The 44,216-nt window shown below is 61.2% G+C and carries 39 protein-coding genes, 1 tRNA gene and 1 pseudogene (1 of these 41 only partly in view); 8 read left to right on the forward strand and 33 right to left on the reverse strand.

The genetic code is table 11. From position 1 onward, the window contains the following. The 3 genes in view from ntrC to dusB are tightly spaced (at most 9 nt apart) and all read right to left on the reverse strand, a layout consistent with a single transcriptional unit that may run on beyond the window. Nucleotides 1–831, reverse strand: the 5' portion of a protein-coding gene (gene ntrC / locus JQ629_RS01235) for a nitrogen regulation protein NR(I) (protein ID WP_192735943.1). 612 nt of this gene lie to the left of the window's left edge; the window shows 831 of its 1,443 coding nt (coding positions 1–831); the start codon lies at nt 829–831; its stop codon lies off the left edge, out of view. A 9-nt stretch (nt 832–840) separates the two neighbouring features. After that, on the reverse strand, nt 841–2,016 hold the full coding sequence (locus tag JQ629_RS01240; RefSeq protein ID WP_212410575.1) for a two-component system sensor histidine kinase NtrB: 1,176 nt from the start codon (nt 2,014–2,016) through the stop codon (nt 841–843). Beyond that, nucleotides 2,013–3,014: a tRNA dihydrouridine synthase DusB gene (gene dusB, locus JQ629_RS01245; RefSeq protein WP_212410645.1), complete on the reverse strand. Its 1,002-nt coding sequence runs from the start codon at nt 3,012–3,014 to the stop codon at nt 2,013–2,015. The genes JQ629_RS01240 and dusB overlap by 4 nt, the downstream gene beginning before the upstream one ends. Nucleotides 3,015–3,301: 287 nt before the next feature. On the opposite strand from dusB, the gene JQ629_RS01250 reads away from it, so the two are divergent. Next, complete coding sequence (locus tag JQ629_RS01250) at nt 3,302–4,483, forward strand: bifunctional 2-C-methyl-D-erythritol 4-phosphate cytidylyltransferase/2-C-methyl-D-erythritol 2,4-cyclodiphosphate synthase (RefSeq protein WP_212410577.1); 1,182 nt, start codon at nt 3,302–3,304, stop codon at nt 4,481–4,483. A 1-nt stretch (nt 4,484) separates the two neighbouring features. Further along, the gene (locus JQ629_RS01255; RefSeq protein WP_212031415.1) at nt 4,485–5,087 is read left to right on the forward strand and encodes a CinA family protein; all 603 of its coding nucleotides are present in this window, start codon (nt 4,485–4,487) and stop codon (nt 5,085–5,087) included. A 12-nt stretch (nt 5,088–5,099) separates the two neighbouring features. Here JQ629_RS01255 and JQ629_RS01260 read toward each other — a convergent pair whose 3' ends face one another. The 5 genes from JQ629_RS01260 to lipA form a co-directional block, all read right to left on the reverse strand. Further along, a complete protein-coding gene (locus JQ629_RS01260) occupies nt 5,100–6,779 on the reverse strand; it encodes a thiamine pyrophosphate-binding protein (protein ID WP_212410578.1) in 1,680 nt (559 codons plus the stop codon). 136 nt (nt 6,780–6,915) lie between these two features. Beyond that, entirely contained in the window at nt 6,916–7,836 is a 921-nt protein-coding gene (locus JQ629_RS01265) for an NAD(P)-dependent oxidoreductase (RefSeq protein WP_212410580.1), read from the reverse strand. 1 nt (nt 7,837) lies between these two features. Then, on the reverse strand, nt 7,838–8,296 hold the full coding sequence (locus JQ629_RS01270) for a type II toxin-antitoxin system RatA family toxin (protein WP_212410582.1): 459 nt from the start codon (nt 8,294–8,296) through the stop codon (nt 7,838–7,840). Further along, nucleotides 8,296–8,814 carry a P-loop NTPase family protein gene (locus JQ629_RS01275; protein ID WP_249134741.1) on the reverse strand — a complete coding sequence of 173 codons (519 nt, stop codon included), beginning with the start codon at nt 8,812–8,814 and terminating at the stop codon, nt 8,296–8,298. The genes JQ629_RS01270 and JQ629_RS01275 overlap by 1 nt, the downstream gene beginning before the upstream one ends. Before the next feature lie 34 nt (nt 8,815–8,848). Next, nucleotides 8,849–9,808, reverse strand: coding sequence for a lipoyl synthase (gene lipA, locus JQ629_RS01280; protein ID WP_212389226.1), 960 nt, complete (start codon nt 9,806–9,808; stop codon nt 8,849–8,851). A gap of 139 nt (nt 9,809–9,947) precedes the next feature. Between lipA and JQ629_RS01285 the strand changes: the two genes are divergently transcribed. After that, nucleotides 9,948–10,553, forward strand: coding sequence for a DNA-3-methyladenine glycosylase (locus JQ629_RS01285; protein WP_212410584.1), 606 nt, complete (start codon nt 9,948–9,950; stop codon nt 10,551–10,553). Nucleotides 10,554–10,743: 190 nt separating this feature from the next. Next, nucleotides 10,744–11,730 (forward strand): annotated as a pseudogene (locus JQ629_RS01290) (IS30 family transposase); the annotation flags it as partial. A 593-nt stretch (nt 11,731–12,323) separates the two neighbouring features. Here JQ629_RS01290 and JQ629_RS01295 read toward each other — a convergent pair. The 6 genes from JQ629_RS01295 to JQ629_RS01320 form a co-directional block, all read right to left on the reverse strand. Continuing rightward, nucleotides 12,324–12,710 (reverse strand): VOC family protein, encoded by a 387-nt coding sequence (locus JQ629_RS01295; RefSeq protein ID WP_212410586.1) that lies wholly within the window; start codon nt 12,708–12,710, stop codon nt 12,324–12,326. Between the two features lie 177 nt (nt 12,711–12,887). Next, nucleotides 12,888–15,755 (reverse strand): valine--tRNA ligase, encoded by a 2,868-nt coding sequence (locus tag JQ629_RS01300; RefSeq protein WP_212410587.1) that lies wholly within the window; start codon nt 15,753–15,755, stop codon nt 12,888–12,890. A gap of 292 nt (nt 15,756–16,047) precedes the next feature. Then, a complete protein-coding gene (locus JQ629_RS01305; RefSeq protein WP_212410588.1) occupies nt 16,048–16,791 on the reverse strand; it encodes a PopZ family protein in 744 nt (247 codons plus the stop codon). A 411-nt stretch (nt 16,792–17,202) separates the two neighbouring features. Next, nucleotides 17,203–18,621: a TolC family outer membrane protein gene (locus JQ629_RS01310; RefSeq protein WP_212410648.1), complete on the reverse strand. Its 1,419-nt coding sequence runs from the start codon at nt 18,619–18,621 to the stop codon at nt 17,203–17,205. A 261-nt stretch (nt 18,622–18,882) separates the two neighbouring features. Further along, on the reverse strand, nt 18,883–19,467 hold the full coding sequence (locus JQ629_RS01315) for a protein-L-isoaspartate O-methyltransferase family protein (protein ID WP_212264690.1): 585 nt from the start codon (nt 19,465–19,467) through the stop codon (nt 18,883–18,885). 163 nt (nt 19,468–19,630) lie between these two features. After that, complete coding sequence (locus JQ629_RS01320) at nt 19,631–19,810, reverse strand: hypothetical protein (RefSeq protein WP_212410589.1); 180 nt, start codon at nt 19,808–19,810, stop codon at nt 19,631–19,633. A 270-nt stretch (nt 19,811–20,080) separates the two neighbouring features. On the opposite strand from JQ629_RS01320, the gene JQ629_RS01325 reads away from it, so the two are divergent. Beyond that, nucleotides 20,081–20,155: transfer RNA gene (locus tag JQ629_RS01325), tRNA-Asn, on the forward strand. A 327-nt stretch (nt 20,156–20,482) separates the two neighbouring features. On the opposite strand, the gene JQ629_RS01330 is transcribed toward JQ629_RS01325, so the two are convergent. Beyond that, entirely contained in the window at nt 20,483–20,830 is a 348-nt protein-coding gene (locus tag JQ629_RS01330; protein ID WP_212410590.1) for a hypothetical protein, read from the reverse strand. Between the two features lie 628 nt (nt 20,831–21,458). Here JQ629_RS01330 and JQ629_RS01335 point away from each other — a divergent pair. The 3 genes from JQ629_RS01335 (at nt 21,459) to JQ629_RS01345 (ending at nt 24,194) form a co-directional block, all read left to right on the forward strand. Further along, on the forward strand, nt 21,459–22,700 hold the full coding sequence (locus JQ629_RS01335) for a hypothetical protein (protein ID WP_212410591.1): 1,242 nt from the start codon (nt 21,459–21,461) through the stop codon (nt 22,698–22,700). Between the two features lie 418 nt (nt 22,701–23,118). Continuing rightward, the gene (locus tag JQ629_RS01340; RefSeq protein WP_212389258.1) at nt 23,119–23,445 is read left to right on the forward strand and encodes a DUF3303 domain-containing protein; all 327 of its coding nucleotides are present in this window, start codon (nt 23,119–23,121) and stop codon (nt 23,443–23,445) included. Nucleotides 23,446–23,609: 164 nt separating this feature from the next. After that, nucleotides 23,610–24,194 (forward strand): COG3904 family protein, encoded by a 585-nt coding sequence (locus JQ629_RS01345; protein WP_212410592.1) that lies wholly within the window; start codon nt 23,610–23,612, stop codon nt 24,192–24,194. Nucleotides 24,195–24,413: 219 nt separating this feature from the next. On the opposite strand, the gene JQ629_RS01350 is transcribed toward JQ629_RS01345, so the two are convergent. The 18 genes from JQ629_RS01350 to JQ629_RS01435 all read right to left on the reverse strand — a co-directional run bounded on the left by JQ629_RS01350 (nt 24,414) and on the right by JQ629_RS01435 (nt 44,177). Beyond that, nucleotides 24,414–24,956: a hypothetical protein gene (locus JQ629_RS01350; RefSeq protein ID WP_249134743.1), complete on the reverse strand. Its 543-nt coding sequence runs from the start codon at nt 24,954–24,956 to the stop codon at nt 24,414–24,416. A 110-nt stretch (nt 24,957–25,066) separates the two neighbouring features. After that, nucleotides 25,067–25,606, reverse strand: coding sequence for a tetratricopeptide repeat protein (locus tag JQ629_RS01355; RefSeq protein WP_212410596.1), 540 nt, complete (start codon nt 25,604–25,606; stop codon nt 25,067–25,069). An 80-nt stretch (nt 25,607–25,686) separates the two neighbouring features. After that, the gene (locus JQ629_RS01360; RefSeq protein WP_212410598.1) at nt 25,687–26,085 is read right to left on the reverse strand and encodes a hypothetical protein; all 399 of its coding nucleotides are present in this window, start codon (nt 26,083–26,085) and stop codon (nt 25,687–25,689) included. Nucleotides 26,086–26,094: 9 nt separating this feature from the next. Further along, entirely contained in the window at nt 26,095–27,759 is a 1,665-nt protein-coding gene (locus JQ629_RS01365) for a type II and III secretion system protein family protein (RefSeq protein WP_212410599.1), read from the reverse strand. Nucleotides 27,760–28,158: 399 nt separating this feature from the next. Then, the gene (locus tag JQ629_RS01370; RefSeq protein WP_212410601.1) at nt 28,159–29,223 is read right to left on the reverse strand and encodes a phosphatase PAP2 family protein; all 1,065 of its coding nucleotides are present in this window, start codon (nt 29,221–29,223) and stop codon (nt 28,159–28,161) included. A 78-nt stretch (nt 29,224–29,301) separates the two neighbouring features. After that, nucleotides 29,302–29,730, reverse strand: coding sequence for a TadE/TadG family type IV pilus assembly protein (locus JQ629_RS01375; RefSeq protein ID WP_212410603.1), 429 nt, complete (start codon nt 29,728–29,730; stop codon nt 29,302–29,304). After that, on the reverse strand, nt 29,727–31,022 hold the full coding sequence (locus JQ629_RS01380) for a pilus assembly protein TadG-related protein (RefSeq protein WP_212410604.1): 1,296 nt from the start codon (nt 31,020–31,022) through the stop codon (nt 29,727–29,729). Before JQ629_RS01380 ends, JQ629_RS01375 begins: the two co-directional genes overlap by 4 nt. 9 nt (nt 31,023–31,031) lie before the next feature. Next, nucleotides 31,032–31,478 (reverse strand): hypothetical protein, encoded by a 447-nt coding sequence (locus tag JQ629_RS01385; RefSeq protein WP_212410605.1) that lies wholly within the window; start codon nt 31,476–31,478, stop codon nt 31,032–31,034. Between the two features lie 144 nt (nt 31,479–31,622). Then, nucleotides 31,623–32,270 (reverse strand): methyltransferase family protein, encoded by a 648-nt coding sequence (locus tag JQ629_RS01390; RefSeq protein ID WP_212410606.1) that lies wholly within the window; start codon nt 32,268–32,270, stop codon nt 31,623–31,625. Nucleotides 32,271–32,273: 3 nt separating this feature from the next. Further along, nucleotides 32,274–33,182 (reverse strand): type II secretion system F family protein, encoded by a 909-nt coding sequence (locus JQ629_RS01395; RefSeq protein WP_212410607.1) that lies wholly within the window; start codon nt 33,180–33,182, stop codon nt 32,274–32,276. Then, a complete protein-coding gene (locus JQ629_RS01400) occupies nt 33,179–34,111 on the reverse strand; it encodes a type II secretion system F family protein (protein ID WP_212410608.1) in 933 nt (310 codons plus the stop codon). The genes JQ629_RS01395 and JQ629_RS01400 overlap by 4 nt, the downstream gene beginning before the upstream one ends. After that, entirely contained in the window at nt 34,108–35,511 is a 1,404-nt protein-coding gene (locus tag JQ629_RS01405) for a TadA family conjugal transfer-associated ATPase (RefSeq protein WP_212410609.1), read from the reverse strand. Before JQ629_RS01405 ends, JQ629_RS01400 begins: the two co-directional genes overlap by 4 nt. Then, entirely contained in the window at nt 35,508–36,704 is a 1,197-nt protein-coding gene (locus JQ629_RS01410) for a CpaE/TadZ family protein (RefSeq protein ID WP_212410610.1), read from the reverse strand. Before JQ629_RS01410 ends, JQ629_RS01405 begins: the two co-directional genes overlap by 4 nt. Beyond that, nucleotides 36,704–37,657 (reverse strand): Flp pilus assembly protein CpaB, encoded by a 954-nt coding sequence (gene cpaB, locus JQ629_RS01415; RefSeq protein ID WP_212410612.1) that lies wholly within the window; start codon nt 37,655–37,657, stop codon nt 36,704–36,706. The genes JQ629_RS01410 and cpaB overlap by 1 nt, the downstream gene beginning before the upstream one ends. 1 nt (nt 37,658) lies before the next feature. After that, a complete protein-coding gene (locus tag JQ629_RS01420) occupies nt 37,659–38,165 on the reverse strand; it encodes an A24 family peptidase (RefSeq protein WP_212410614.1) in 507 nt (168 codons plus the stop codon). Nucleotides 38,166–38,251: 86 nt separating this feature from the next. Then, nucleotides 38,252–38,461 (reverse strand): hypothetical protein, encoded by a 210-nt coding sequence (locus tag JQ629_RS01425; protein WP_212410616.1) that lies wholly within the window; start codon nt 38,459–38,461, stop codon nt 38,252–38,254. A 594-nt stretch (nt 38,462–39,055) separates the two neighbouring features. Beyond that, entirely contained in the window at nt 39,056–39,523 is a 468-nt protein-coding gene (locus tag JQ629_RS01430; RefSeq protein ID WP_212410618.1) for a hypothetical protein, read from the reverse strand. 127 nt (nt 39,524–39,650) lie between these two features. Next, nucleotides 39,651–44,177 carry a beta strand repeat-containing protein gene (locus JQ629_RS01435; protein ID WP_212410619.1) on the reverse strand — a complete coding sequence of 1,509 codons (4,527 nt, stop codon included), beginning with the start codon at nt 44,175–44,177 and terminating at the stop codon, nt 39,651–39,653. Nucleotides 44,178–44,216 lie beyond the last annotated feature (39 nt).

The raw sequence follows: 44,216 nt of genomic DNA on the forward strand, positions 1-44,216 counted from the left end.
CACGATCCGCACGTCGGTCTTGATCGGGGTGCGCCCGCCCACCGTTGTGTATTCGCCCTGCTGCAGTACCCGCAGCAACCTGGTCTGCGCTTCCATCGGCATGTCGCCGATCTCGTCGAGAAACAGCGTACCGCCCTCGGCCTGTTCGAACCGGCCCGAGGCCCGCGTATTGGCGCCGGTGAACGCGCCGCGTTCATGGCCGAACAGTTCGGACTCGATCAGATCGCGCGGGATTGCCGCCATATTGACCGCCACGAAGGGGCCGTTGCGCCGCTTGCCGTAGTCATGCAGCGCGCGAGCGACCAACTCCTTACCGGTGCCGGATTCACCGGAGATCATCACCGTGAGGTCGGTTTGCATCAGACGCGCCAGCACGCGGTAGATTTCCTGCATTGCCGGCGAGCGGCCGACCAGCGGGATAGAGTCGAATTCGCCTTCGTCGGCAGAACTCGCCACGCGCTCCTTCGGCTCAGCCAAGGCGCGCCCGACGATGGTGATCAGCTCCTTCAGGTCGAACGGCTTCGGCAGATATTCATAGGCGCCACGCTCCGAGGCCCGGATCGCCGTCATGAAGGTGTTCTGCGCGCTCATGACGATGACGGGAAGGTTCGGCCGCATCTTCTTGATCCGCGGCAGCAGGTCGAACGCATTCTCGTCGGGCATCACGACGTCGGTGATGACGAGGTCGCCCTCGCCCTGGCTCACCCATCGCCACAGCGTCGCCGCGTTTCCGGTCAGGCGCACCTCGTATCCGGCGCGCGAGAGAGCCTGGTTTAGAACTGTGCGGATGGCGGTGTCGTCATCAGCGACAAGTATACTACCTGCGGGCATCATTATTCCTCATCTTGCGGCCTGTGAGGCAGGCGACGGCGTACCCGAAACGTCATCGCGATTGCTTTGGTCGAATTGTTTGGTGGAGCTGAACATCGGCAGCAGCACGCGGAACGTCGTCCTCCGCGGCTGGGATTCGCATTCGATGATACCGCCGTGATCGCCGACGATTTTTGCGACGAGCGCGAGACCGAGCCCGCTGCCGGTTTGCTTGGTGGTCACGAACGGATCGAACAGGTTCGGCAACAGGTCTTCCGGCACGCCGGAGCCGTTGTCCTTGACGCAGAATTCAAGCGGCAGCGATACCCGCGACTTCTTGCCCGGTACCGACAGCCGTACCCCCGGGCGGAACGCGGTGGTGAGCTGGATTTCGGCGTCGCTGCCGAGATCGGCGACCGCTTCGGCGGCGTTCTTCACCAGATTGAGGAAGACCTGAATGAGCTGGTCCTGATTGGCCAGCACCGGCGGCAGCGAGGGATCGTATTCCTCGACGAAGCGGACGTTGCGGGCAAAGCCCGATTGCGCCAGTCGTTTGACGTGGTCGAGCACGGAATGAATATTGACGGGACCGCGCGCCACCGGCCGGTCGTCGCCGAACACTTCCATACGGTCGACCAGCGTGACGATGCGGTCGGCCTCGTCGCAGATCAGGCGCGTCAGCATCCGGTCTTCGGACGAGGCCGCCTGCTCGAGCAATTGCGCGGCGCCGCGAATGCCGGACAGCGGGTTCTTGATTTCATGCGCCAGCATCGCCGCCAGCGCGATCACCGAACGCGCCGCGCTCCGATGCGTCAATTGCCGGTCCATCTTGTCGGCGATGGTGCGCTCCTGCAGCATCACGACGATGTGGCCCGGCCGCTCCGTCAGCGGCGCGACGTGGAGATCGACCTGGCGGTCGCCGCCGATCCTGGGCGTGCCGAGATCGACCTTGTATTCGTTGACCGGCGAGCCGCTCGATCGCACCTGATCGATCAGCGCCAGCAGCGGACTGCCGAATGGCACCAGTTCTTTCAGCGACTGCCGTTGCAGGAACTGGGTCGATATCTCGAAGAAGGATTCAGCGGCGATGTTGGCATCGACAATGCGGCCGTCAGGCGCGATCAGCAGTACCGGATTCGGCAGTGCATTGAGGATCGCCTCGGCCTCGGAGGGCATTCGCCGGCGTTGTTCTGCGGCCGAATTCATGCTGCAGCACTCCATGCAAAATCGTCGTAGGCGTCCTGGAGCGATCGATGTACCCGGTGCGGATCCTCCGACGTCAGTATCTTTTGCCGCCAGCTCTTGAGTTTCTCCGCCGGCGCGCGGCTGCATTCGGCAGCGATCTCGAGCGCCCAGCCGAGATGCTTGCGCGCGTGCTTGAGGCCGATACGCAAACCGTAGAGACGGCAGACTTCGTCATAGAGCGCGCGGATGTGGGCGAGCTGTTCGGCCAGCGAGGGCGCGGCTTCGGGCTTTCCGGTTTGCAACTGGCGTCCGATCTGGCCGGGCAGCCAGGGCTGTCCCTGCGCGCCGCGGCCGATCATCACGGCATCGGCGTCAGACATTTCGAGCGCGCTCACCGCCTTCTCGAACGACGTGATGTCGCCATTGACGACGAGCGGAACCGAGACCGCGTCCTTGACCGCGCGCACTGCGCTCCAGTCCGCTTCGCCTTTGTAGAACTGGCAGCGCGTGCGGCCGTGCACCGTGATCATCTGCACGCCGGCAGCTTCCGCGCGGCGCGCGAGTTCGGGGGCGTTGAGCGAGCCGTGGTCCCAGCCGAGGCGCATCTTCAGCGTCACCGGAACCTTGACGGCAGCGATCGTCGCCTCGATCAGTTTGAGCGCATGGTCGAGATCGCGCATCAGCGCCGAGCCGGACTGGCCGCCGGTCACGTGCCGCGCCGGGCAACCCATATTGATATCGATGATGTCGGCACCACCAGCCTCGGCAATCCTGGCCCCTTCCGCCATCCAGTGGGTTTGACAGCCTGCAAGCTGAACCACGTGCGGGCCGATCCCGGTCGCCTCGCAGCGCAACACCGACATCGGCCGGCCATGCACGAGATCGTCGCTGGCGGTCATCTCTGACACGACGAGTCCCGCCCCAAGAGTGGCGGCAAGGCGTCGAAAGGGGGCATCGGTAACGCCGGACATCGGCGCCAGGAGAACCCGGTTGGCGACCGAAATATCGCCTATCTTCAACGTCTTAGGGCGTGGGTCGTCCAGGCCGGTCACGGTGTTCTCATTGGTGTGGCAGCAGCGGCATTGCTACTGTCGGCGCATATTGTGAGCACAAATCTTGTGCAGTCAAGCTTCATGCCTACACTTTAGACAGTTCTATCATTTGTGCAAGTGCACTGCAACAAAAACTGCTTTTCCCACAGCTATTGGGAAACGCTCTGTTTTTACGCATTCGGCATGGTAAGGGCTGTGCGCCGCAGGGGCCCGATCCCCTCTCCTCAACCCGATCCGTCCGTAACTAGAGTCAAATGCCGAAACCTGAGCGTACAGCAGCCATCCTCGTCGCAGCCGGGCGCGGACTTCGCGCCGGCGCGGGAGGGCCCAAACAATACCGTACGATCGGCGGGCAGACCGTGATCTTCCGCGCGATGGAAGCGTTTTGCCGCCACCCCGACGTCTTCGCCGTGCAACCGGTTGTGAATCCCGACGACGCAGCGGTCTTCAATGAGGCCGTCGCGGGTTTGCGCCATCAGCCACCCACCAATGGCGGCGCGACGCGCCAGGCGTCGGTGCATGCCGGGCTCGAGGCGCTGGCCAGCGAGAAGCCCGACATCGTTCTGATCCATGACGCGGCGCGGCCATTCGTGACGCCTGCGGTGATTTCGCGCGCGATCGACGCCGCCGGCCGCACCGGCGCCGCCGTGCCGGCGATCGCCGTCACCGATACGATCAAACAGGTCGGTGAGGCCGGCGATGTCGAGGCCACGCCGGACCGCGCGCGGCTGCGCATCGCCCAGACGCCGCAGGCGTTTCGTTTCGACGTGATCCTCGAAGCGCATCGCCGCGCCGCCCGCGAGGGCCGCAGCGATTTCACCGATGATGCCGCGCTCGCCGAATGGGCGGGATTGACGGTGGCGACCTTTGAAGGCGATCCTGCGAACATGAAGCTCACGACCCCTGAAGATTTTGTCCGCGAGGAAGCCCGCCTCGGCGCCATGCTCGGCGACATCAGGACCGGCACCGGCTACGACGTGCACGCCTTCGGCGACGGCGATCATCTGATGATCTGCGGCGTCCGTGTGCCGCACGTCAGAGGCTTTCTCGCCCATTCCGACGGCGACGTCGGCCTGCACGCCATGGTCGATGCCATCCTCGGCGCGCTGGCGGACGGCGATATCGGTTCGCACTTCCCACCCAGCGATCCGCAGTGGAAAGGCGCCGCTTCCGACAAGTTCCTCAAATATGCGGTCGATCGCGTCACCGCCCGCGGCGGCCGCATCGCCAATCTCGAGGTCACCTTGATCTGTGAGCGGCCCAAGATCGGACCGCTGCGCGATGTCATGCGCGCGCGCATCGCCGAGATCACCGGGCTCGACATCTCTCGCGTCGCCGTCAAGGCGACCACCAGCGAACGGCTCGGCTTTACCGGCCGCGAGGAAGGCATCGCCGCGACCGCGAGCGCCACCATCCGTCTCCCCTGGAGCGAATAGCATGAGCGGCAGCGACGCCCGCGCCCTCTCCCGCTCGCTGCTCGATCTATGCCGGATGCGCAAGCTGACGATTGCGACCGCGGAATCCTGCACCGGCGGCCTGGTCGCCGGCGCGCTCACGGATATTCCCGGTTCCTCCGACGTCATCGACCGCGGCTTTGTCACATACTCCAACGATGCCAAGCGCGCGATGCTCGGCGTCAAGGTAACGACGCTGGCGACCTTCGGCGCCGTCAGCAAGGAAACCGCGACCGCGATGGCGGTCGGCGCGCTGGAGAAGGCCGGCGTCGACCTCGCCGTCTCCATCACCGGCATTGCCGGTCCCGGTGGTGCCACCCCCGGCAAGCCGGTTGGGCTCGTGCATTTCGCGGTCGCCTCGCGCGACGGCCGCATCCTGCACCGCGAACATCGCTTTGGCGCCATCGGCCGCACCAGCGTGCGCCAGCGTTCGGTGGTCGAGGCGCTGCGCATGCTGATGGAACTCGCGCGCGGACCGCAGGCATCCGTCAAACCGCGCCGCGAGGCCGTGAGCCGGCTCCGCCCGCGTGTCGCGCGATCGACCCGGGGCAGCGCCGTCAAGCGACGACGGCCGCCGAGATCCTAGCGATCTGCCTCATCACTTCGCCGCGGCCAACGCCTTGGCGCGGGTTTCGCTGAGCGAAGCCGCCGGCGTCAGCGCCTCCGGGCTGATCGTGAGTTCGATGATCGCGGGCAAGCGCGAAGCCACCGCCTCGTCGAAGGCCTTTGCAAAATCTTCGGTACGGTCGACCCGGGCGCCGAAGCCGCCAAAGGCACGCGCGAGCGCGGCGAAATCCGGGTTCGCCAGATTGGTGCCGGAAATCCGGCCGGGATAGTGCCGCTCCTGATGCATGCGGATGGTTCCGTACATGCCGTTGTTGCAGACGATCACGATGAGGGGCAGCCGGTTTTCGACCGCGGTCATGAACTCGTTCCCGGTCATCTGGAAGCAGCCGTCGCCGGCGAATGCGATCACCGGCCGGTTCGGATGCAGATGCTTGGCCGCAACCGCCGCCGGCAAGCCGTATCCCATTGAACCGGATGTCGGCGCGAGCTCGGTCCGGAACTGGCGGTAGCGCCAGAAGCGATGAACCCAGACGGCGTAATTGCCGGCGCCGTTGCAGATGATCGTATCCTCCGGCAGACGCTCGCTGAGATCGCGCACGATCCGCGAAAGCTGAACATCGCCGGGCGAACGGGTCGGCTCGGCAAAGGCGAGATAATCGGCATGCGCCGCCTTGAGTTCGTCGCCGCGCGGCTGATGCTTCGGTTTCAGTCGGCTGATCGCGGCCGCGAACGCCGCGCTCCCGGAAATGATGCCCAGTTTCGGCGCATAGACGCGGCCGATTTCCTCGGGATCCGGATAGATGTGAACCAGCGGCTGTTTCGGCTGCGGAATGTCGAACAGGCTGTAGCCCGATGTCGTGATTTCCCCGAGCCGGGTGCCGAGCGCGATGATCAGATCGCTGTCACGAATCCGTTCGGCGAATTTCGGGGAGATGCCGATGCCGACATGACCGGCGTACGCAGCGTGCAGATTGTCGAAATAATCCTGGCACCGGAATGAAGCGCTGACGGGCACCTCATGCGCGGTCGCGAAGGTTTCGAGGTCGCGGCGCGCTTTATCGCTCCATCCGCCGCCGCCCACGATCAACAACGGCTTGCGTGCCGCGGCCAGCAACTCCTCGAACTGTTGCAGGCTTTCCGCGCCGGGCGCGACGGTTTGCGGCTTGTAAGGCTGCGCATCCGGAACGTCAGCCTCGTCGGTCAGCATGTCCTCGGGCAGCGCCAGCACGACCGGCCCGGGACGGCCGGAGGTCGCCGTGTAAAACGCCCGCGAGATGAATTCCGGAATTCTGCGCGCGTCGTCGATCTGGGCGACCCATTTGGTCATCGGCCCGAACATCTGCCGGTAGTCGATTTCCTGGAACGCCTCGCGCTCCATCATGTCGCGTCCGACCTGGCCGAGCAGCAGGATCATCGGCGTCGAATCCTGAAACGCGACATGAACGCCCGCGGAGGCGTTGGTGGCGCCGGGGCCGCGCGTCGCAAAGGCGATGCCGGGCTTTCCGGTGAGCTTGCCATAGGCGTCCGCCATCATGGCCGCGCCGCCCTCATGCCGGGAATTGACGAAGCGGACCCGCTGGTTCTGGTACATGCCATCCAGCGCGGCCAGGAAACTTTCCCCGGGCACGCCGAACACGGTGTCGGCGCCGTGCAGGGCCAGTTGATCGATCAGAATATGCCCACCGCTTCGCATGGGTGCCTTGATGTCCATCACATGGTCCTTCCGTTCCGCAGAGCCTTTTCCGTTCCGATAAGATCGGAACGGGGCTCTAGTTTTTTGTTTGACGCGTTTTCTTCACGCGAACCGGTATCCACTTCGCTTGAAAACGCTCTGAAGCGTTTAGCATTCATTTGTCTTGATTTCGATCGTGCGGCCGGACGCGGGCCTCGACGCCGGTGACGGCCTCGTAAGCCTTGATCACGGCGGTGCAGGATTCGCCGTCATGACCGAGCAAGGCGGCCTGCCGGTAGGTCTGGTGCACGGCATCCGCCATGAACCCCGGCAATCCGGCGTCTTCCAGCCAGCGCGCGTAATAGCGCACGTCCTTGCGGGCGTTCGCCAACGACATCAGCGGGGTAAAGTCGCCGTCGAGCGTCGCCTGGCCATAGAGGTCGAGCATGCCGCTCTTGCCGCCGGCGGCCGAGATGATGGTGATCAGTTGCTTGAGATCGAGGCCGTCCTTCGCCGCCAGCGCAAACCCCTCGCACCACGCCGCAACGTTGGCAAAGGCGATGTAGTTGTGGATCAGCTTGAGGCGGATGGCGTGGCCGAGCGGGCCGATGTGGAAGATGTTCTCCGCATAGCGTTCGAAATAGGGCCTGAGCTCCGCGAGCAAGTCGCCGTCACCGCCGTAAAGGACGTTGACCTTGCCGATGTCGGCATGCTTCGGGGTTCGTGTCATCGGCGCCTCGGCATACCGCCCGCCGGCTGCACGCACCAGTCGATCGAGTTTATCGACCATTTGCGGGCTGCCCGTGGTGTGATCGACGATCACAAGCCCCGGCGCCGGGTGGGCGAGCAACCCGTCGGTCCCCGTCAGCAGCGCCTCGACGTCCTCGGCCGCATTGACGCAAATCATGATGATGCGGCATTCGCCAATGTCGCGAAGACCGCCCGCCGCCGTCGCTCCCTGGGATTTGGCAATGGCGACCGCCTCAGGGTTCAGGTCGTAGGCCGTGACGGCCACGCCCTTGGCGAGGAGGTTCTTGACCAGCCCGCGCCCCATTCCGCCCAGACCGATGAAGCCAACGCGTTCCAATGCCGTCATGTCACGCCCGCTTTCCATAAACCACATCCGCCCGCTTTTCGAACGCCGCGGCAAAGCGCTGGAACGCGGTGTCGAACATCGTGCCCATCAGCATCGCCAGCATCCGGCTCTTGAATTCGTAGGACAAGAAGAAGCCGACATCGCAATCGGTTTCGGATTTGGGTTCGAAACTCCAGCGGTTTTCCAGATTGCTGAACGGGCCCTTCAGATACTCCACCATGATCTTCAGATTGCGACGGTCCAGCGTCACCCGGCTGGTGAAGGATTCCCGAACGAGCTTGAACGACACCGTCATGTCGGCGACCACGATCTCGGTGCCGTCAGGCTGCGCCGTGCGCTGACGGATTTTCAGCGAATGGCATAACGGCACGAATTCCGGATAGCGCTCGACGTCGGCGACCAGATCGAACATCTGCTGGGCGGTGTGATGCGCCCGCCGCTTGCTTGAAAAGCGCGGCATCAGTGCACGCCCTCCGCGCCTTCCCGCCGTCCAAAACTCGCCAGATACCGGTGCGCCTCTGCCCTGTCGGTAAAGCAGATCAGGAATTGATCAGCTCGAAGCCCCTCTAGATATTGCAGCAATTTCGGCCTTTGCTCCCGTCGATATGTCCAGACGTAGCGCAAGAACTCGACGTTGATCCGTTCCGGACAGCCCTCCGCCATCTCTGGCCGCACGCGTCCATAGCTCGTAGCGATCCTGCTCATGAGGCCGGCCATGCAGCTTCGCGTTGGCAGGTCAAACCAGATGACGGCATCGGCAACGCTGCGCCTGATATCACCGGCCCACCAGATATAATCGCCGTCGATGATCCAGCGAGGCAGGCGCACCGCCTCGGCGACGCGTGTTTCAAACTCGGTGGCGTCCGACGGCTTCCAGCCCGGCTTCCAATAGAGCGCATCCAGCGACACGACCGGGATGCCGGTGATTTGAGATAGCCGACGCGCAAACGTCGACTTGCCCGATCCGGGCGAGCCCATGACAAGAATTCGATCCATAACACCACGCCCGGAATCAGCGGGATCGCGCCGCGCGCGCCGCCTGCAGCTTGGCGAAATCATCGCCGGCATGATGCGAGGAGCGGGTCAGCGGGCTCGCCGACACCATCAGGAAGCCCTTGGTGTAGGCGACCTTCTCGTAGCCGGCGAACTCGTCCGGGGTCACGTAGCGCATCACCGCGTGGTGCTTGCGGGTCGGCTGCAGATATTGCCCGATGGTGAGGAAGTCGACGTCCGCCGAGCGCAGATCGTCCATCACCTGCAGCACCTCGTGGCGTTCCTCGCCGAGGCCCACCATGATGCCGGACTTGGTGAAGATGGTCGGATCGATTTCCTTGACCCGCTGCAACAGCCGGATCGAATGGAAATAGCGCGCGCCCGGCCGCACCGTGAGATAGCGCGACGGCACGGTTTCCAGATTGTGGTTGAACACGTCGGGTTTTGCGGCCGCAACGATCTCCAGCGCGCCTTCCTTGCGCAGGAAATCCGGCGTCAGGATCTCGATGGTCGTGGTCGGGCAGCGGGCGCGGATAGCGCGGATGGTTTGCGCAAAATGCTCGGCGCCGCCATCGGCGAGATCGTCGCGATCGACTGACGTCACGACGATATGGGCGAGCCCGAGCTTGAAGGTGGCCTCCGCGACATGTTCCGGCTCGGCCGCATCGAGCGCCCCGGGCATCCCGGTCTTGACGTTGCAGAACGCGCAGGCCCGGGTGCAGGTGTCCCCCATGATCATGAATGTGGCGTGCTTCTTGTCCCAGCACTCGCCGATGTTCGGACAGCCGGCCTCCTCGCACACCGTGACGAGACCATTCTCTTTGACGATCTTGCGGGTATCGGCGTAGCCGCGGGTGTTCGGCGCGCGCACCCGGATCCAGTCCGGCTTCGGCGGCGACAGCGCATCCGGCCGGTTCACCTTTTCGGGGTGGCGCGGGCGCACTTGGTTGGATGAGACGGTATCGACGAGAACGACCATGTTAAGTCCGAAAATGTCCGAAAACTCTTGGAAACCTTAGCTAATCCGTGTCGCGCTGCGCCGCAACCTCGCCGAACCTAGCAGAAACATGCAACATGTTGGGAGCATTCCTCCTGTTCCCGCTGATTCCCACCTCAAAATGATTCAAAAGCCCCAACCGGCCGAAACAAAGGCCCCTCGCCTCGGCAAAGCCCTGAAACGCGAGTTTTTTGCCCGCAGCGTGCACGAGGTCGCGCCCGACCTGATCGGCGCCACGCTGCTGCTCGACGGCGTCGGCGGCATCATTGTCGAGGTCGAGGCCTATCATCACACCGATCCGGCCGCGCATTCCTACCGTGGCCCGACGCCGCGGAACCTCGTGATGTTCGGCCCGCCCGGTTTTTCCTACGTCTATCGCTCCTACGGCATTCACTGGTGCGTCAATTTCGTCTGCGAGAAGGAAGGCTCGGCCAGCGCGGTTCTGATCCGCGCGCTGCAGCCGACCCACGGCATTCCCGCGATGCGCCGCCGCCGCGGATTGCATGACGAGCGCGCGCTGTGCTCGGGGCCCGGCAAACTCTGCGAAGCGCTGGGCATCACGATCAAGCAGAGCGAACTGCCGCTGGATGTGCCGCCGATCGCGCTGCATGCGCGGGTTGGCGACGCAGAAATCGTCACCGGCATTCGCATCGGCATCACCAAGGCGGTGGATTTTCCATGGCGGTACGGGCTGAAGGGCTCGCGGTTTTTGAGCAAGGCGTTTTGAGGAAGCGTGCTCCGCTCTAGCGTCGTCCCGGCGAACTCAGATGCGCAATTGCGCATTGGGGGACCCATACTCCGAAAGCGGTTGTTGTTGGAGCAGGTCGCTAACGCCAGCATTCCTACCGATGGGCCGCGGCGTATGGGTCCCCTAAGTTCACAAACGAAGTGCAACACTTCCAACTGGAGGTGTTGCCATGGGGCGGAGTTACGAGCAGCTTTCCCTTGAAGACCGATGCGCGATTGCCCAGCTTTCTGCCAACGGCAGCTCGATCCGGCAAATCGCGGCAGCTCTGGATCGCGCGCCATCAACGATCTCTCGGGAACTAAAGCGGAATGGTGGGGCGCAGGTGGGGTACAAACCCAGCTACGCCCAGCTGCAGGCCAAGGCGCGGCGCTGGAAGGGCTCTCGTCTGGAACGCGATGAGAGCTTGCGAGCAGCCGTCATTGAGCGGCTCGCAAGCGGCTGGTCACCCGAGCAGATCGCCGGCCGGCTCAGGCGCGAGCGGGGTCGCCAGGTAATCTCTTATGAGAGCATCTACCGTTTCGTTTATGCCCAGCTTGCCCGCACCAAGGACTATAGCTGGCGGCGCTGTCTGCCACGCGGCAAGAGCAAGCGCGGCTGCCGCGGCCGGAAGGGTGGAGGCTCGCAAAACTTCATTGAAGGCCGTGTTTCCTTGGCCGAACGCCCCGTCCAGGCTTCCGACCGTGCCACCTGCGGACACTGGGAGGCCGATCTGATGATGTTCGCCAAATACGGTCAGGCGATCCTGACCGTGCACGAACGCAAGTCGCGCCTGCTGCTTGCCGTCCGATTGACCAACAAGGTGGCCGACGGCGTGGCCCGGCATCTCCTCAAGCTGTTCGGCAGCCTCCCGCAACCGCTTCGCCAGACCGTCACCTTCGACAACGGTACCGAGTTCGCACGCCATCATCGGCTGCACAGCCTGGCGATCGACACCTTCTTCTGTGATCCTTACGCGCCCTGGCAAAAGGGCGGCATTGAGAACGCCATCGGACGAATGCGTCGCTTCATACCCCGCAAAACCGATCTCGCAACGCTCTCAACCCGCCGCTTCCACCAGTTCATGGCCATCTACAACAACACCCCGCGCAAATGCCTTGACTACAGGACCCCTGCGGAGTCCTTTGCCCAAGTGTTGCACTTCGAGTGTGAATCCACCTCCCGGCCTTCGCCGGGACGACGGCGGTGTTTGTCATTGCACCATCATCCAAACGCGACTTCGCATTCTCGCGACGCATTGCGCCCGAGCTTTGCCAGGAATTCCTCACCCTCTCCAATGAGAGGGCGCAGGGAAGACCGGGTGCGCGCTGCACCCGCGGTCTCGTGTGCGAATTGTGCTAAGTAGGCTGCACACGAGCATACAGGGCAGCGGAGAACACCCAGCCTTCCCTGCGCAATGGCTTTACGGCTTATGACGCGCTCTCCCCGGTGAGACGGCCTCTATTGCCACCGTCGCCCCTCGGAAGCGTTAGCTCCCGCAGGACTTAACGCCGTTACGGGCGCCAGGACCACACGCTTTCGCCGTACGCTTCAGCCGCGACCGTCAATCGCAACTGTTACGTCCATCGCAACCCGCCCCTCGTCGTGACGACGGCCGACGCCCCTCTGAGTGGGACGGGATAACGCAAACTCGTAGAGATGATTTGCCCGACGGCGAAAGCGAAATATTTTTTATTTCGGGGCTTGACACGATTTCCGTAAATCAGAAGTGATTTGCCCGTCGTGTCAGTTTGTCGCGGCGGTATCCCGCTCTCACACCGCATGATGGCACACCGCCTCGATGCGATTGCCGTCGGGGTCGCGCAGGAAAGCCGCATAGTAGGACGCGTGATAGTCGCGCAGTCCCGGCGGTCCGTCGTCGGTGCCGCCGGCGGCGATGCCGGCGTCCCAGAAGGCGTCGACCTGGGTCTGCCATCGCGCCTTGAAGCACCAGTGGCGGCCAAAAGCGTCGTCCGGTTTCGGGCCCTTGCGGATGGTGAGATAAACCCGGTCCGGATAGGCCGGGCGTGCCCGCTCGCCATAGCCGAGCCAGTCGTCGCGCCGGCCGACCTTGACGATTCCGAGCGCTTTCATGACCGCGTCGTAGAACCGCTCGGCGGCGGCGATGTCGGAGACTGTGATGGAGACGTGGTCCAGCATGGAAGTTGGCTCTGCGCTACTCGTTGTCCGTCATCCTGAGGTGCGCGCTCTGGCGCGCCTCGAAGGACGACGGCCCCGCCTGTGGCCGCACATCCTTCGAGGCTCGCCCAGCGGTGCAAGTGCACCGCAGGGCTCGCACCTCAGGATGACGGAACTAGCGTCAGGTATACCCTTCGCCTACACCGCGTTCTTCAGCCGCTCCAGCGCTTCGAGAATCTTTTCTCTTCGCGCCACGGCCGCCTCGCGCTTCTCTTTCTCTTCCTCGACGATCTCTTCGGGCGCATTGGCGACGAATTTCTCGTTGCCGAGCTTGGCGTCGACGCGTTTGATGTCGGCGTCGGCCTTGGCGATTTCCTTGTCGAGCCGGGCTTTTTCGGCCGCCAGGTCAATGACGCCCTTGAGCGGTAGCGCCACGACTTCGCCGCGCACCAGCAATTGCACGGCGCCTTCCGGCGGGCGGTCGGCAAAGGAAATCTCGCCAAGCCGTGCCATGCGTTTGACGGTATCGCTCCAGCGTTGCGCGCGATCTTTGGTCTCGGCGGATGCGCCCGCCAGCACCAGCGGCGTCAGCGTCGCCGGCGCGATATTCATTTCCGCGCGCACCGAGCGGATCGCCGTGACGAGATCGACCACCCAACCGATTTCGGCTTCCGCTGCGGGATCGCTGAAATCGCCGGCATCGAGGGCGGCCATGATCGGCGGGATCAGCGCATCGTTCGGGCCCGCCAACGCCATCGATGCGAGTTGGTCCGCCGTCGCCGCTCCTGCCTTGCGCGGCCATTCCGCCAGCACCAGCAAGCCGTCGCGCTTGGCCGTCACCGCCCAGAGTTCCTCGGTGATAAAGGGCATGAACGGATGCAGCAGCTTCAGGATTTCATCGCGCGCCCAGGCGACCATGGCGCGGGTCTCGGTCTTCGCCGCGCCCTCCTCGCCCAGCAACATCGGTTTTGCGAGTTCGATGTACCAGTCGCAATAGACGTTCCAGACGAAGCGATAGATCGCGTTGGCTGCGTCGTTGAAGCGATAGGCCTCGATCGCCTCGGTGACTTCACGCGTGGCGCGCGAGGTTTCGTGCGCGATCCAGCGGTTCAGGGTTTCCCTGGCGCTCGTGTGATCAAAACCCGCCGGCATGACGCAGCCGTTCATTTCGGCAAAGCGGCAGGAATTCCACAGCTTGGTTGCAAAATTACGATTGGTCTCAACGAGTTGCGGCGACAACTTGATGTCATGGCTGTGCGCCGCGCCGCGCGCCAGTGCAAAGCGCAGCGCGTCGGCGCCGAAGTCGTCAATGACACCCAGGGGATCGATGACGTTGCCTTTCGACTTCGACATCTTCGCGCCCTTCTCGTCGCGAACCAGGCGGTGGATGTAGACGGTCGAGAACGGCGCTTCGTCCTTGAAGTGAAGGCCCATCATCATCATCCGCGCGACCCAGAAGAAGATGATGTCCCAACCCGTCACCAGCACGTTGGTCGGATAGTAACGCGCGACCTCCGGTGTTTCCTCCGGCCAGCCCAGCGTCGAGAACGGCCACAGCGCCGACGAGAACCAGGTGTCGAGCACGTCTTCATCGCGCGTGATGAAGCCTTCGCGTTTGGCGGAATCCTCCGCCATCGCCTGCCCCTGCTCCGGCGTGATGACTTCCTGTTCGACGTAATAGCCGAGCGCGTTGCCGACGGCTTCCTCTTCGGTCTCGGCGACGAACACCTTGCCGTCAGGGCCGTACCAGGCCGGAATCTGGTGGCCCCACCAGAGCTGGCGGGAAATGCACCAGGGCTGGATGTTCTCCATCCATTCGAAATAGGTCTTTTCCCAGTTCTTCGGGACGAACGTGGTCGCGCCGCCACGCACCGCCGCGATCGCGGGCTGCGCCATCGTCTTGGCGTCGACATACCATTGATCGGTGAGATACGGCTCGATCACGACGCCGGAGCGATCGCCGTGCGGCACCGCGTGGGTGTTGGGCTCGATCTTTTCGAGGAAGCCGAATTCCTCCAGACGCGTGACGATCCGCTTGCGCGCGGCGAAGCGATCGACATGGTGGAATTCTTCCGCGAATTGGGACGCGCCTTCCGGCAGGCCGCGCAGATAATCCTCATTGTCGACGAGGGCCATGCAGCCCTCCTGATCGAGCACGCTGATCTGCGGCAGACCGTGGCGCTTGCCGACTTCGAAGTCGTTGAAGTCGTGCGCCGGCGTGATCTTGACCGCGCCCGAGCCCTTCTCGGGATCGGCGTAGTCGTCGCCGACGATCGGAATGCGGCGGCCGACCAGCGGCAGGATGACGTGCTGGCCGATCAGGTGCCCGAGCCGTTCGTTGTCCGGATGCACGGCAACCGCCGTGTCGCCGAGCATCGTCTCCGGCCGCGTGGTCGCGACCACGATGAAGGTCGTGGGATCGTCAGGGCTGAAGTTCTTGCCCTCGATCGGATAGCGCAGGTACCAGAGACTGCCCTTGACCTCGACCTGCTGCACTTCGAGATCGGAGATCGCGGTGAGCAGCTTCGGGTCCCAATTGACCAGCCGCTTGTCTTTGTAGATCAGGCCTTCGCGGTGCAGTTCGACGAACACTTTTACGACCGCGCGCGACAGGCCCTCGTCCATCGTAAAACGTTCGCGCGACCAGTCGCAGGAGGCGCCGAGCCGCTTCAGCTGGTTGACGATGACGCCGCCGCTTTCCGCCTTCCACTGCCAGACGCGCTCGAGGAATTTCGCGCGCCCCATGTCGCGGCGGCCCGGCTCCTGCCGCTCCATCAATTGCCGCTCGACCACCATTTGTGTGGCGATGCCGGCATGATCGGTGCCGGGCTGCCACAGCACGTCGCGGCCACGCATCCGTTCGAAGCGGCAGAGAATGTCCTGCAAGGTGTTGTTGAGCGCGTGGCCCATGTGCAGCGAGCCGGTGACGTTCGGCGGCGGGATCACGATGGTGAAGGGCTCGGCGTCGCGCCGCTCGGGGCGGCCGGCTTTGAACGCGCCGCTCTCCTCCCAGATGGCCGACATGCGGCTTTCGATATCGGCGGGCTGGTAGTTTTTCTCGATCATGACAATGCAATTGGGTCTTGAGGAAGCGACAGCGTTTTCGGGCGAATTTGGATCAGTTCGCGCCAGGAAAACACGTTCAAAACAACAGACTAGCGCCCGACTCTGAAGCAATCAGGAACCTTACGGCATCCCTTTGTTTGAGCATGATCTTTTCGGAAAACCGGTGCCCACTTTTCAGGATCATGCTCTAGAAAGCCGCCGCAAGGCATCAAGTCAACCGGACCTGTATGCCGAAAGCACGATAAAGCCCAATGGGGGTGGCTGAATAAGGGCCAAAGCGGCTGCAGGCAGGTTAACGCCCGCGCGAAACCCGCTCAATTTCGGCTTTGACGAGCTTCTCTACCAAGCCCGGGAGATTGTCGTCGAGCCAGGATTTCAGCATCGGCCGCAGCATTTCCTTGACCAGATCTTCCAGCGTGCGCGCGTTGTTGCTGAGCACGGTGTTGGCCAGCGAATTGAACGCGGATTCGACCGCCGACACCGTCGAGCGCGACAATATCTGCGGTCCCGGCGCAGCTGCGGCGCTCTCGAACGGCGGCGGTTCATAGGCCGGCTGCCGGTGCAGCGCCTTGGCGGCGGCGGTCTCGGTGAACTCGATGTCGTCCTGCGGCTCGATCTTGTGGAATGAGGATGCCGCCGGCTGCGGATCCGGCACCGCCATCTCATCGGTGAGCTCGAACACGTCGGCCTCGGGCTGCGCCGGGCGGATGTCGGCCTCCGGCGTCGCCGCGTCGAGGCTTGCGAGCATCGCGTCGATGTCGTCCTGGTTGTTGCTGGCGGCGGGCTCCGGCGGTGGTGGCGCGGGCTTGGGCGCGGCGGCCGGTTTGGGCGCGATCGCCGACGGCGGAATATCCTTCATCGCCGTCGGCTTGGCGGCCGGAGGCTCGGGTTTCACGGCTGGCGGCGGGCTTGCGGGCTTCTCGGCGGCAGCCGGCTTTGCATCAGCAGGTTTGGCTTCGTCGTCAGCGATGATGCGACGGATCGACGCCAGAATCTCCTCCATCGAGGGCTCTTGGACCTTTGCAGGTTGCGTCATCGCCGACTCCACATCGAAACCATTTTACACCAAGCCACTCGGGATTTGCCGGTTCCGGATATGCAGGCCGGGATTTTCATCGCGCAAGCCAGACTTGTCCCCAGATCAACCCCACACGATGCATCGCGCGGGGTTCCGCTCCCCAAAAGCAACCCGGCTCGCGGCCTGTAGACGTAAAAGGTGTGCGAATCGCCCTGCTGCCTCCAAGAAAGTTATGTCACGGCAACAAGTGATTGCAACAACACACCCGGCGTACTCCCCGTCGGGTGGTGAATCATTCCGGCCGGATGACGTTGTCATCCCCGGCGGCACGCCTGTCATCCCCCGGGGTCACGCCTGTGATCCCCAAGGTGACGTTGTCATCCCCGGTGACGCTTGTCATCCCGCACGCATGCGGGTGGTGGGATATTATCAGCGGCCGTCGGGCGTGCGAACACCGGCCCAGCTGTCGCGCACCTGATGATAATGCACGCTCGGATCATAGGTCGTGGTCGGCAGCTTGAGCACGATCGGTGACAAGCGCCCGATCGTGTTGAGCACCGAGTAGGACGCGACGACGCGGTCGTGCTGGGCGGTGACGAGCGCGACGCGCGCGTTGACCAGCGCCTGCTGCGCGTTCAAGACGTCGAGCGTGGTGCGCTGTCCGGCCTTGGCTTCCTCGCGCACGCCGTTGAGCGCGATCTCGGACGCCGTCACCTGCGCCTGTGCCGACTGCACCTGCGCCTTGCCGGCCACCAACTGTCCCCAGGCGGTGACGACGTTGGCGCGGGCCTGATCCCGCTGCTGTTCGAGAGTGAGGCGCTGCTGCGCCAGGGTTTCCTTGGATTGGCGGATCAACGAATATTCGGCGCCGCCATTGTAGATCGGGACATTGAGCTGCGCGACAGCCGACGCCCCGAACGACCTGTAGACTGTCATGGTCTGTTCGTAGGACTGCTGCACCGATGCCACCAGGTTCACGGTCGGCAACAATGCGCCCTCGTTGACCTTGACCTGGAGGTAGCTGACGTCGATGCCGAACATCGCCGCGGTAACATTCGGATTTTGCGTCAGGCCGAGTTCGACGGCGCCGGGCAGCGTGCCCGGCAAATAGCGATCGACCGGCGAACCCGGGGCCAGCGCTACCGGCTCATTGCCGATGATGCGGCGGAAGTTCGAACGCGTCGTGTTCAGGTTGGACTCGGCGGTGAGTTGCTGGGTCCTGCCGGCGGCCAGTTGTGCTTCCGATTGCGCGACGTCGGTGCGGGTCACTTCGCCGACATTGAAGCGGTCCTTGGTCTGCTTCAGCGTCTGTTCGAGCACGCGAACGTTGCTCTTCTGAACCTCGACGATCGCGGAGTCGCGCAGATAGTCCATGTAGATCGTGGCCGCCGACAGCAGCACAGTCTGCTCCAGCGCCCGCAAGGCTTCGCGCGCACCGGAAACCTGGCTTTCAGCGGCGCGGGTGCGGTTGGCGGTCTGCTGGCCGTTGAACACGTTCTGCGTGACGGTAGCGCCGACGCTGCGCGGCGCGTTGGTGCCGTGAGTTTGCTGAGAAACCACGACGGGGGCACCCGCAGCGTTGAGACCGCCAGAATTGAGAAGCGTGTCGGTATATTGATAACCGGCGCTGGCGGTGACGGCGACCCTGGGGCGATAGCCCGACAACGCCTGTGGCACGTTTTCGTCGGTGAAGCGCACCTGGGCGCGCTGCGCGTTTAACTGTGGGTTGTTCTGATAGGCGCGCACCAGCGCGGCCTCGATCGTATCGGCCAGAGCGGGCGTCGGGCCCACCAAAGCTAACAGAAGGACCGAAGCCGCAGCTCCGGTGAAAACCTTCACCCCACGCATCAATGGTGATCCAATCATTTAGTTCGCCGGCCAAAACAACAACCGGACGCCGCTTCAGTCGAAGTGAGTCCCGGCTCACCTTATTCCGCACAGAGCCCCGACGGAACCACCCAGCAAGCGAAAGCAGTCGAAACTCTTCACGTGGGGCAAACGGGCCACACTTCTGATTCAGAACGGGATTTTAACAGCCTGAACGGGGCGTCTTTTTGTTTTGACGCGTTTTCCTGGCGCGAACCGGGTTCCGCTTCGCAGAAAACGCTTCTAGAAAACGAACGCTGGAAGCCGTTCCATGCCCGGCAGCACCGGCACCGCGGCGTCGAACAACGCCCGGTTCCCGAAATCGCCATGGGAACGCGTCACGATGGTGGCCCGCTGCGGCTGCGACATTGCGAAAACGCCGACCAGCCGGCCGCCGTCCCGGAGTTGCCCATAGAGCTTTTGCGGCACGACCTCGGTCGCGCCGTTCAGGACGATGACGTCGAAGGGCGCCTTGGCGGGATCCCCGTCGGCGCCTGTCGCGCTATGGACCTGCCTGGCAAATTGGCCAATCACGGCAGCGGCGTATCCGCTGGCGCAGCCCACCACCAGAACATTGTCGGTTTCCTTGATCTCGGCGGCCTGCAGCATCTTCGCCAGCACCGCCGGCTGGATCAGGAACTGCTTTTCCGAACCGGCCTCGCCGACCTCGAGATCGAGGTCCAGATAAGCCAGGGCGCGCTTGTTTTCGGGGACAAAGGTCTCGCGCGGCACCGCCAGCATGGCGTCGATGATGCGGATATCGGTGACGTCGCTGGGACGCACCTGACCATCGACCATTTTCTGGCGCGCGGTCGAAAAACCGGACATTGGCGAAGACCCTTCGAAGACCCTTGGGCTGAGACCCTGAAAGCAAGCGGCGTTGCCGCCGGGAGAGCTGAAACCGGGGTCATCTTTGGTACAAGCTCCGGCAAAACGCAACATGCCGGGCGCGCGCGCCAACCGGGCGCAGGATTCCGAAGATAAAGGCGCCCTACTCGATCGTGACCGCAAGCCGGCCGATCAGCTGCGCCACCTCGTCCAGATGCTCGGAATCATGTTCCACGAGCGCTTGCGCCAGCCGGAACAGGCATTCGTCATCGCTGAGATCAGGAACATCGCTCGGCACGATCGACGGCACGGCTCTCGTCAGGTCGGTGGTAATGGCTGACATCGATTCGGCTCCCGTGAAACCCGGCAGTTTCAAAGCTCGGATCGGATTGAGTCGAATTGGCGGCTTGCGCCATGCTCTGCGCGGATGCCGGGTTTGCACCGGTGCGTTGCCGGTTATGCCCGCGCCGGACCGGGAAATGGCGGCAAATCCTTGAGCCGGCGGGGATTTCAGGCCCCAACCACCGTGGCGCCGGGGATGGACATTTGGTCCTTTGCAAGCCCGAAAGGCTTTGTTATACGCTCCCGGCTCGCGAACATTTGTTTCGCCTATTCCTCGGTAGCTCAGCGGTAGAGCATTCGACTGTTAATCGAATGGTCGCTGGTTCGAATCCAGCCCGGGGAGCCAGCAAATTCAATTGTTTCTCAGGCTTCGACGCGGCGCCCGACAGGCGCGTTCTGCATCGGGGCCACTTCAAGGCCCACTTGAGTATCCTGCGTCCTGAGCGACAACGTACTTGTTCCTCAGGGGGCTATCCGGTCGAATCGGAGCAGCCCCGATCGGGCGGCTAGCGCAGCGGATGCGGTGCCTACCTGCTGCCGATCAGTGCAGTCTTTCGCGTTACGTCACCCGTCGCTGCAGTCCGCCGATCCAAAGTGACGTTCGATCCCGAGCGGGACGCTGCGGATTTTTTTCCCCCACCGACGCGGCTATTCAATTAGGTATCCGATTTGCTCAGCCGTTACCTGCCGGCTCGGCAAAAGACAGTGCGAGCCGCAAAAATTCTTCGCGGTCAAATTCAACTTCACCGAATGTACCACGCAAGACCAGCGGACAGGTCGCGGCTGCCTTGAATGCGGCTTCATTGATCAGCCTAAATTCGCGGCCGTGCAAATTCATCGTAAGGCCGGATAACGCTTGAAGTCGGTAGCTGATAGCGACCAGATCAGCGGTGCTTACTTCCTTGGAAAGTGCATCGACGATTGAGATGGTGGCGTTCTCGAATCCACGGGGGCCATCCTCAGCCGCGCTGTTGGCGCGGGTCAGAAGATCGGCGCAAACTTCTCGTACTGGCTCGCCCATATGAGTTTCCTGCGAATCGGGATCACTCACGATGACACAATGAAGGTGGCCGAAAACCGATGATTGAGGGCTTGTCCCACCTATACACAGGGTATGGCCACAAGCGCTGCTTGATGCGGAATCCGGCCATTTTCATCGAACGACGCGGTCAAGCCTTGGTGCAGTTCTGGCGTGGCGCTGGAGTAAGCCAATGAAAGAACTGAGGTACTCCGAACTAGTTCGGAAAGATCAACCGGGCTGCGGTAACTTGCGGAGGCCGTTGGCAATCCGCCGTTGCCGGTCGGTTGGAATGGGCGGCCCCAGTACAGCCCGGTCCCCCGGCGCTGGGGCCGCCTACCCAAACGCAGCCGCCAACTGAGGCAGTCGATCGGCTGGGACCACGGCTCGCTTCCCCCCAAAAATATCACCCCCGCGCCCGTCGCCCGCGGCGACCATAGGGCGCTGAAGAGGGGGCTCGCGCCGGCGCCTGGAATGATCGATGATCCGATCGCCAACCAGGAACGACCAGGGATCTTCGATCTTGAGCTGAACGCCCTTCAGAGTGGTGAAAGCTGATCGGAGCACAGGGAGAAACCGGGGCAGTGACAATCAGACCGCCTTATTCGACGTCGGGAGTTAGGGGGCCCGTGTGAAATTCAAGTTGGCGATACTGACTGCGCTAGCCAGGCGCCCTGACGGCCGCGCGTCTCTTGACGACCTCAGGGGCGATGTCGAGGCACTCACTGCCGACGAAGATCAATCGGAAGCCTCCGCGCTCGATGACATCGACATTTTTCAGTCGGGGCTGGTGACGCCGGAAGGCGACGGGTTACGAATTACCGACGCAGGCCGATCGGCGTTGAGGGCTTTGGGAGCCTCGAACGAGCCCTCATTTGATCTTCCCGCACCATCTCCCTCCCCTTCACTGAAAATGATCGATCATCTCGTCGGCACTGAGGAGCGTCTGAAAATTTTCGATCTCGATCGGCGGGACGATAAAATCGATGTCGACCCCGACGGGGTGGAAGAAACTGCAAATGCCGAGGATACTTCTTCGGTAAGTACAATTCCTGCCGCCGCTCAAGCATCACGCGGCCATTTGCCCCATGAAAGTATTGCCCAGCCCATAGCTCCGGAAGTTGGTGCCGATCTACAGAACAGCAATCCAATCCCGGTTCCTCGGGAAGAACCGCGGCGGCCCGGCGCACCCGGCTTTTTTTCGCGAAATTCTGATGCCGAGGCCAAGACGCCAGCGCTCGCGCCGCCTGAACGAAACAAGTTCAGTAAGCTAATCGCTGCCAGATTTCAGCAAGCTCAGGCCATCTGGCAACGTCATCTGGAGCGAGACGGATCCACCGCAAAGGCGGCACGAAGGACCGGAAATGTCGGAGGCGTAGCCATTGCGCTCCTGACCCTGCTCGTGCTCGTGATGTGCGCTGGAGCAGTGATTGCCCTCACCCAGATCAGATCCCTGAAATCGGAAATCGCAACCCTCCAGCGCGAACTCTCGCCTCTCAGGGAACGCGCCGCCAGGGCGGATTTTTTGGAAAGAGCAAAACAGAAGGCTGACCAACAAACGGAATCCCAAAACAAATCCGGTGCTGAAAAGAAGGCCGGGGCCGACCCTCGAACCGAGCAAGCTGCGCTCAATCTGACACCAGAAGAAATTCGACTGATCCGGGATTTTATCAAGCCCGCGCCGGCCGCGGGCACGCCTGCACCCGCGATCAAAGTCGGCGACACGGTCGGCATCGCAACGATCCCGCTACCGTCCCCGCTCATGGAGAAGATTCCGAAATTGCTCGGAGCCAGGTTTACGACCCGCAATGGATCGATCATCATTTTGCGACGTGATAGCCGGCAGGCCGACCTTGTCTTGCCACCTAGCTAGCTAAGCTGTATGCGGGCGATCGCCCAGGAGCGCAGCCGCTTCGGCTATCGACGCCTGCACGTTCTGCTCAAGCGGGAGGGCTAAACTCGCCGTAAAGCTTGCGAGCTCGCTCAGGTTTGCCCGAATTCATGATGTCCGGGATTACCCCAAAAGGTCCACGCATGGGATCGAATATTCTTGTTAATGAATAGATCCGATGTGTTTGCTTTCGACTGACGGCTTCGGCGGTCCTTCTGAAGGCTGGCATTGTCTTCTGGAGCGGGAGTTGAAGCTCCAGCATTCGCCAATCAGCTGGCGCTCTTAGAACCCGACATAGGGCCGCTGAAGCCAGCAGATTGTTATTGAGGCAACATCGCCGAATAAGTCGATATTGTGGGAACTTGGGCAATGCTGCCCGGTTCAGGGAGGAGGAAAACCTATGAAATATATGTGTGAGTATACGATCCGAACGGCAGGTCTTTCCTTTGATCAAAACATTGCGGGGGGTGAGGCGCTTCTAACCGCGTTCAGTAAGTGGAGGCCTGAAGAGGAAAAGGGGCTGACGATCCACGCGTTTGTTTCAGACCTCGCCGGAAGGAGCGGATTTATTTTGGCTGAGACCAATGACCCGAAGGCCATCACCGCCTTCGCTGCGAAATACAACTATTGGAATGACGTCAAGATTACTCCTGTGCTGGATGTTGGCGAGGTGGTTCCGATATCAGCGAGCGCGCTTGATTGGGCGCGTAAAGCATCAAAGGGTTGATCGACGGCCGCTTTGGTCCATTGAAGCGTCCCGATCTGGATTGGTCGGGGCGCTTTAAATGATCAGCCAACACCTATACGCATTACCGCACGCCGCCCCAAGGGCTTGAAGCACTTGGCGGCGCCTCCCAGGCGCGGTTGGATGGCCGTTATCGCGAGGAATAAATGGGGATGCAAAAGCGGGGAATTGCGGCTAGCGGGCTTGTGAGTGCGGGGCTCGCGCTGAGCGTGTCGATCGCGGCCGCCGCCGAGATAAAATCTTTGAATCCCAAAGACGATCGCGTCGAAATTTCCATCTCCGGCAATATTGCACCGGGTGATGCTGAATTATTGAGAACGCGCATCAAGGCGGCTACTGATGCGGGTAAACTGGTGACCTCGGTGCGATTGAACTCGGAGGGAGGTAACTTACTAGAAGGTGTCCGGTTGGCAGACGTGGTCAGGTCTGCAAAAGTGTCCACGAACGTAGGGGAAAACGCAACCTGCGCATCGGCTTGCTTTCTCATCTTCGCGGCAGGGGAAACAAAGTATGCATATGTTCGCGCCCGCATTGGAGTGCATGGCGCGTCCGAGAATGGTACCGTGTCTCGCAAAGCAACTATGGCGATGGCCCGTATTGCAGAAGAATTGACTGTCCCCTCGTCCATCATTCGCCGCATGGTAAACACGCCGCCCGGCGATGTGACCTGGCTTAGCCTTAATGATCTTCGATTGATGGGAGCGGATATCAATCACTACAAGGAAAGGTGAAATACACGGACCCCCATTTCTGCGCCCGGCCCGTGCGTGCCCGCTCTGGTTGCGGAAGACTCCGGCTTGTAGTTCTGTGTGTGGGGCTGAGGGCGAAGAAATGACTCCGCAACTTGATTGGACGTTCTCAACCACATATCGAGCTCCGTCCAATCTTGGACACGTCAGTATATCACGCTTGGGCCGATGATTATGCCGACACCGTGGCATCCAGTGCGGCTACGCCGCAATGCGATTGCTTCGACGAGACGAGACGCGTCGCAGCCAACTCACCAGAGCTCTTACTTCCTTCCCCACGGCGAGGAAATAGAGCAGGTGCGTGACAGCAAAGGACAGGAGGCACGTCCCTAAAATGGTCGCCATCACATACAGGCCAACACCCGACGGGACCGCCATGGTTCCGAGCGATGCATGCGTGAGGGTGGGTACGCCGACCTGCCAGGAGAAGACCAAAAGGCCGGCATAGACTACGCTCGCATGCGTTGCGACCGTGAAAGGGAGCCTGGACCTGGTTGCGAGCCCAATGCAGGCAAGCGCGAAGATCGGAAGCGCAACCCCGAAGAACTGAAACCCGTCAATTGGAACGAGATAGCTCAACGCTGAGGAGCTGCGCTGAAAGATGCCGAACACCCCGAGATTGATGAACCAGAGAAGTTCGGAGCTGGGGTCATATTGAAGCGCCCGCGCGGCCAATTCGGCGCAAAGCGTGGCGGTAAAAAGCGCGAACGGTCCGAGAATTTGCAGCTTGAAAAGACGGTTCATGAGACGAGCCATACGCCAAAAACGTTTAACTCGCCTTAAAAGTTCCCGGCGCAGGGAGCGCCCTCTAGCCGGTAAATATCAATAAAATAAAACTGGTACGGCCAGCTACTCTACCCTGGCTGATTATTCGGCGGCCTCTCAATGAACCGCCGGCTGCCATTGAGCAGTTCAAGGTTATTGATGACCACCGGGTTGGTCGGGTCGAGCGAATAAGCCCTCTCAAACTTTCGCCGCGCCGCATTCAGATTGCCGCGCAGCATGTATGAATATCCCTGATCATTCAGGAGTTGGACGGTTTCGCCCCCCAGCCTGGCCGCCTGCGCGTAAGCCTGATCGGCAAGATCAAAGCGACGCACCCGATCATAGCTCGCTGCGAGCCCCATCCAGGCCGTCAAATCCTTCGGCGATTTCTCGACGGCGTCCTTGAAATAGCGCTGGGCGATCCCGTAACTGCCGCGGTTGAAATGCTCCAGCCCAAGCCGCACCGGCTCGTCGGAGGGATAATATTTGACGTCGGTCGGTTCCTGCACGGGGTCCGGACCCGCCGTATTAGCCGGAGCGACGATAGCCGCATCTCTCGTGGTGGTGTCACACGCCGCAAGACCGGTCGCCAACCAGCAACAGGTCAGCATTAGAATGAGACGACGCATAACCCTTTGTCCCCCGCCCCGGTCCAGCGGACCAGCGCACCGTTCGAAATATCATCGCTAATTTTACGCACCAAAACCGGTCACCTAACTCCTGCGCCACCGACCGGCACCGATACTCCGGAAGCCGATCCAGCCCCCAATCCTTCTATATTGACGTTCTGGGTTGGGGTCGGCCGCACGCCCATCTGCCTGCCCCCTTCGCCGATGTCGGGAAGCTGATCCACCGGCTGTTTCGTGTTGCCATAGCGCGTCACGGCGGCGCCCACGCGCCGGGCGTCGGTAGCGATCCTGCGATCACCGACGTATCGCGGCCATGGATGGATGGTGTGGGTGACGGCGTTGACCTGTTTGGCGTCGCCGGCGGTCATCGTGATGGTGTCGGAACGCTGGAAGTAGCGGTCCACCTCGTCATGCCCCGCCAATCCATAGCAGCCCCCGAGCAGGAGCGGAGCGAATATGGCCAGCAATCTGATGCGCATAGTTCGTCCTCAGTTCAGGGTTTTGATCGCTGGACCAGAAACGGGAGCCGGCGCCGCATTACGCAGCTCGGGGGCGATGATGTGGCCGTACGGTCCCTTCACCTCGCCGCCGGAATTGACATAATCGTTGTAGCGCTTTTTCACTTCCATCTGACCATTGAGGAAGAAATCGACGTCGTTGGCCGGGAGACGGGAGTCGAGCGGCGATGCTAGCGCTTGTCCGGGTACCGCCGGTGCCACCAGACGCGGCGTGACGATGATCACCAGATCGGTTTCCTCCTGCTGGAAGGACGAAGAGCGGAACAGCGTCCCGAGCACAGGCACCGAGCCGATCCAGGGCACTTGCGAGACGTCCTGTCGGTTGCGGGTCTGCAGCAGGCCGGCGATGGCGAAGCTCTGCCCGTCGCGCAACTCGATCGTGGTCCGGGCGTCGCGGCGGGTCAAGGATGGGATGATCGTACCCCCGATCGTGACCGTATTAACGTAATCAAGCTCGCTCACCGACGGCTCCACGCGGAGGTTGATCACGCCGCGTGACAGAACAGTGGGCACAAAGGCCAACTCAACACCGAACTTCTTGTATTCGATGGTAACTGTGGGAAAGGAGCCTGCAACCGGTGTGGAGGCCACGGGCACTGGAAATTCGCCGCCGGCGAGGAAGCGTGCCGCGTCGCCGGAGAGCGCCATCAGGTTCGGTTCGGCCAGGCGGCGCAACACGCCCTTGGTCTCCAGTGCCGTCACCAGACTGTCGATCGACATGCCGTTGTTGAGCCTGAGAATGCTTGTGAGCAATGCGCCATACGGCGCCGCGCCACTTGCCAGTGTTGCGGCAGTACCAAGCAGCGGAAGGCTGCCTGCAGGATTACCCCCAACCGAAGTACTGCTCGGCCCTTGAACAGCAGTAGCCTCCCCGCTGATGGGTGCCCTCCTGATGGTATTAATACCGCCGATGGGGGCCCTCCCGATGACCCCAGGTGCGCCAAGACCCGTGTTACCCACGTTCGTGCCGTTTGCATTGGCGACAAAGAGGTTGACACCCAGGTCACGGCCGGCGGCTCTGTTGACCTCGAGGAAGCGAACTTCCAGCATCACCTGCTGCGGCCCCGCAACGTTCATGGCGTTGACGACAACGCCGCCTTTCGTAACGGTGCTGGTGGCGATCGCCATGGCCCGCTCGGCCGCAACCGCGTCGACGGCGGTTCCGCTGAGCACCACCTGCCCCTCGGAGGACGAGACGCGAATACCCTGCATGCCGGTGCTGTTGCGGATGTTCTGCTGCAGATTGCTGGAATCGATCGCCACCTCGACATCGAGGATCCCGATCTGCTTCATCGAGGAGTCGAACAGGATGACGTTGGTGGTGCCGGTCTGCTTGCCCTGGATGTAGATCAGGTGATCGCTCAGCGACTTCACGTCGACAATGTCAGGCGAACCCGCGACAATCGTAGCAAAAGCCGTATCGACCCTGAAGGTGCGCGACTTGTTGACGGTCACCTTGACCCGCTGGACGTCGTTCATTTCGCTGACGAAGACGCCGCTGGAGGATCCGCCCCGCCGGTCTGCAGCGCCCGCGCGCTCAACGGAATTAAACAAGGCAAGCGCAGCGCCAACTGCGATCACGCCCGAGGCGAGAAGCCTCCCGCCTGCCCTAGCCGAAACGCGACCGCCCTGCATTCGATTCCCCCTCGACGCGATCCACTTCTGTCCCCGTAAACTTACGGTCTCCGCCTCTTAGCAACTCTCCTTCGCGCACCCCGTCGCAAAGCTTACCAGTTTTTCCCATTATAAATCGTTACTTCGCGTTCCCGGCGCGCTTTGGCCTCAGTGAGAACACTTCCCAGTCTCCCGCTGGCCGCGAATGCGACTCTGAGATCATCATCCTTCATGCTCCTCGCTTGCAAGGAGAGACCCTCACCAGGTTGCTGCAACTCCAGCGAATATTTCCCAATGTTGCGAGCGGGCACCACCTTTTGTGCGATGCAGAGAACAGCCACGGCCAGCACGCGATCGCTTGCCGTCCGCCCATATTCACGTTGAGTTGCATATAGTTCCCGTTGAACTGCATATAGCCCGCTAGGTCCCACCGCCATCTCGCGCATCATGCAGACGCCGGGATTTTACGGCTACGGCTTGCGCCGAAACTCGCGCAGGCCGGAAAACGGAACCGCGGGCCAAATCGACGGCCTTGCCGAACAACGTCTCGCGCGCAAGGCCGAGCAGAATTCGGCTCACGCCACGCCTTGTTGTCGCTCGCTGGATGGCGATCGCCCCAACCGCCAGCGCCACGCCGGCAAGCAGGTCGACCAGATAATGCCCGCCGATCGGCGGGATCGAAAGCAGCATCGCCGCGTTTAGCGTTGCGATGCCGTATCCAAGCGGGCCGGTACCGCGAAAGGCATACGTGAACAGCACGGCCAGAACGGTATGAAACGATGGCATTGCTACGATGCCTTGCATCGCCAACGATTCAAACTGCCACGGCCCGCCTGCACGTAGCGCCAGCAGATCTCGCAAGTAGGTAACGTCGCCAACGCCATGCACGGCGAACGGGCCCAGCGTTGGCCACATCGCCGAGACCAGCGCCGTCGGGACCACGGTCGCGCACATCAAAAGCATCAGCTCTTCGAGGCGTGCGGATTCGTCCCTTTTGGAAAAGTAGATGACCGCAAGCAGGAACTGCGCAAAGAGGGTGTTGTAGACCACCAACAGCAGGCGGTTCAGGTTCGGTTGGTTGAGCAACGCAGCGTGCCAGGCTGACCAGTCGAAGCCAATCGCCAGGTCCCACCGCTCCATCATCGCGTCTTGAAGCGGGTTTGCGCAACTGGCAGCGAGGTAGGTCAGCACGGAAGCCGTAGCAGCGAAAGTGAACATCCAGGCAACTGCTTCCAGCATGTTCGCTCGAGCACGATAGCGGCGATGGCATGCCGCCGATAGCGCAAGCAGGGCTCCAATCAGGCCGACCCTGATTTCGCTGCCACTGATTGCCAGCCCAACCTGCCAGGCCCACACAAAATCGACTGCAAGCAAAAGGGCAATCATTGCCCAGGCCAGGGGCCACTGGAAGATCGCGACCGGGCCCACATACTGGGCTGGCGTCACGGCCCGCGTCGACGGTGACGTCATGGTGGCATTTGTCATGGTTTCACTTCCGGTATCATCGCCATCGCCATCGCCAAGGCTCGTCGAATGTTCATCGGCTTGATGCCCGGGAATGAGCTAGAACGGAATTAGAGTGGACGCGCTCGGCGCATTGAGTTTTGTGCCCCAGATCGGCATCAGCATGGTGAAACCTGGTTGAGAGGCCGTAACAGTTATTGGGGAGCTTCCCGTCGCCGGTATGTTCAGGGTCGGTGTGAGACCGCCCCTAAACAGGAACGGTGCAGCAGCTTGCTTTTGCGCAGTAGACAGCGGGTCACCGCTGCATGTGGGAGCTGTTTTTGTAATTGCGGCATCCGTGTAGCAGGCATTGCCCGTGGTACCGACCATGATTTCCCGCGCGCCGGCATTCGCGAGCGCCCGCAATGACTGCGCAGTGAGCGCATAGCGTCCCAGATCGAAGATCACAAACATCAATGTGAAGAGCGGTATGGCGATGAGGCAAAACTCCAGCGCCGCGATACCGCGCTGATCGAGCTTTCTCATCATTGCACCATTCTTACATACTGGTTCCTGGGTAGCGTGACTGCCCCGCTCGCAGCGCACCCCGTGCTGTCGAAGGTGGCATTGCCGTTGAACGCGATCGATTTGGCGATCAACTCGCCACAGCCATTGATCGTCGGATTGCCCTGAAACGTCACGTCCACGTTTGGCAAGTACATGGTCCCATTGAAGGTGATCTGGCTGGTTCCACCAAACCTCACCGGGCTGGTATCCCGATCATAGATGCTCATGTTGGCGAACAGGCTGGCATAGGGCTGAAGAACGGACGGAAGCTGCGTGGGTGCGACCGACGTGTTGCCCTTCATGATGATGGTGCCAGAGCCTTTCATGCTGAAACTTGCACCGGGCAACAGAATGAATAGTCCTGTTCCCAGGAGAGATGCGTTACCCTTGAGCTCCAGCTTTCCGGAAATGAAGTAGACGCCACCAGCCAAAGTAACGTCGGTGTTGCCCGACAGGGTGTAAGCGTTGTTCTTGCACGGCGTCGCTGCAGTGTAGGCGACCAGATTGCTACCGGAGCAATTCGGGAGCGTCGGTATCGTAACCGCATCAAGCACGGCGAAGGGATTGACGACCGCCGGCATGTGCGTATGCGCAGGACTACAGAATTGTGCCTGACCCGTACAGCCGCCAGCGGTTGACAGCGAGCCGAGATTCATGGTCATCCCGCCGCCGGTGAAGTTCAGTGCGTTGTTGGCCGTACTGTTCGAGGCCATGCCGCAATTGGGCGCAATGATGTTCGGGCTGCCCTGGAAACTGATTGAGCCCGTCAATGCCAGGGCGCATGGCGGCTTCGCAGGATGATCTTGCACGGCGGCGACGGCTGTCGCGCCGATGTTGACGGTGGTCAAACCAAGCACTCTTGCCAGGTAAGCCGGCTGTTGCTGAACGACGGTGGCCTGAACGAACTGTCCGGCGACCCCGTTCCATGAGGTGAGCGAAGCGATCTGGACGGTATGCGAGATCCCGGTCGGGCTGGTAACACAGCGGCCACCGGGATAATTGGTGTCGCCCGCGTTGCAGAACGCGTTCTGTGCCGCAAATTGCTTGGCACGATAGTCCACTGTATTTGTAATGACGCAGCCCGGCGCCGATAGGCACGCTTGCTGCAAGGCGCCTGAATAGGCGGCCGCATCGGCGGCATTCTGCGCGTGTTGCTTGGTGACGTACCACGATCCCGCCTCGCCCCCGAGTGCAACCACTCCTATCAGCGGCACCATGGCGATGACGGTTGCGAATGCAGCTGCACCTCGACGACAACGGAGCATGTTACGCATGGAGCACTCCTATTGAAACCGCTGTGAGTAACGCAGTGTGAACGTACAAGGGTTGCCCGCGCCGCTCGTGCACAAAAATGGCCTCAACACGATGGGTGCCAAGGTGATGCTCGTCGAGTACGAATAGTACTTTGGCGATGGCGGGCTGGCTGTGGAGCACGAAGCGGTGTCGACACCGCAAATGACCTGAAAATTGGAGATCGGAAAATTGGAGTCGGCCTTGGCGATTGCGCTTGACGTCCAGCCTCCCATGTTCGTGAAGTCGGGTGGCGGGGAGTACTGGATGGACTGACCGAAGGCGCGCAACGCCTGCCACGCGGAGATGTACCGGATGCCGGCGACACCGACGTCGGCAAGCGGCATGAGCAGCATCCCGACCAAGAAAATATAGACAATGGGCATCTCGAACGCGACGGCGCCGCGTCGATCCGCGATGAAAGATTCCTTGCGGCTCATAAGCCTACCTCGACACTTGCACACTTCCGGTCGTCGAAACCCCTGGATACCGGAGCCATCGCAACTGGAACCTTCGTACCAGCCTCAGACCACGCAGATCATGGCAACGGTCATGTCCATGGCAATCCGGCCATGCATCGTCACTCACCAAACATACGGGATCACTCTCCAGCGTGATGCCGCGTAACTGGAATACTCCGGGAAGCTGCGCCGAAGCAGATCTTCTTCGTAAAGGATGCGGCATACCTGGACGCCGATATGCAGGAACAGCACGATCACCGTTGCCACCGACAGGTATTGCAGCACGACACCCAGGATCACGATTTCTTCCGCGAGATAGAGCGGATGCCTGACCCATCGATAAGGACCGGTTTGCACCACTGAATGCGCCTGCGGCACGATACTGAACGACCTGCCGAGATGCCGGATGGTGACAAGCATCATGATCATGCCGATCAGTATGCAGGCGGTGGACGCCAGGTTCGGCAACGTCTGGTCGGTCTTGCCGAGGAAGCCGATCGTCCATGGCAAATAGGCGCCGACGAATGCAGCTATTCTGGGCGGCAGGCCATCTGCTTGCGCCTTTGGCGGTGACCGGCTCAGGATCAAGAGCGCCACCAGCAGGTAGAAGCTGCCAAGGCATAAACTCGACAGAAGCGATGGCCAGGGCTCGGCGGGCAATGTCCCAATTCTGATGGCGACGCAAAGTGCGAGAAACATGAACCACAGGCTGCCAAACAGTCGCATCGTCCAATCGTAAGACCAGCTTTTCGACAGGGTAACCGTGCTCATGGCTTATTTACCGATGTTGGAGAGCGCGCGCGCGAGGTGCAGAAACGGACTTCCACCCAGAATGATGAACATCGCCGGAAGCATGAACAACACCATCGGAATGGTCAGCTTGGCGCCCAGCTTGTGGGCTCTTTCCTCCAGCTTGGTAATTCGTTCTCGCCGGAGGTCGACGGCGATACCGCGCAAGACCTGGCCCAACGGCGTTCCGTACTGCATGCTCTGGCCGACCATGGTGCCGAACCGGCGAAGTCCTTCCGAAGTCGCTCCAAGCTTCTCGAATGCTTCGCTGCGATTGGGCAGTATCCGGAGATCATCCAGAAGACCGTACAGGACACCGGCCATCGCAGGATTGGTCCGGTTCATCTCCTCCGCCACGCGTTCCAGCGCGCTCTCCAGGCCCATGCCGGCTTCGCTGCACACAACCAGCAGATCGATCGTGTCAGGCGTGCCTCGCCGAATGGCCGCATCGAAACGCCGCTTCATCACCGACAGAATTAACCGCGGCCCCATAATTCCGATCGCCACGCCAAAAAGCGTGTAGATCAGCGCATCCGTCAGCGACTTCCCCGAAAGCTGCGCAAGAAGAAAGGCCATCATCGGGAACAGGAACATGCTGACAGTTTTGACACCGAGCCAGATCGGCAGCGTCCGGTGATGATTGAACCCTGATGACTGGAGGATCGCGCGCAGCTGATCCAGATTTTCCGCAGCGTAGAAGCGCCGATACCGCGCGCCGATCGATGAAAACCAACCCATCATGTCGCGGGAGCGTGTTGACCGGCTGGGAATGCCCATCACAGCTTGTGACACCCGCGTGTCCAATGTGCGGACGTGTAGTTCGTGGATCATCAACACCAGGGTCGCAGCCGCAGCTGCTATGGCAAGGGCCACTAAACTGAGACCAAGTGTCATAGTTCTGTTTCCCTTCTGACCATCCAGCGTATCACCAGGCTTCCGATAATCACGGAGGTTGCCGCGTAAGCCAGAAGCAAGTTCCCGGTCCGGTCATGGAAAAGCAGATCAACTGTTTGCGGATTGATCAGGTACAGCAGCCCGCCTGCAATGACGGGCGAGCATGCAAGCGCTCGTGAGGAAAAGATCACCTCTCCCGCCAGAGCCTTTGCGCGAGCAGCCAGCGCAACACGCTGAGTTACTGTGTCGCCCAGTGTCTGCAAGGTTTCAGTCAGACTGCCACCTGACTTCAGCTGGACTGCAAGTGTCACCGCAAAAATCCCGTACTCAGCCACTTGGGATCGCTGATAGAGAGCTTCGATAGCCTCCTCCGGAGGCCTCCCCAGACTCACTTCGCTGCATACGATGCCGAACTGCCCGGCTGTCGGTTGCGGCATCTCGCGCGCGATGGTGCGAAATGCCTCGTTCACCGGCAGCCCGGATCGAACAGTACTCGTCACCAGCCGGACCACGTCGGGCAGTTGTCGAAACAGTTGATTGGCGAGGCGACGTTGCTGCCATCCAAACAGACCTCGCACCACCATCAGGGCCACAATTGCAGCCGCGAGAGACACGTAGAGGGTAGGAAATTGCAGCTGGATGTTTGCATAAAAGATCGCCGCTGCCGCGATGACGCCGGCAAGCAGCACATACCCAGGGTGCCAATTGTAGGCTATCGCTGCATTGTAATTGGCTGACCGATGGAGAAACTGCCATCGGGACCCGGCCTCTACCCGCCGAATGGAAGGCAGGCTCGCCGAACGTGAGGGCGGCAAAGCTATCGTTAGCTGGCGATCCATGCGCCGTTCCCGACCGTCGAGCCACAACGTGTTGGCGGCTGCGCACATCAGGAGCGCCAAAACGGTGACGATCACAAACGTCGGTATCATATTTGCCTCATGGCCTCAGCCCAGGCTCGATCGAGCCCATAATAGGCAAGACGGCTCTTGAATTTAGGAATGGCGTGGGTGGACCTGTAGGTGCCGGATATCCGCCCTTGTGCATCCTCCTGCTCGTAGTCGAACGCCGCGATGTCATTGGTGGTGATCACATCGCCTTCCAGGCCGATCACCTCGCTGATCTGGACAATGCGACGCTGTCCGTCCCGCATGCGTTCTATCTGCACGATGATATCCAGCGCGGCGACGATCTGGGATCGGATCGCCCGCAGCGGCAGATTTGGCTGCCCCATCTGCACCATGTTTTCGATGCGGGTCATTGCGTCGCGAGAGCTGTTGGCATGCACCGTGGAGATCGAGCCATCATGGCCGGTGTTCATCGCCTGCAGCATGTCAAACGCTTCAGCGCCGCGCACCTCGCCTACGACGATCCGGTCAGGACGCATTCGCAGCGCATTCCAGACCAGATCGCGTTGCGTCACCTGCCCCGTGCCTTCGAGGCTGGGGGGCCGGGTCTCCAGGCTGATCACGTGCGGCTGCCGGAGCTGCAACTCTGCCGCATCCTCGATGGTGACAACGCGCTCGCTGTGATCAATGAACTGACTCATGGCGTTCAACAGCGTCGTCTTGCCGGAACCGGTACCGCCGGAGACCAGAACATTGAGGCGAGACCGGCTGGCAATCTCCAGCAATTGTGCCATGGCTGCGTTCAATGTGCCGTTTTCGATCATCCCGGCCATATCCAGCCGGCGGCTTGGAAACTTTCGGATCGAAATGCAGGGGCTGTGAATCGCCAGCGGCGGGAAGATGATGTTGACCCGACTGCCGTCCGGCAAGCGGCAATCCACCATCGGACTGGATTCGTCAACGCGCCGTCCAACCTGAGCGGCAATCTTCTGCGCCACCGAGGCGATGTGATCGTTGTCGCGGAATCGTACCGCTATCCGTTCCAGCTTGCCGCTTCGTTCGACATAAATGTTGCTCGGTCCGTTGACCATGATGTCGTTGATTGATTCATCCAGCAGGAGTGGACGGAGCGGGCCGTAGCCGGTCATGTCATCCGCTAACTCGTCCGCTAGCTGAAGCTGTTCGCGACCAGACAGTTCGAGCCGTTCCTGATTGGCAATTACATGGATGATTTCCTCAATCTGTCTTCGAAGAACATCGCGCGAAACAGTTGCGGCCACCGATGGCTCAATCTGCTCAATGACGCGTTCGCGCAGCGAAGCTGGCATCACCGGTCGCTGAATCGAAGGTTCGTCGCGTTTTGGCGCCGCTGCAGGCAAGCTTGATAACGACGCAGGCGAGCTTGGCGACGACGCAGGCAAGCTCGGCGTCAATGCAGGCAAACGAGCTGATGTGTCGTCTTCGCGCCTACCAAACGTTTTCATAGCCCGAGCAGCCTCCTCAACCGTCCCTTCCGCTCGGCGCCGACACCGGTAATCTCCCGTACGATGGGGGCGAGGTGGCGCCGCAGTCCTGATACGTGCTTTAGCGCTGGAATTCCGAGATTGACCGCTTGGGTCATCCCCTTGCCGAGATCGGGGATCACCATGTCGGGTTCCGCGCCCAAGGCCTTGACTATCGTGGCCCTGGGAAGGCCCCCGGGCCGATTGGCACGGTTGAGCAAGGTAAAGACCCGATCCTTCCCGGCGATGTTGGTGACGGCGGTGCGGAGTGCATGGGCATTGCGAAGTCCGGTCACCTCCGCTTCCAGCAGCACCAGCACGTGACGCGACAGGGTGATCACCGGATGGATGGATGGCGGAAACGGTACCGGTACATCGACAACGATGTAGTTGAACCGTTGACGGAGCAGACCCAGCACGTGTCTCACTCCCGCCTCGGTGATGTTCAACTGCGCATCGAGGTCCTCATCGCCGGAAATCAGGCAAACCCGCTCGTTGACATCAATTGCCGCGCGTTCGAGGAATAGCGTATCCGCCCGCATTGGGTTTTCCAGAGCGATCCGCAGCCCCGGGCCAGGCTGAACACCCAGCATCACTGCTGTTTCACCGCCTTGCAGATGAAGGTCGAGCAGCGCGACCTTTGCCTTGGTGGTCTCGGCCAGTTGCAGTGCGAGATTGATCGCGATGCTCGTTGCTCCGGCGCCGCCCTGTGCACCGCAGATCGAGATCACATGCCCGCCACGGTCGATTTGACCCGGCGCCACGTCACCGAGCAGTTTCGGACGCAGCTGGTCCAGCACCATATCCCGCGTGAGCGGCCTCGGAAGATACTCCGTCAAGCCGAGATCCATGAGCTCGCGGTAAAAGGTGATCTCCCTGCTCTCACCAATCAGAGCCACCCGGACATCGGGTGGGCAGACGCCGGCCAACCTTTCCAGTTCGGTAAACGGATCCTCGACTTCACTGATGTCCGCAACCAACGCGGAAAGATTGGTGTCAGCTTCGAGCATCCGTATGGCATGACGGATCGTGCCACGCCTGATCGACAGGTTGCTGCCATCAAGGCCTTTGCGCAGAGCCGCGGCGCTAAGCTCGTCATTTACGAAACAGACGATACGGTCACGTGTGACAACAGATGTGGATTCTTCAGGCGGAGTGACTGCAACCATGCTCATCAACGTTTCTCCAGCAACTTGTCAGCGTGCGCCATAGCCGCTGCGGTCTGGCGGGCCGCTTCCGGCGATCCATCGCAGCTGTCGCTGCCGTCCGAGTTTTGTTTCCTGACCGAGTATTGCTTGACCTGACCGCCGGAATGAATCATCACCGCTGCGCTCTGGCCGGCAATCGCATTTTGGCGGGCAATTTCCGGCGACACGTCGCAGCTGGACGTGGGTCCGGTATCCGCTGTATCCCACTGATCGACGGCCGCCCGTACGGCCAGGGAGAGCGTTCCGAGCTGTTTTGCGACGGTGACCTTCTTGACCTGCGCTGACGTAAGCTCCAACGATACCGTTTGCGCCTGCTTGCCCGCCATCGCGCTAAGGGCTCGCCCGCCTTGCGCAATCTCCTGGTCAATCGCAATGATCCGAACATTGCGTAGAATGGCTTCGCTCAGCGCGCGACGCGCGGGATCTGCCTTCTCGAACACTTGAGTTAGCACGACATCCACATGATCACCCGGCCTGATCAGGCCCGAGACACCAGACTCCTCGTCAACTTTGATACTGATCGCACGGCTGTCCGGTGCAAGGACGCTGGCGAGAAAACCCCGATCTCGCGGGCGCAGGATGTCTTGCAACGTCACGGGACTGCCAGCGTCGACGAACTTGCGAACCAGAGAACCGGGAAGTCCGGTCTTGGAGTCGGGCGCTTCAAGGATCGCCCCTGCCGGAACACGATCCGGCGGCACCGAGCGTACCGTGAAATCTTCGTCGCGGGCCAAAGTACCTCGCGGTAGCGGACGTGCTGCAACAAAATATCCGACTGTGGCAGGCGGCGGCGGCGCCTTCTCCGCGACGACCTCTACCGGGACCTGTTTCGGCAGGTTCATGTTGTAGGCAATGAGCCCGAGGGCGGTGGTTGCGAGCAACAGCACCGAGATGATCGAGAGTCGCAAAGTAGATGACATGTCAGAGTCCTTTGCTCAAAACGGCGCTAATTCCACCGCACGCTATGGCAACCCCGAAAGGTAACGGCGCGTGTCGCAAATGACGCCAGCGCTCTACCGCGTAGACACGGCGCACGAACGACGATCCGGCGGGCGCCAGCCTGGGATATGGCAGAAGGCGCATCAACAGATGCACCAGGGCAAGAACGCCGCCGGCCAGTGCGGTCACGGTCAGCAACTGAACCACGCCAGTCAGCGGCAGACCAATCGCCAATGCGACCAGCAGCTTGACATCGCCGCCGCCAATCAATCTCCGCTCGTAGACAACCAACAGCAGCAGCAACAGGATCGACGCGGCGATCAGCGATTCAGCAATCTGCGCCGGGCCGGCAAGTTGACCGACAATCCCGAGGAACGCCAGTGCCAGACAAATCTCATTTCGGATCAAGCGTGTCGCGATATCGATCGTTGCGACATAGAGCAACAACAGGATCTCCAGGAACGAGGCTGTGGAAGCAATCCAGTTCATGAGACGCACGCCTGAAACGTGTGGGGGCACATTCAAAATGCATGACTTGAAAAAAGTGGGGGGCAACAACGAGCCCCCCTCTGGGGTCAGATGGCCGCAGTGAAAGCGGCGGTAATCGCCGCGAGCCCACCAGTCAGTGTCGTCGCGATAGAACTGGTGGCTCCCGTGCCGAATGCAGCAGCCACTGCGCCGATGATGCAAACCGCGACGATGATGTACTCGAACGACACCACGCCGTCTTGGTCCGCGCGCAGACGCTTGAACGTTTCGGTTGTCTTGGTGTAATACTTCAACATAGGATAAATCCCTTCTTTTAAAGGTGAATTGTCACAGTTGCCATTGGCAGACAAAGTCGGTGTGCCAACACATTGCGTTTATAATATCTGGCCTGAGAGGTGTCGTTGCCGCTGAATAGTGCGGCTCGGATTTCCGGAGGTACCTCGAAAGTGCCAGCGGCACTGCGCTATACCGTGTTAATACGGGGATTCCATATCGAGATGGTACGACGTCCGAACGGTGCAAGATCAGTGCAGCACAACCACGTTACATTGTCGAAGTAACGTGGTCGGTCAAATGCATCGTGATCGTTCGTCCACTCGATACGCAGGAGCTATCTGAAACCGAATCCGTCGCATGATCGAGAGTGCGAAAAGATTCTGGACACGTCTTTCTGCTTTCCGCGCGCCATATTGCTTTGGAGTGCGCGCCTTGACAGGGAGCACTTCCGTGCAAGGATCCCGCGCATGTCCGCCGCGCTCTACTCTCGAAATCGCACCGGCCAGAATCGAAAATACCGCGCAGCTCCGGAAGATTTGTTTTGCACTGTGCGCGACGACCCGACGCTTTGCCTGATGGCACTTCTAGCGCGCGTGTGGATTTACGATCGGTATTCAACGCACATCCGTATTGGACTCACTTGTTGAGTTCGCCGCCGCCGGGGATGCGAGCAATGCGTCCGCGCTCTTGGTCAGCCCCGCAGCTACTTGTCGTGCGGCATCCGGGGACAGCGCATATCCTTCCTGGTTTTCCAGCCGGTGATTGAGAATAAGCAGGACCAGGCCCCTGCCCTCGGTGTCCGCCGTCACGGCGAAGGTCTTCGGGATTTCAAATCTGACTTCATTCGGGTTGCTCCCCGATCGAGCATTCCGCTTGGGAACCACGGCGGAGTCCGCACTGGGAACTGCTACTGACCCAATCGTGCCCCGCGCGCTGACGAGGGCATCGATAAAATCGTCCAAGCACTCGCGCGCGATTTTCAGCTCCACGTCGCCAATATACTTCCCGCTTCCACCGACGATGACTTCCTTCTTGTCATCCGAGAGCCTGGACGACTTTACCTCGCCGATCCTGATCGCCATTTATGAATGCTCCGGGCCAAGCCTGCCCCTGCCTCTGCCCTGGTCATACGCTTTCTCACGTTCCAGGACCATCGTCGGGCATCGCCCCATCAGCTCCGCACTGTATCCAAAGCATTCTGTCGGTTAGCTAGATCAGATCATCACGGTATGACAGAAGTGTACCCGTCGTGGCGTCTGCCGCGAACACGAAGCCGTCCGCCGAGTAGTCGCCGAACAACGAGATGTTGGCGGTGTGAACGCCGTCGCTCACCGTCAGGGTTCCGCCGGTCTCCTCCGAATTCTCAACGTAACTTACGCTGGTGCCTTCTCCAAACGTGACATCGAGCAGATCGAAGTAGTCATCCTCGTTAAATCCCGAAACAACTCCGCTGAAATCAAAGGAGTCGCCAAGCTTGAGCGTCCCGGTCGCCTCGGCAGCAAACGTTACGTTAACAGATGAGGCTTCTTCGAACTCGATCGTGGCAACACCATCGATCAATGCAGTGCCGTCGCCAGTTACGCTGCCATTGAGCGTGATGTCTGCTCCATTCGCCCATAGCAATCCGGAATTATCAAGGTTGCTGTCGATGACCAGCCCGCCGCTGCCGATCGCTTCGAGTGTTCCGGAATTGAAAACAGTGTTCGCACCGGTATCGATTTCGAGCGAATTGGTGCCGGTGGCGATGATCGTGCCTTGGTTGACCAGGATCATCATTCCGTCACCAAGGTGGCCTGCGCCGGAAATCGTGTTGTCCACGTTCGTCAGCGTGACGTCCGAGACCGTTCCGGTGATCACGTTCTGGCTGCTGTCGGACAGTATGACCTGCCCGTGCCCCTCGAGCGTGATGCCATGCTGGATCAGCTGCAGGTCGGTGTCACTCCCGGTCGAGTTCAATTCGATCGTGCCGGTGTTATCGATGACGCCGCTCAGCGGCAGAATTGCGCCATCGCTGATCACCATGTGGCCGGTGTTCTCCGTGACCGGTGTCTGATCGAAGACGAAGTCATCAGCGGTGAGCGAAGCGGCATCGATCCCATTCAGCGTGATCGTTTGACCGTCAGCGAGCGTGATCACCGCGTTGCCGGCCGCGTCGTTTGCCGTATGCACCTGGATGTCGCCGAAGCCAGTGAAGTCGGCATAGCCAATCAGATCGATCTGATCAGAGGCAGCGTCGAAGCTATAGATCACGTCATGGCCGATCGGCTGGGAGAACACGAACAGGTCGCGGCCGCTGGAGCCGGTCAGGTTGTCGTCGCTGGAGATGGCGAAGATCGGATTGCCGGGGGCAAAGGCTTCGACGTTGTCGGTGAGCACCGAGAAGCCGTCCGTACCATCGGCGTTGGTCCAGGTCATTGCGACGCTGAGTGCCATGGCGCCTGCGAACTCCGCGGGCGTGGTAATGGTGAGCGTCGACGCGTCACTGGTCCGGACCGTCCAGGTGCCATTTCCGTTGTCGGTGCCATTGCTCACCGTCCAGCCGGCAGGGGCGCCACAGATCGTAACTGTCACCTCGCCATCGACTCCAGCGGGATGCGTGAGAGCTAGGTTTATCGGCGAACCGGCGACACCAGCCGGTGCTACGACATAGTCCGCGACAACATTCGGCGAGCCGACGGCTGTCACGCTCGTATAGTTGCTGAACGTTGCGATGAGCGTTGTTGTCCCAGCGCCATCCGCGTCGGAGTCGTGATACAAAGCAACACGATTGCTTCCGGCTACGTCTGAGTAAGCCAAGACAAACACACCCCCGTCGAAGTCGCCATTCTGGTTGCTTAGGAGCGAATTGATTTCGCCAGTCGTGTCTGCCGCGTCCGCATTGGTTAGGTCGAAAATGACAAGATCTGCCGCCTGTCCGGAGGGTGATATATCCGTTCCACTTCCTCCCAGACCCGCAGTTGTAACAGTTACGATTGTATTGAAGCCATTGCCGCTTCCTGCATAACTGAATCCGGTTAGATGCAACGTGTCGTCGGCAGTGACGAAATCCGTGATAATGTCGCTGGTACCGTTAAGCACGAATGTGTCGTTGCCCGTGCCTCCGGTTAGCGTGTCCACACCGCCCGCGCCGACGAGCAAGTCGTTGCCACCGCCGCCGTCGAGGGTGTCGGCGCCTGCACCACCAAACAGCAGGTCGTTCCCGGTATTGCCGGTGTGCGTTGATCCGTTAGCGTCGGAGACTAGGATCGTATTGACGCCGGCGACCGATTGAGCAGACGCGGAGTCCGCATCTGTCAGGAGGAGCGTGTAGGGCGAGGAGCTGAGCGCATAACCGCCGAACGTCGCGCCGCCAGAGAAGGTTAGGAATTCGACTTGGTTGGTAGCTGCATTGTTGAACTGGCTCGTCACCGTGACGGTCGTGCTGGCCACCGCAATGCTGAGATTGCCCGCATTGCTGCTGGTGCTCGTGTCGCTGAAGCTTAGGGTCGTCAAAGTTGCCCCGGCGGCATTGAACGCGATGGTGTCGGTGCCTGCCCCCGTTGAGCCCGCGTCGCCATTTTCATTGAGCGTATCGCCGTCATCAGCCAGGTCGAAGACGTAAGTGTCGTCACCCGCACCGCCGCGCAATTGATCATTGTCATCGCCGCCGACGATGAGATCGTTTCCGCCTGCACCGTTGATGGTGTCGCTGCCGTCATTGCCAAACAGAAGATCGTTTCCGCTGTTGCCGCTAACCGGGTTGGAGCCGCTGTCGTCCGCAATGATGGTGTTCACGCCGGCGGCAGCACTGGGAGCGTTGTCGTCATCCACGCTGAGCGTGTAGGGAGACGAGCCCAGGCTATAGCCCGCGAAGGTCGCTCCACCGACGAAGGTGAGCGTTTCCAAGGCGTTGCCGGCTGCTGAATCAAAGTGACCAGAAACGGTAATCGTATCTGTTGCCCCATAGGCGATGACCAGATTTCCATTCCCGGTACCATTGCTTGTATCGGAAAAGTTCAGGGTCGTGAACGTTGCGTTATTGGTGCCGATTAAGATCGCATCCGTCCCGGACGTTTCAGTAATCGTGTCGCTGCCATCACCCGAGCCGCGGAAGGCATAGGTGTCATTCCCAGCGCCGCCATTCAGCGCGTCTGTGCCGGTATAGCCAAAGATCACATCGTTGCCGCCTGTGCCGGTGATGGCAGGGTTTTCCGTCGCATTCGGGCGATCGATCGTTGCCGTAACCGCGGGGCTGCTCGCGTTGCCCACACCATCGATCGTTTGGTAGCTGAACGAACCGTCGGCTGTCGCATCATCGTTGAAGGTGATGAAGCCGGTGCCCTGCCCGCCATCGGTGTGAGTGACAGAGGTCGCACCTGAAGAGCCCGCGACTGGTCCATTCCTTACGTCCACAGCGCCATTGGCTGTGTCGTTCAGCAGCAGCAGCCACTCAGGAATTTCGATGGTGTCGTTGTTGGCGAGAATTGTCTCGCCGGTGCCTTCGTGTACCGGCGTGACATCGAAGATCGCCGTATCGGTCGCGATTGAGAATGCCGTCGAGCCACCGGCGGGCGTCGGGTCAGCAAGGGCGCCATTGGTCCCGGTGTCCTGGTCCCAGGCCCGGAACGTAATGTTGGCTGCGCCGTCGTAGTCGACATTCGGCTGGAAGTAGAGCCGTGTATTGGCATCCGCAGCGAGAAGCCGAGCCGAGTCATCGGTAACTGCGCCGAGCGCGTTCCAGTTCGTGCCACCGTTGATGGAGTAGAACCACGTGCCATTGGCTGTGTCAGCTGCGATCACCGCAATGCCGGTGACTGTGTCGTCGACGTCGGTGACATTGTCGAGACCACCAGCCAGGGGATTTAGATCGACGAGTTGCGAAACCAGCGTGCCAACGGCACCCACCGGAGCACCCGCATCCTCTGCGACCGCAGTCCCGGCCGGCGTTGCCGCCGCATTGAGCACCGGCGCGTCGTTGGTGCCGGTGATGGTGAACGTGACGTCCTGAATGGCGGAGTCCGTCGTGCCATCATTGACCCTGACCTGGTAGGTGATAGTCAGCTGTTGACCTGCTTGCAGGAAGTCGAGGTTGGCTGCCGCCGGATCGTAGCTGTAGCCGATGTTGACTGCACTGCCGGTCGAGGTTGTGCCGGTGAGCGTGAAGGCACCGCCAGCAGTCAGCGCCGCAGCGCCAGCCGGTAGCGAGAATGCGCCGCCATTGAGCAGCACCGTCGGGCTGCCAACCAGCGAAGCAGTCAGCGTGTCACCCACGTCGAGATCGGCGACCGAGAAGGTGCCGTTGATCGCAGCCAGATTCTGCGCCGAAGCGCTGGCCAGCTCGGCCACTGCCCCTGGATTGGTCGTGTCGCTCAGCACCGGCGCATCATTGGTGCCGGTGATGGTGAAGGTCACGTCTTGGGTGCCCGAGTTCGTCGTGCCGTCATTAACCTGCACCACATAGGTGATGGTCAGGCTCTGGCCTACGCGCAGGAAGTCGAGGTTGGCTGCCGCCGGATCGTAGCTGTAGCCGATGTTGACTGCACTGCCGGTCGAGGTTGTGCCGGTGAGCGTGAAGGCACCGCCAGCAGTCAGCGCCGCAGCGCCAGCCGGTAGCGAGAATGCGCCGCCATTGAGCAGCACCGTCGGGCTGCCAACCAGCGAAGCAGTCAGCGTGTCACCCACGTCGAGATCGGCGACCGAGAAGGTGCCGTTGATCGCAGCCAGATTCTGCGCCGAAGCGCTGGCCAGCTCGGCCACTGCCCCTGGATTGGTCGTGTCGCTCAGCACCGGCGCATC

Origin of the sequence: Bradyrhizobium sp. AUGA SZCCT0222, assembly GCF_018130205.1 — a bacterium.
Classification (GTDB): Bacteria; Pseudomonadota; Alphaproteobacteria; order Rhizobiales; family Xanthobacteraceae; genus Bradyrhizobium.

Coding starts and splice junctions, on each gene's coding strand:
- JQ629_RS01425 (WP_212410616.1), bottom strand. CDS start 38,461: ATGTTGAAGTATTACACCAAGACAACCGAAACGTTCAAGCGTCTGCGC.
- JQ629_RS01370 (WP_212410601.1), bottom strand. CDS start 29,223: ATGACAAATGCCACCATGACGTCACCGTCGACGCGGGCCGTGACGCCA.
- JQ629_RS01395 (WP_212410607.1), bottom strand. CDS start 33,182: ATGACACTTGGTCTCAGTTTAGTGGCCCTTGCCATAGCAGCTGCGGCT.
- JQ629_RS01240 (WP_212410575.1), bottom strand. CDS start 2,016: ATGAATTCGGCCGCAGAACAACGCCGGCGAATGCCCTCCGAGGCCGAG.
- JQ629_RS01270 (WP_212410582.1), bottom strand. CDS start 8,296: ATGCCGCGCTTTTCAAGCAAGCGGCGGGCGCATCACACCGCCCAGCAG.
- JQ629_RS01365 (WP_212410599.1), bottom strand. CDS start 27,759: ATGCAGGGCGGTCGCGTTTCGGCTAGGGCAGGCGGGAGGCTTCTCGCC.
- JQ629_RS01375 (WP_212410603.1), bottom strand. CDS start 29,730: ATGATGAGAAAGCTCGATCAGCGCGGTATCGCGGCGCTGGAGTTTTGC.
- JQ629_RS01405 (WP_212410609.1), bottom strand. CDS start 35,511: ATGAAAACGTTTGGTAGGCGCGAAGACGACACATCAGCTCGTTTGCCT.
- JQ629_RS01265 (WP_212410580.1), bottom strand. CDS start 7,836: ATGACGGCATTGGAACGCGTTGGCTTCATCGGTCTGGGCGGAATGGGG.
- JQ629_RS01430 (WP_212410618.1), bottom strand. CDS start 39,523: ATGGCGATCAGGATCGGCGAGGTAAAGTCGTCCAGGCTCTCGGATGAC.
- JQ629_RS01350 (WP_249134743.1), bottom strand. CDS start 24,956: ATGAACCGTCTTTTCAAGCTGCAAATTCTCGGACCGTTCGCGCTTTTT.
- JQ629_RS01390 (WP_212410606.1), bottom strand. CDS start 32,270: ATGAGCACGGTTACCCTGTCGAAAAGCTGGTCTTACGATTGGACGATG.
- lipA (WP_212389226.1), bottom strand. CDS start 9,808: ATGGTCGTTCTCGTCGATACCGTCTCATCCAACCAAGTGCGCCCGCGC.
- JQ629_RS01420 (WP_212410614.1), bottom strand. CDS start 38,165: ATGAACTGGATTGCTTCCACAGCCTCGTTCCTGGAGATCCTGTTGTTG.
- JQ629_RS01300 (WP_212410587.1), bottom strand. CDS start 15,755: ATGATCGAGAAAAACTACCAGCCCGCCGATATCGAAAGCCGCATGTCG.
- JQ629_RS01400 (WP_212410608.1), bottom strand. CDS start 34,111: ATGATACCGACGTTTGTGATCGTCACCGTTTTGGCGCTCCTGATGTGC.
- JQ629_RS01355 (WP_212410596.1), bottom strand. CDS start 25,606: ATGCGTCGTCTCATTCTAATGCTGACCTGTTGCTGGTTGGCGACCGGT.
- JQ629_RS01385 (WP_212410605.1), bottom strand. CDS start 31,478: ATGAGCCGCAAGGAATCTTTCATCGCGGATCGACGCGGCGCCGTCGCG.
- JQ629_RS01260 (WP_212410578.1), bottom strand. CDS start 6,779: ATGGACATCAAGGCACCCATGCGAAGCGGTGGGCATATTCTGATCGAT.
- JQ629_RS01320 (WP_212410589.1), bottom strand. CDS start 19,810: ATGTCAGCCATTACCACCGACCTGACGAGAGCCGTGCCGTCGATCGTG.
- JQ629_RS01295 (WP_212410586.1), bottom strand. CDS start 12,710: ATGCTGGACCACGTCTCCATCACAGTCTCCGACATCGCCGCCGCCGAG.
- JQ629_RS01275 (WP_249134741.1), bottom strand. CDS start 8,814: ATGGGCTCGCCCGGATCGGGCAAGTCGACGTTTGCGCGTCGGCTATCT.
- JQ629_RS01315 (WP_212264690.1), bottom strand. CDS start 19,467: ATGTCCGGTTTTTCGACCGCGCGCCAGAAAATGGTCGATGGTCAGGTG.
- JQ629_RS01310 (WP_212410648.1), bottom strand. CDS start 18,621: ATGCGTGGGGTGAAGGTTTTCACCGGAGCTGCGGCTTCGGTCCTTCTG.
- JQ629_RS01410 (WP_212410610.1), bottom strand. CDS start 36,704: ATGAGCATGGTTGCAGTCACTCCGCCTGAAGAATCCACATCTGTTGTC.
- JQ629_RS01255 (WP_212031415.1), top strand. CDS start 4,485: ATGAGCGGCAGCGACGCCCGCGCCCTCTCCCGCTCGCTGCTCGATCTA.
- JQ629_RS01250 (WP_212410577.1), top strand. CDS start 3,302: ATGCCGAAACCTGAGCGTACAGCAGCCATCCTCGTCGCAGCCGGGCGC.
- JQ629_RS01305 (WP_212410588.1), bottom strand. CDS start 16,791: ATGACGCAACCTGCAAAGGTCCAAGAGCCCTCGATGGAGGAGATTCTG.
- cpaB (WP_212410612.1), bottom strand. CDS start 37,657: ATGTCATCTACTTTGCGACTCTCGATCATCTCGGTGCTGTTGCTCGCA.
- JQ629_RS01380 (WP_212410604.1), bottom strand. CDS start 31,022: ATGCGTAACATGCTCCGTTGTCGTCGAGGTGCAGCTGCATTCGCAACC.
- JQ629_RS01340 (WP_212389258.1), top strand. CDS start 23,119: ATGAAATATATGTGTGAGTATACGATCCGAACGGCAGGTCTTTCCTTT.
- JQ629_RS01345 (WP_212410592.1), top strand. CDS start 23,610: ATGGGGATGCAAAAGCGGGGAATTGCGGCTAGCGGGCTTGTGAGTGCG.
- JQ629_RS01360 (WP_212410598.1), bottom strand. CDS start 26,085: ATGCGCATCAGATTGCTGGCCATATTCGCTCCGCTCCTGCTCGGGGGC.
- JQ629_RS01285 (WP_212410584.1), top strand. CDS start 9,948: ATGATTCAAAAGCCCCAACCGGCCGAAACAAAGGCCCCTCGCCTCGGC.
- JQ629_RS01330 (WP_212410590.1), bottom strand. CDS start 20,830: ATGGGCGAGCCAGTACGAGAAGTTTGCGCCGATCTTCTGACCCGCGCC.